Annotated in this window: 54 protein-coding genes and 1 tRNA gene (2 of these 55 running past the window's edge); 29 read left to right on the top strand and 26 right to left on the bottom strand. The window is 60.7% G+C overall.

What is annotated here, in order from left to right; genetic code table 11:
• The 3 genes from galM to bacA all read left to right on the top strand — a co-directional run.
• A protein-coding gene (gene galM, locus BN1137_RS14495) for a galactose-1-epimerase (RefSeq protein WP_050719292.1) crosses the window boundary here: on the top strand, positions 1-842 show its 3' portion. 145 nt of this gene lie to the left of the window's left edge; the window shows 842 of its 987 coding nt (coding positions 146-987); its start codon lies beyond the left edge, outside the window; its stop codon occupies positions 840-842.
• A gap of 129 nt (positions 843-971) precedes the next feature.
• Complete coding sequence (locus BN1137_RS14490) at positions 972-1,967, top strand: aldo/keto reductase (RefSeq protein ID WP_050719291.1); 996 nt, start codon at positions 972-974, stop codon at positions 1,965-1,967.
• 204 nt (positions 1,968-2,171) lie between these two features.
• Positions 2,172-2,987 (top strand): undecaprenyl-diphosphate phosphatase, encoded by an 816-nt coding sequence (bacA, locus tag BN1137_RS14485; protein WP_050719290.1) that lies wholly within the window; start codon positions 2,172-2,174, stop codon positions 2,985-2,987.
• A 61-nt stretch (positions 2,988-3,048) separates the two neighbouring features.
• Here bacA and BN1137_RS14480 read toward each other — a convergent pair whose 3' ends face one another.
• From BN1137_RS14480 to BN1137_RS14470, 3 genes are all read right to left on the bottom strand, one after another.
• Complete coding sequence (locus tag BN1137_RS14480; RefSeq protein WP_050719289.1) at positions 3,049-3,720, bottom strand: ChrR family anti-sigma-E factor; 672 nt, start codon at positions 3,718-3,720, stop codon at positions 3,049-3,051.
• The gene (locus tag BN1137_RS14475; protein ID WP_050719288.1) at positions 3,713-4,282 is read right to left on the bottom strand and encodes a sigma-70 family RNA polymerase sigma factor; all 570 of its coding nucleotides are present in this window, start codon (positions 4,280-4,282) and stop codon (positions 3,713-3,715) included. Before BN1137_RS14475 ends, BN1137_RS14480 begins: the two co-directional genes overlap by 8 nt.
• A gap of 125 nt (positions 4,283-4,407) precedes the next feature.
• Entirely contained in the window at positions 4,408-4,974 is a 567-nt protein-coding gene (locus BN1137_RS14470) for an LON peptidase substrate-binding domain-containing protein (protein WP_050719287.1), read from the bottom strand.
• Positions 4,975-5,288: 314 nt separating this feature from the next.
• On the opposite strand from BN1137_RS14470, the gene argS reads away from it, so the two are divergent.
• The 4 genes from argS (at position 5,289) to hslU (ending at position 9,979) form a co-directional block, all read left to right on the top strand.
• Entirely contained in the window at positions 5,289-7,034 is a 1,746-nt protein-coding gene (gene argS, locus BN1137_RS14465) for an arginine--tRNA ligase (protein ID WP_050719286.1), read from the top strand.
• 3 nt (positions 7,035-7,037) lie between these two features.
• Complete coding sequence (locus BN1137_RS14460; protein ID WP_050719285.1) at positions 7,038-7,853, top strand: SPOR domain-containing protein; 816 nt, start codon at positions 7,038-7,040, stop codon at positions 7,851-7,853.
• Between the two features lie 186 nt (positions 7,854-8,039).
• A complete protein-coding gene (gene hslV / locus BN1137_RS14455) occupies positions 8,040-8,588 on the top strand; it encodes an ATP-dependent protease subunit HslV (protein WP_033128986.1) in 549 nt (182 codons plus the stop codon).
• A gap of 62 nt (positions 8,589-8,650) precedes the next feature.
• A complete protein-coding gene (gene hslU / locus BN1137_RS14450; RefSeq protein ID WP_050719284.1) occupies positions 8,651-9,979 on the top strand; it encodes an HslU--HslV peptidase ATPase subunit in 1,329 nt (442 codons plus the stop codon).
• 59 nt (positions 9,980-10,038) lie between these two features.
• On the opposite strand, the gene BN1137_RS14445 is transcribed toward hslU, so the two are convergent.
• The gene (locus BN1137_RS14445) at positions 10,039-11,445 is read right to left on the bottom strand and encodes an MFS transporter (protein ID WP_050719283.1); all 1,407 of its coding nucleotides are present in this window, start codon (positions 11,443-11,445) and stop codon (positions 10,039-10,041) included.
• Between the two features lie 181 nt (positions 11,446-11,626).
• Between BN1137_RS14445 and BN1137_RS14440 the strand changes: the two genes are divergently transcribed.
• From BN1137_RS14440 to mgtE, 8 genes are all read left to right on the top strand, one after another.
• Complete coding sequence (locus BN1137_RS14440; protein ID WP_050719282.1) at positions 11,627-12,541, top strand: LysR family transcriptional regulator; 915 nt, start codon at positions 11,627-11,629, stop codon at positions 12,539-12,541.
• 302 nt (positions 12,542-12,843) lie between these two features.
• A complete protein-coding gene (nirB, locus tag BN1137_RS14435; RefSeq protein WP_050719281.1) occupies positions 12,844-15,390 on the top strand; it encodes a nitrite reductase large subunit NirB in 2,547 nt (848 codons plus the stop codon).
• On the top strand, positions 15,390-15,707 hold the full coding sequence (gene nirD, locus BN1137_RS14430) for a nitrite reductase small subunit NirD (protein ID WP_050719280.1): 318 nt from the start codon (positions 15,390-15,392) through the stop codon (positions 15,705-15,707). Before nirB ends, nirD begins: the two co-directional genes overlap by 1 nt.
• A 51-nt stretch (positions 15,708-15,758) precedes the next feature.
• Positions 15,759-16,565: a nitrite transporter NirC gene (gene nirC, locus BN1137_RS14425; protein ID WP_050719279.1), complete on the top strand. Its 807-nt coding sequence runs from the start codon at positions 15,759-15,761 to the stop codon at positions 16,563-16,565.
• 12 nt (positions 16,566-16,577) lie between these two features.
• Complete coding sequence (cysG, locus tag BN1137_RS14420; protein WP_050719278.1) at positions 16,578-17,978, top strand: siroheme synthase CysG; 1,401 nt, start codon at positions 16,578-16,580, stop codon at positions 17,976-17,978.
• Positions 17,979-18,191: 213 nt separating this feature from the next.
• Positions 18,192-19,151, top strand: a complete 960-nt coding sequence (locus tag BN1137_RS14415) for a YopT-type cysteine protease domain-containing protein (protein WP_050719334.1) — start codon at positions 18,192-18,194, stop codon at positions 19,149-19,151.
• Positions 19,148-19,543: a CesT family type III secretion system chaperone gene (locus tag BN1137_RS14410; RefSeq protein WP_050719277.1), complete on the top strand. Its 396-nt coding sequence runs from the start codon at positions 19,148-19,150 to the stop codon at positions 19,541-19,543. Before BN1137_RS14415 ends, BN1137_RS14410 begins: the two co-directional genes overlap by 4 nt.
• A 233-nt stretch (positions 19,544-19,776) precedes the next feature.
• Complete coding sequence (gene mgtE / locus BN1137_RS14405) at positions 19,777-21,201, top strand: magnesium transporter (RefSeq protein WP_050719276.1); 1,425 nt, start codon at positions 19,777-19,779, stop codon at positions 21,199-21,201.
• 67 nt (positions 21,202-21,268) lie between these two features.
• Here the strand turns inward: mgtE and BN1137_RS14400 are convergent, their stop codons facing one another.
• Positions 21,269-23,122 carry a methyl-accepting chemotaxis protein gene (locus tag BN1137_RS14400; protein WP_050719275.1) on the bottom strand — a complete coding sequence of 618 codons (1,854 nt, stop codon included), beginning with the start codon at positions 23,120-23,122 and terminating at the stop codon, positions 21,269-21,271.
• A gap of 146 nt (positions 23,123-23,268) precedes the next feature.
• Between BN1137_RS14400 and rraA the strand changes: the two genes are divergently transcribed.
• Positions 23,269-23,754: a ribonuclease E activity regulator RraA gene (gene rraA, locus BN1137_RS14395; protein ID WP_050719274.1), complete on the top strand. Its 486-nt coding sequence runs from the start codon at positions 23,269-23,271 to the stop codon at positions 23,752-23,754.
• Positions 23,755-24,034: 280 nt separating this feature from the next.
• On the opposite strand, the gene BN1137_RS14390 is transcribed toward rraA, so the two are convergent.
• From BN1137_RS14390 to BN1137_RS14380, 3 genes are all read right to left on the bottom strand, one after another.
• Positions 24,035-24,709 (bottom strand): 7-cyano-7-deazaguanine/7-aminomethyl-7-deazaguanine transporter, encoded by a 675-nt coding sequence (locus tag BN1137_RS14390; protein ID WP_050719273.1) that lies wholly within the window; start codon positions 24,707-24,709, stop codon positions 24,035-24,037.
• A gap of 196 nt (positions 24,710-24,905) precedes the next feature.
• Positions 24,906-25,193, bottom strand: a complete 288-nt coding sequence (locus tag BN1137_RS14385) for a DUF3630 family protein (RefSeq protein ID WP_050719272.1) — start codon at positions 25,191-25,193, stop codon at positions 24,906-24,908.
• A 9-nt stretch (positions 25,194-25,202) separates the two neighbouring features.
• Positions 25,203-26,630: a protein adenylyltransferase SelO gene (locus BN1137_RS14380; protein ID WP_050719271.1), complete on the bottom strand. Its 1,428-nt coding sequence runs from the start codon at positions 26,628-26,630 to the stop codon at positions 25,203-25,205.
• Positions 26,631-26,735: 105 nt separating this feature from the next.
• Here BN1137_RS14380 and BN1137_RS14375 point away from each other — a divergent pair, with 105 nt between their 5' ends.
• Complete coding sequence (locus tag BN1137_RS14375; protein ID WP_050719270.1) at positions 26,736-27,041, top strand: c-type cytochrome; 306 nt, start codon at positions 26,736-26,738, stop codon at positions 27,039-27,041.
• A 193-nt stretch (positions 27,042-27,234) separates the two neighbouring features.
• On the opposite strand, the gene recQ is transcribed toward BN1137_RS14375, so the two are convergent.
• Positions 27,235-29,082, bottom strand: coding sequence for an ATP-dependent DNA helicase RecQ (recQ, locus tag BN1137_RS14370; RefSeq protein WP_050719269.1), 1,848 nt, complete (start codon positions 29,080-29,082; stop codon positions 27,235-27,237).
• A gap of 133 nt (positions 29,083-29,215) precedes the next feature.
• Between recQ and BN1137_RS14365 the strand changes: the two genes are divergently transcribed.
• Together BN1137_RS14365 and BN1137_RS14360 are read left to right on the top strand one after the other, a co-directional pair.
• The gene (locus tag BN1137_RS14365) at positions 29,216-29,680 is read left to right on the top strand and encodes a thioesterase family protein (protein WP_033129000.1); all 465 of its coding nucleotides are present in this window, start codon (positions 29,216-29,218) and stop codon (positions 29,678-29,680) included.
• A 122-nt stretch (positions 29,681-29,802) separates the two neighbouring features.
• The gene (locus BN1137_RS14360) at positions 29,803-30,330 is read left to right on the top strand and encodes an AbiTii domain-containing protein (RefSeq protein ID WP_050719268.1); all 528 of its coding nucleotides are present in this window, start codon (positions 29,803-29,805) and stop codon (positions 30,328-30,330) included.
• A gap of 218 nt (positions 30,331-30,548) precedes the next feature.
• Here the strand turns inward: BN1137_RS14360 and BN1137_RS14355 are convergent.
• From BN1137_RS14355 to BN1137_RS14315, 9 genes are all read right to left on the bottom strand, one after another.
• Positions 30,549-30,625: transfer RNA gene (locus tag BN1137_RS14355), tRNA-Pro, on the bottom strand.
• Positions 30,626-30,771: 146 nt separating this feature from the next.
• Complete coding sequence (locus BN1137_RS14350; RefSeq protein WP_050719267.1) at positions 30,772-31,491, bottom strand: MOSC domain-containing protein; 720 nt, start codon at positions 31,489-31,491, stop codon at positions 30,772-30,774.
• Between the two features lie 45 nt (positions 31,492-31,536).
• A complete protein-coding gene (locus BN1137_RS14345) occupies positions 31,537-32,379 on the bottom strand; it encodes an ABC transporter permease subunit (protein ID WP_050719266.1) in 843 nt (280 codons plus the stop codon).
• Positions 32,380-32,452: 73 nt separating this feature from the next.
• Positions 32,453-33,358, bottom strand: coding sequence for an ABC transporter permease subunit (locus BN1137_RS14340; protein ID WP_050719265.1), 906 nt, complete (start codon positions 33,356-33,358; stop codon positions 32,453-32,455).
• Positions 33,355-34,509, bottom strand: coding sequence for a polyamine ABC transporter ATP-binding protein (gene potA / locus BN1137_RS14335; RefSeq protein ID WP_050719264.1), 1,155 nt, complete (start codon positions 34,507-34,509; stop codon positions 33,355-33,357). The genes BN1137_RS14340 and potA overlap by 4 nt, the downstream gene beginning before the upstream one ends.
• A 76-nt stretch (positions 34,510-34,585) precedes the next feature.
• Positions 34,586-35,671: a polyamine ABC transporter substrate-binding protein gene (locus BN1137_RS14330; RefSeq protein WP_050719263.1), complete on the bottom strand. Its 1,086-nt coding sequence runs from the start codon at positions 35,669-35,671 to the stop codon at positions 34,586-34,588.
• Positions 35,672-35,786: 115 nt separating this feature from the next.
• Complete coding sequence (locus BN1137_RS14325; RefSeq protein ID WP_050719262.1) at positions 35,787-36,884, bottom strand: extracellular solute-binding protein; 1,098 nt, start codon at positions 36,882-36,884, stop codon at positions 35,787-35,789.
• A gap of 54 nt (positions 36,885-36,938) precedes the next feature.
• The gene (locus BN1137_RS14320; RefSeq protein ID WP_050719261.1) at positions 36,939-38,300 is read right to left on the bottom strand and encodes an aspartate aminotransferase family protein; all 1,362 of its coding nucleotides are present in this window, start codon (positions 38,298-38,300) and stop codon (positions 36,939-36,941) included.
• A 223-nt stretch (positions 38,301-38,523) separates the two neighbouring features.
• Positions 38,524-39,855, bottom strand: coding sequence for a glutamine synthetase family protein (locus BN1137_RS14315; RefSeq protein ID WP_050719260.1), 1,332 nt, complete (start codon positions 39,853-39,855; stop codon positions 38,524-38,526).
• A 462-nt stretch (positions 39,856-40,317) separates the two neighbouring features.
• On the opposite strand from BN1137_RS14315, the gene BN1137_RS14310 reads away from it, so the two are divergent.
• From BN1137_RS14310 to malZ, 9 genes are all read left to right on the top strand, one after another.
• The gene (locus tag BN1137_RS14310) at positions 40,318-40,704 is read left to right on the top strand and encodes a TraR/DksA family transcriptional regulator (protein ID WP_050719259.1); all 387 of its coding nucleotides are present in this window, start codon (positions 40,318-40,320) and stop codon (positions 40,702-40,704) included.
• A gap of 51 nt (positions 40,705-40,755) precedes the next feature.
• Positions 40,756-41,619 (top strand): type 2 periplasmic-binding domain-containing protein, encoded by an 864-nt coding sequence (locus tag BN1137_RS14305; protein WP_050719258.1) that lies wholly within the window; start codon positions 40,756-40,758, stop codon positions 41,617-41,619.
• 99 nt (positions 41,620-41,718) lie between these two features.
• On the top strand, positions 41,719-42,168 hold the full coding sequence (locus BN1137_RS14300) for an Mpo1 family 2-hydroxy fatty acid dioxygenase (RefSeq protein WP_050719257.1): 450 nt from the start codon (positions 41,719-41,721) through the stop codon (positions 42,166-42,168).
• A 17-nt stretch (positions 42,169-42,185) separates the two neighbouring features.
• Complete coding sequence (locus BN1137_RS14295; protein ID WP_050719256.1) at positions 42,186-42,653, top strand: CreA family protein; 468 nt, start codon at positions 42,186-42,188, stop codon at positions 42,651-42,653.
• 77 nt (positions 42,654-42,730) lie between these two features.
• Complete coding sequence (locus tag BN1137_RS14290; RefSeq protein ID WP_050719255.1) at positions 42,731-43,720, top strand: 2-hydroxyacid dehydrogenase; 990 nt, start codon at positions 42,731-42,733, stop codon at positions 43,718-43,720.
• Between the two features lie 105 nt (positions 43,721-43,825).
• Positions 43,826-45,187: a molecular chaperone gene (gene yegD, locus BN1137_RS14285; protein ID WP_050719254.1), complete on the top strand. Its 1,362-nt coding sequence runs from the start codon at positions 43,826-43,828 to the stop codon at positions 45,185-45,187.
• A 183-nt stretch (positions 45,188-45,370) separates the two neighbouring features.
• On the top strand, positions 45,371-45,790 hold the full coding sequence (locus tag BN1137_RS14280; protein WP_050719253.1) for an META domain-containing protein: 420 nt from the start codon (positions 45,371-45,373) through the stop codon (positions 45,788-45,790).
• Positions 45,791-45,870: 80 nt separating this feature from the next.
• Positions 45,871-46,719 (top strand): HDOD domain-containing protein, encoded by an 849-nt coding sequence (locus BN1137_RS14275; RefSeq protein ID WP_050719252.1) that lies wholly within the window; start codon positions 45,871-45,873, stop codon positions 46,717-46,719.
• A gap of 115 nt (positions 46,720-46,834) precedes the next feature.
• Entirely contained in the window at positions 46,835-48,664 is a 1,830-nt protein-coding gene (gene malZ / locus BN1137_RS14270; protein ID WP_050719251.1) for a maltodextrin glucosidase, read from the top strand.
• A gap of 137 nt (positions 48,665-48,801) precedes the next feature.
• Here malZ and BN1137_RS14265 read toward each other — a convergent pair whose 3' ends face one another.
• From BN1137_RS14265 to BN1137_RS14230, 8 genes are all read right to left on the bottom strand, one after another.
• Positions 48,802-49,917 carry a class I SAM-dependent methyltransferase gene (locus BN1137_RS14265; RefSeq protein WP_083443463.1) on the bottom strand — a complete coding sequence of 372 codons (1,116 nt, stop codon included), beginning with the start codon at positions 49,915-49,917 and terminating at the stop codon, positions 48,802-48,804.
• A 100-nt stretch (positions 49,918-50,017) separates the two neighbouring features.
• Positions 50,018-51,361 carry a DUF4910 domain-containing protein gene (locus tag BN1137_RS14260; protein ID WP_050719250.1) on the bottom strand — a complete coding sequence of 448 codons (1,344 nt, stop codon included), beginning with the start codon at positions 51,359-51,361 and terminating at the stop codon, positions 50,018-50,020.
• Positions 51,358-51,759, bottom strand: coding sequence for a VOC family protein (locus BN1137_RS22050; RefSeq protein ID WP_083443464.1), 402 nt, complete (start codon positions 51,757-51,759; stop codon positions 51,358-51,360). Before BN1137_RS22050 ends, BN1137_RS14260 begins: the two co-directional genes overlap by 4 nt.
• Complete coding sequence (locus BN1137_RS14250; RefSeq protein ID WP_050719248.1) at positions 51,749-52,513, bottom strand: AAC(3) family N-acetyltransferase; 765 nt, start codon at positions 52,511-52,513, stop codon at positions 51,749-51,751. Before BN1137_RS14250 ends, BN1137_RS22050 begins: the two co-directional genes overlap by 11 nt.
• Positions 52,510-52,740 (bottom strand): acyl carrier protein, encoded by a 231-nt coding sequence (locus BN1137_RS14245; RefSeq protein ID WP_050719247.1) that lies wholly within the window; start codon positions 52,738-52,740, stop codon positions 52,510-52,512. Before BN1137_RS14245 ends, BN1137_RS14250 begins: the two co-directional genes overlap by 4 nt.
• Positions 52,733-54,415: an HAD-IIIC family phosphatase gene (locus tag BN1137_RS14240; RefSeq protein WP_050719246.1), complete on the bottom strand. Its 1,683-nt coding sequence runs from the start codon at positions 54,413-54,415 to the stop codon at positions 52,733-52,735. Before BN1137_RS14240 ends, BN1137_RS14245 begins: the two co-directional genes overlap by 8 nt.
• A 99-nt stretch (positions 54,416-54,514) precedes the next feature.
• Positions 54,515-55,048: a cobalamin adenosyltransferase gene (locus tag BN1137_RS14235; RefSeq protein WP_050719245.1), complete on the bottom strand. Its 534-nt coding sequence runs from the start codon at positions 55,046-55,048 to the stop codon at positions 54,515-54,517.
• 108 nt (positions 55,049-55,156) lie between these two features.
• The gene (locus tag BN1137_RS14230; RefSeq protein WP_050719333.1) at positions 55,157-56,290 is read right to left on the bottom strand and encodes a DUF5610 domain-containing protein; all 1,134 of its coding nucleotides are present in this window, start codon (positions 56,288-56,290) and stop codon (positions 55,157-55,159) included.
• A gap of 169 nt (positions 56,291-56,459) precedes the next feature.
• Between BN1137_RS14230 and trmA the strand changes: the two genes are divergently transcribed.
• Positions 56,460-57,071, top strand: partial view of a tRNA (uridine(54)-C5)-methyltransferase TrmA gene (gene trmA, locus BN1137_RS14225; protein WP_050719244.1) — the 5' portion only. Its footprint extends 522 nt past the window's final position; the window shows 612 of its 1,134 coding nt (coding positions 1-612); its start codon is at positions 56,460-56,462; the stop codon falls past the right edge of the window.

The following is a 57,071-nucleotide window of genomic DNA, read 5'->3' as shown; positions in this document are numbered from 1 at the left end:
ATTACCCGACCCAGCAGGTCTGGCTGGGAGCGGTCGCGGGGCGCTTCGCCAATCGCATCGGTGGCGCCGAGCTGGTTCGCGACGGCCAGCGCTGGCTCCTTGACGCCAATCAGTCGCCCCACTGCCTGCACGGCGGGCGGGGTGGCTTTCATCGCCAGAGCTGGCAGATCAAGGAGTTGGAAGCGGACCGGGTCCGACTGCAGTTGCGATCAAAGGATGGCGACCAGGGCTTTCCCGGCAACCTGAAGGTGGAGCTGGAGTACCGACTCGAACAGTGGGATCTGGTGGTGGACTTTCATGCCAGCACCGACGCCCCCACCCCGGTCAGCCTCACCAGCCACAGCTACTTCAATCTCGATGGCGGCAGCAAAGATGTGCGCCAGCACGCCATCACCATCAGGGCGGAACGCTTCCTGCCTACCGATGCCAGCGGCTTGCCCCTCGCACCCAGTGCGGTGGAAGGGCCCTTCGATCTGCGTACCGAGCGCCTCATCGGTCAGGATTGGCTGAGCCATCCCCAACAACGGCAGGCCAAGGGTTACGATCACGCCTACCTGCTCGGCGGCGAGCAGTCGGAGTGGGCCGCGCGGGTGGTCTCGGCAGACAAGCAGCTGGCGATGGAGGTGCATACCAACCAGCCGTCCCTGCAGTTCTACAGCGGCAACTGGCTGGCCAGCACCCCGGGACGGGACGGCTTGCCTCACCAGGATCATCAGGGTTTCTGCCTGGAGGCACAGCAATTGCCAGACAGCCCCAACCGCCCCGAGCTGGGGGATCCCTGGTTGCTGCCCGGCCAGCGCTATCATCACCAGACCCGTTATCGTTTCGTCCCCGCGGCCTGAGTTTTTCTCACCCTCTCTCCCGGAGATCTGGGTGTCGTCGCCGCCGGGCTCGATGGAGCGCCGCCTCGCGGGAGGGGATGGCAAGTTTCGAACGCAACGCAATGAATCAGCCTCAAGACAGGAGTTTTTATGGATGACAACTACCTCGCAGCGCCCAACCGTTACCAGCGGCAACCCTATAGGCCCGCGGGCCGCCACGGCCTGCGGCTGCCCAGCATAGGGCTGGGGCTCTGGCACAACTTTGGCGAGGGCAGCGATCCCGCCAAGGTGAAGGCCATGGTGCATCAGGCGTTCGATCTGGGGGTCACGCATTTTGATCTGGCCAATAACTACGGACCACCGCCGGGCTCTGCCGAGACCACTTTCGGCGCTGTGCTCAAGGGCAGCCTGGCGCCCTATCGCGACGAGCTCGTCATCGCCAGCAAGGCGGGCTATGTGATGTGGGATGGTCCCTATGGCGACGGTGGCAGTGCCAAGTACCTGTTTGCCAGCCTGCACCAGAGCCTGCGCCGGCTCGGCCTCGACTATGTGGACATCTTCTACCACCACAGGCCGGACGCCCGCACCCCGCTGGAGGAGACCTGTCAGGCGCTGGCGTTGATGGTGCGCCAGGGCAAGGCGCTCTATGTCGGTCTCTCCAACTACCCAGCCGAGCTTGCCGCCAAGGCGGCGGCCCGACTGGCCGAGCTCGGCACCCCTTGCCTGGTCAATCAGCTCAAGTATTCGCTGTTCCAGCGCGAGATCGAGGCCGAGACCCTGCCGGTCTGCCGTGAACATGGGGTGGGCGTGGTGGCCTTCTCGCCCCTGGCCGGTGGCCTGCTCAGCGATCGCTATCTGGCCGGGATCCCCGCGGATTCCCGCGCCGCCAGCGCCAGCCCCTTCCTCCAGCCGGATCAGATAACCCCGGACAAGCTGGCCCGGATCCGGGCCCTGCATGCCCTGGCGCGGCAACGGGGACAATCCTTGTCACAGCTGGCACTGCAGTGGGTGCTGCGCGATCCCGTGGTGAGCTGCGCCCTGATCGGTGCCAGCAGCCCGCAGCAGATAGTCAGTGCGGTCGAGGCCCTGAGCCTGCCAGCCCTGGATGAGGAATTGCAGCATAAAATACTATCCGTAGTGAATTAACAGCTCGGTTATCCTTCCATAAGAAAGCTAACCCATAAAGATACCCAGTCGGCTCGGGTCATGGCAGTCAAAACCATGGTCCACCTCTACCCAAACGGACCACAATATTCTCTGGTTGCCCGCGGGGTTTTCCGCCATCATTGGCTGCCCCGACCCCGCTCGGGGTTGATTTTATCCGGACCCATCAACCAAGAGATTTGAACCATGACAGACTCCTACGCCCTGTTTGTTGCCTTTGTGCTGGGCATAGTGGAAGGCCTGACCGAGTTTCTGCCCGTTTCCTCCACCGGCCACATGATCATCGTCGGCCATCTGCTCGGTTTCGAAGGCCCCAAGGCCGCCACCTTCGAGGTGGTCATTCAGATGGGCTCCATCCTGGCGGTGGTCGCCGTGTTCTGGCGCAGACTGTTCGGGCTGATCGGCATCCATTTCGGCCAGAAACCGGCAAAGGACCACGCCACCCTCTCCCTGATCCACATCATCCTCGGCATGATGCCCGCGGTGATCATCGGCCTCGCCATCCACAGCTGGATCAAGGCCAATCTGTTTGGCCCAGAGACCGTCATGTATGCCCTGGTCGCCGGCGGTATCTTGCTGATCATCGCCGAGAAGTGCCGCCCCGTCGTGCGCTCCGAGACCCTGGATGACATCAGCTACAAGCAGGCGTTCGGCATCGGCCTGTTCCAGTGTCTGGCGCTCTGGCCCGGCTTCTCCCGCTCCGGTGCCACCATCAGTGGCGGCATGTTGATGGGGATCAGTCGTCAGGCCGCGGCCGAGTTCTCCTTCATTCTGGCGGTGCCCATGATGGTGGCCGCCAGCGGGCTGGATCTCTACAAGAGCCGTGACTTCCTCTCCATGGCGGACTTCCCGATGTTTGCGGTGGGCTTCATCACCGCCTTCGTGGTGGCCATGATCGCCATCAAGACCTTCCTCGCGCTTATCCGCCGCCTCGATTTCATCCCGTTCGCCATCTACCGCTTCGTGGTGGCTTTCGCCGTCTACCTGGTGTTTGTGGCCTGAGCCAACTCGGCACGATCAAAAAAGGGACCCGTCGGGTCCCTTTTTTATTCACTCATCGTCGTCAGTAGAGGCGATGGCTGATGCCGTTCAACAGCCGTGGCAGTCCCTTGGTGAAGCGGATCGGCGCATCCAGCACCGTGTAGCAGAGGCAACCGTCCGGGGTATGCGGGCTGTGGGCGTGACTGGCATCGTGCCAGATGAAATCCCCCGCCTGATAATGGGTCTCGCCATCTTGCATATTGCCCGCCAGCAGCAGGGTCAACTCGTAGCCCTGATGGGTGTGCTCCGGGATGCGACCACCGGCCTCGATGTGCAGCAGGCTGGCCCGGGCGCCCTGCTCGGTCAGCGGCAGACTGTGCTGACGGATGCCGCCGAGGTGGCGCCAGCTGGCCCCATGATAGCGGGCCAGCACCCTGGGCAGGCGATAACCTCGACCCGCTACCTGCAGCTCGGGCAGGGGACTGGCGACGGGCATCGCGTGCGCTGCGGGTTGTTGCAGGATATCCGCCAGCATGGCATCCCACTCAGGCGCGATGGCATCGGCCGCCATGGGGGTCACTATGGGCGCGGCGACGAGGTGAAGGGCCGCCAGCTCGGCCTCGCAGGCACGCAGCCCGGCACCGCAATCGGCACAGAGTTCACAGTGGGCAGAGACCCCGACCGCCAGTGGCAGTGGCAACTCATCGGCGGCAAAGGCGCGCAGCATGGCGTGGGTGGGATGGGCTTTAATCATGATGTTGCTCCACTTGCTCTTTCAATTTCTGCAATGCCAGCCGCAGCCTGGACTTGATGGTACCCAGCGGCACGCCGAGCAGATCCGCCAGCTCCTGCTGGGAGAGCTCCTGCAAGTAGATGCCGCGCACCACCTGCTGCTGCGCCTGGGGCAAGGCGGCCAGATGGTGCGCCATCTGGCTCGTCAACACCGCCCCCTCGCCGTCACTCAGGTGCTCCTCTTCTGCCTTGAACTCCAGCACCGGCCACAGCTCCTCGGCGCAGAGATCCTCCTTGCTGGCACGGCGGCGGCGCAGCATGTCGAAGCACTGATTGCGCATGACGGTGTAGATCCAGGTGGTCGGGGCGCCCTTGTCGGGCCGATAGAGCCGTGCCTTCTGCCAGACCAGCAACATGGTCTCCTGCACCAGTTCCAGGGCATTGGCCTCACTGCCAAGATGGCGCAGGCCATAACCACGGATGCGGGGGGCGAAGTGGTGAAACAGGGCGGCGAAGGCGAGCTTGTCGGCCTGCTCAGCCACGCGCAGCAACTGCGACTTCAGATCACCATCTGGGTTATCCATGAGGGGCGAGATCTTGTGGTGGATAAGTGATGGTTGGCTAGTATATGTCATCGCACCCGACCTTGATGGCTGTCCTCTCTCTCAGTACGACGGCCACCCGGAAAGGATCACAGTGGCGAGCGAATTCAGTGGCTCGCCACCAGCAGCCCACTCAGCAGCGAGAGCGCGGGTTGATTGTCCTCGGCCGCCACCAGCCACTGTTTCTGCTCCACCGGAATGGGCAGCACCTCGAGCCAGCGCTGCGCCACCCAGCTCGCATCGTCCCAGTCGGGAGCGGGATAGAGCGCCGCATACTCGGGGTAATCCTGGAACACATCCTGCAGTGCCCTGGCCAGAGAGTGTTGATCGGCATTGAGCCGGCTGGTCTGCCAGGGAGGCAGCGCCTCGACTTCGCCGACCCGCAGGCCATCGGACTCCTGCCACAGATCCTGGATCTGCACCCGCGCCATCCCGAGCACAGTGATGCCGAGCAGGCCGTCCGGCAGCAGATCGAAATCGATGATCCGCACCCGGGTGGCGATGGGGTACATGTTGCGCAGCGCCTCGGGCTGACGGGGATCCAGCATGCAGATGGCAAACGCCCGCTCCTGCGCCTCGGCGATCATGCGCTGATAGCGAGGCTCGAAGATGCGCAGCGGCATGATGCCGCCGGGCAGCAGGTGAGCGGAGAGCGGAAACAGCGCCAGTTTCATCAGGATCGTCCTCTGTCGACTTCTCCTGATGATACGACCGCGGCGGAGGGCAAGATCATTCAGATCGAGTTGGAATAAAAAACCCTTTAACAATCAGGGGAAAATAGCCTGGACAAGCCGCTTCGATATGCAGTAGAAATGGATAACAACCACTTACTCCAAGCAATATTCTGGATTTAGGTGGTAAACGCAGTGAAATATCCGCCACACCAATACGGTCGGGCCATTCCTATAGTTTTCTCGGCCCGATGCGGGTAAAATTCACGCCCTTATCTAGTCAGTCATTTTTCGACGCGCAACCTCGGTGGTCAGTTATGAAAGAGCATATTCATCATCTACTTGAACAAACGGTAGCCAATCTCAAGTCCGCCGGTATCCTGCCTGCCGACCTGGAAGCCCGGGTGCAAGTAGACCGATGCAAGGAGAAGGCTCACGGTGACCTGGCCACCAACCTGGCCATGCTGCTGGCCAAACCGGCCCGCAAGAACCCCCGCGAGCTGGCCACTGCCATTATCGAGCACCTGCCCGCCTCGGATCTGATCGCCAAAGTCGAGATCGCCGGGCCTGGCTTCATCAACTTCTTCTTCGACCCGAGCTGGCTGGCCGGTCAGGTCGAGGCCATGGTGACCAGTGCCAACGCCAACGTGAAGCTGCCTACGCCACAAACCGTGGTAGTGGATTACTCCGCTCCCAACGTGGCCAAGGAGATGGCGGTGCACCACATCCGCTCAACCGTGATCGGTGACGTGGCGGCCCGCGCCCTGGAATTCCTCGGCCACAACGTTGTGCGCGCCAACCACATCGGCGACTGGGGCACCCAGTTCGGCATGTTGATCGCCTATCTGGAGAAGATGGCCAACGAGCACGCCAGCGACATGGCGCTCAAGGATCTGGAAGCCTTCTACACCCAGGCCAAGCGCTACTACGACGAAGATGAAGCCTTCGCCGAGCGTGCCCGCAACTACGTGGTCAAGCTGCAGGGCGGCGATGAGTACTGCCGTACCATGTGGAAGAAGCTGGTCGACATGACCATGGAGCAGAACCAGATCAACTATGACCGCCTGAATGTGTCCCTGACCAAAAAGGACATCATGGGCGAGTCCATGTACAACGACATGCTGCCGGAGATCGTGGCCGACCTGAAAGCCCGTGGCCTGGCGGTCGAGAGCGAAGGCGCCACCGTGGTGTTCCTCGACGAATTCAAGAACAAGGATGGCGAGCCCATGGGCGTCATCATCCAGAAGAGCGATGGTGGTTTCCTCTACACCACCACCGATATCGCCTGTGCCAAGTACCGTTACGAGACCCTCAAGGCAGACCGAGTGATGTACTTCATCGACTCCCGTCAGCACCAGCACCTGATGCAGGCCTGGACCATCACCCGCAAGGCGGGCTATGTACCGGAATCTGTACCGCTCGAGCACCACGCCTTCGGCATGATGCTGGGCAAGGATGGCCGTCCCTACAAGACCCGCTCCGGCGGTACCGTCAAGCTGGTCGACCTGCTGAACGAGGCCGAGGAGCGCGCCACCGCGCTGCTGGAGAACCGCAACAGCGACCTGTCTGCCGAAGAGAAAGCCAAGGTGGTGCACGCCATCGCCATGGGCGCGGTCAAATATGCAGACTTGTCCAAGAACCGCACCACCGACTACATCTTCGACTGGGATCTGATGCTGTCGTTTGAAGGCAACACCGCCCCTTATCTGCAATACGCCTACACCCGTATCCAGTCCATCTTCCGCAAGGCCGGCGTCAGCGCCGACAGCCTGACCGGCAAGGTGGTGCTGAACGAGGAAGCGGAAGAGGTACTGGCCCAGAAGCTGATCCAGTTCTCCGACGCCATCAACAGCGTCGCCGACAAGGGCATGCCGCACCTGCTCTGTACTTATCTGTACGAGCTGTCCGGTAACTTCATGACCTTCTACGAAGCCTGCCCGATCAACAAGGATGGCGTCGATGAGGTCAGCCGCCAGAGCCGTCTGCTACTGTGTGCCGCCACCGCCAAGGTCCTGAAACTGGGTCTGGGCGTGCTGGGTATTCACACCCTGGAGCGCATGTAATAGATGGCAACCCGGGATTACGTCGGCAACAGCCCGAGACGACGGGCCGGTGGTCGTAACACCAAGAAAGCGGCACCTCGCCGCTTTCCTGTTATCCCGGCACTGCTGGCCGGGGCCCTGCTCGTCGGCTTTGGCGCCTTCCTCTACCTGATCAATGGCAAGGGCGCCGATGCCCCGACCATCGAGGAGCAGGTCAAGGCCAACAAGCCGAAGGCACAGGGCAATGGCCTGCCCCAGGAGAAGTGGAGCTACATCGAACGGCTGGAAAACAAGCAGGTGGACATCATTGAGCCGCCGCCCCAGCCGGGTGTGCTGCCGCCGCCACCGGCGCAGACCCTGACCCTGCAGCCCGAGAAACTGCCGCAGCCGGTGCCGACGGACATTCCCCAGCCGGGAACCCCCATCGGTCAGGTGAAGCCCTATCAGCCGCAGCCGGTGCAACCCGCCAAGCCCGCTCCCGTGGCCAGTGCCCAGGAGCAGGTGATCGATCGCAAGGCCGAGCTCGCGCGGATGGAAAAAGAGATGCGTGCCGAGCAGGAGAAAGCCAAGGCAGCTGCTGCGCAAACCGCGGCCGCAGCCGACGGTGGCCGCTACATGATGCAGTGCGCCGCACTGCGCTCGCAGGATTCTGCCGAGTCGCTCAAGGCCCGTATCGCCTTCACCGCCGGGCTCTCGTCCAGCCTGCAGGTGGTCAATGGTGGCGGGGGGACCGTCTACAAGGTGATGGTCGGCCCGTTCAACGGCAAGGCCGCCGCCGACGGCGCCAACCGCAAGCTGCAAGGGGCCGGCATCAGCGGCTGTATTCCCAAGAAGGGTTGAACCCCTTCACCGAAAACGAGAAGGCAGGGCCAGCGCCCTGCCTTCTTTTTATCCACCGTTTTGCCGCCAGCCACATCATCCCATTTTAAACCGCTGCCGCTGCAGGGTTGAAAAATGCGAGCCAGCCCCCCATCTTTCTTGCCATGCACAGTCAGGCCGTTTTTCGGCTCAAGCGAGGTAAGTAAAGTGACTACCATAGTTTCTGTCCGCCGCAACGGCCAAGTCGTGATCGGGGGTGATGGCCAGGTATCCCTCGGCAACACCGTCATGAAGGGCAACGCCCGCAAGGTTCATCGTCTCTATAACGGCAAGGTGCTGGCGGGCTTCGCCGGCGGTACTGCCGATGCCTTCACCCTGCTCGAGCGTTTCGAGGCCAAGCTGCAGGCCCACCAGGGCAATCTGGAGCGCGCCGCCGTGGCGCTGGCCAAAGACTGGCGCACCGATCGCGCCCTGCGTCGCCTCGAAGCCCTGCTGGCGGTCGCCGATGAGCACAAGTCCTTCATCATCACCGGCAACGGTGACGTGGTGCAGCCGGAGCACGATCTCATCGCCATCGGCTCGGGCGGCAACTTCGCCCAGTCCGCCGCCACCGCCCTGCTGGAAAATACCGATCTCGATGCCAAGAGCATCGTCGAGAAATCCCTCAAGATCGCCGGCGACATCTGCGTCTTCACCAACCAGCACCACACCGTTGAAGTGTTGGAGTACGCCCCCAAAGAGACCGAGCCGAAGTAAGGCCCCTCTTTGCCAATTTGCAAGGGGTGGGCCCTGCCCGCCCCGGATACAGGAATGCCATCATGTCCGAGATGACCCCGAGAGAAATCGTCCACGAGCTGGACCGCCACATCATTGGTCAGGCCGACGCCAAGCGCGCGGTGGCCGTTGCCCTGCGTAACCGCTGGCGCCGGATGCAACTCAGCGAAGAGATGCGCCATGAAGTGACCCCGAAAAACATCCTGATGATAGGCCCGACCGGCGTCGGCAAGACCGAGATCGCCCGTCGTCTGGCCAAGCTCGCCAACGCCCCCTTCATCAAGGTCGAAGCCACCAAGTTCACCGAGGTGGGCTATGTGGGCAAGGAAGTGGACAGCATCATCCGTGACCTGACCGATGTCGCCATCAAGCTGGTGCGCGAGACCGAGATGGAGAAGATGAAATTCCGCGCCGAGGAAGCCGCCGAGGAGCGCATCCTCGACGCCCTGCTGCCGAACCCGCGCAACAGCTGGGGCGAGGAAGAGAAGGCAGACAACTCCAACACCCGCCAGGTGTTTCGCAAGAAGTTGCGGGAAGGCCAGCTGGATGACAAGGAGATCGAACTGGAGCTGTCCGCCAGCCCCATGGGCGTCGACATCATGACCCCACCGGGCATGGAAGAGATGGCGAACCAGCTGCAGGGCCTGTTCCAGAACCTGGGTCAGCAGCAGAAGAAGAAGCGCAAGATCAAGGTCAAAGAGGCCATGAAGGTGCTGATCGAGGAGGAGGCCGCTCGTCTGGTCAACCCGGAAGAGCTGAAGCAGAAGGCCATCCACGCGGTGGAGAACAACGGCATCGTCTTCCTCGACGAGATCGACAAGATCTGCAAGCGCGGCGAGAGCTCGGGTCCCGACGTCTCCCGCGAAGGGGTACAGCGCGATCTGCTGCCACTGGTGGAAGGTTGCACCGTTAATACCAAGCACGGCATGGTGAAGACGGATCATATCCTGTTTGTCGCCTCTGGCGCCTTCCAGGTCGCGCGTCCGTCCGATCTCATCCCCGAGCTGCAGGGTCGCCTGCCGATCCGGGTCGAGCTGACCGCGCTCACCACCGAAGACTTCGAGCGCATCCTGACCGAGCCGAACGCCTCCCTGACCGATCAATATCAGGCGCTGATGGCAACCGAAGGGGTCAAGATCGAGTTCACCAAGGACGGCATCCGCCGCCTGGCCGAGGCCGCCTGGCAGGTCAACGAGCGTACCGAGAACATCGGTGCCCGTCGTCTGCATACCGTGATGGAGCGGCTGATGGAAGACATCTCCTACGATGCCTCCGAGCAGTCTGGTGCGACTTTCACCATAGATGCCGACTACGTCAACGCCCACCTCGGCAAGTTGATCGAAGACGAGGATCTGAGCCGCTTCATCCTCTAAGCGCAGCTCAGGCCCATGAAAAACGCCTCCCACGTGGAGGCGTTTTTATATCTGCCACATTACTCCGGCGCCAGCACGGCCCTTGCCTCACGCCCGCTGGCCCAGAGGCCCAACCCGATCAGCAAGGCCGCCGCCACAAAGCTGAACTGCATGCCAAACCTGACCGCCGCCGGAGCCGCCATGGTCAAGTCACTGGCTCCCACCAGGCTGGCAAACAGGCTGCCAAGCCCGGCGGCGCCGGTCAGCTGGCCCAGGTTGCGTGCCAGGGTCAACAAGCCTGCCACGGCGCCACGGTACTGCTCCTCTGCCCGGCCGACCACGGCGCTGTTGTTGGCGGTCTGGAACAGGGCATAGCCGGCCGTCATCAGCAAAATGGGGCATAAATAGCCGAGTGGCCCCAAGTTGGCAGGCAGGATACTGAGCCCGATGGCCGCGAGCAGCATGGCCCCCAGCCCGAGCCGCACCACCGGCAACGCCCCCAGTTTGTCCACCAGCCAGCCGGCAGGCATCCCCGTCAGGGCCGCCATCAGCGGCCCACCCGAGATCCAGAGCCCCACCGTCACCATGTCGAGCCCAAACACCCCGTGCAGATAGAAGGGGCCGATCAGCAGGGTCAGCACCATCACGCTCGCCACCAGCGCACTGCCGAGCAGACCGCCGCGCAAGGCGGATTCACGCAGCAGCGTCAGGGGCAGCAAGGGGGAACGGGCGCGACCTTCGCTGCGCGCCAACAGCCAGGCGGCGAGCAAGCCCATCGGGATCAACCAGAGGACATAGTGATGGCCCGAGTGCTGGCCAGCGCTCAACAGCAGACCGTAGCAGAGCAACAGCACCACCAGCGCCAGCAGGCTGACGAGGTTGATGGCCTCTCCCCGCGACCTTGCACCATCCGCTGGCAAGCCCATGATGCCAGCCCCCAGCGCCAGCAGACTGAGAGGTACCAAAAACAGGAAGGGCGCCTGCCAGCCCAGGGTGCCGATCAACAGGCCGCCAAAGGCAGGGCCGAGCGCGGTGCCACAGGCCGACAGGGTGCCGAGCAGCCCCATGCCCCAGCCGCGCCGCTCTGCCGGTACCAGCTGCCCCACCATGGCCAGCGCCAGGGCGATCATGCAGGCCGCCCCCGCCCCTTGCAGCGCACGCGCCGCAATTAGCCAGCCCATGCTGGGCGCCAGGGCGCACAACAGGGAGGCCAGTGCAAACAGGGCCATGCCCCCAAGCAGCAGGCGGCGGCGACCAAGCAAGTCCCCCAGCCGCCCGACTACCAGCGTCAAACAGGTGATCCCCAGCAGGTAAGCCACCAGCACCCACTGCAGCAGGGAGAAGGGCACCGAAAATGCCTGCCCCAGCGCCGGCAGCGCCAGGTTGGCCATGCTCCCCGCCAGCATGGGCAGCAGGGTCACCAAGCCGAGCGCCAGCAAGCCTGCACGGCGAGCACCGGATGATGGAGGAATAATGGGATGGGACATGAGCAGAGCCTCGGCAACAAAGGATGCTGACAAGGCTAGCCAGAACGCTGAAACGGCGGAAGACGCACGGCTTGCAACTTATCAGTGCATCAGACGCCATATCAAGTGAGCCCGCATCTTGTATGATGAGCAATAAGCGCCCGAATATTCAGGCGCTGGCTCACTCGGCAAAGGCATGACCATGACTACACCGGATCTCAATCTGTTGATCACCCTGGATGCGCTGCTCGCAGAGGGCAGTGTGGCCGGCGCCGCCAGGCGGCTCTCCTTAAGCCCCTCCGCCATGAGCCGGGCCCTTGCCCGCTTGCGCGAGACCACGGGGGATCCCTTGCTGGTGCGCGCCGGCCGGGGTCTGGTGCCCACCCCGCGCGCCCTGGCCCTGCGCGAGCAGGTCGCCCGGCTGGTGCAGGATGCCGGGATGGTGCTGCGCCCTCAGCAGGACGTTAACCCGACCCAGCTGGTGCGCACCTTTCGCCTGCGGGCCAGCGATGGTTTCGTGGAGACGCTCGGCCCCGCCCTGCTGGCACGGCTCGCTACCGAAGCGCCCGGGGTGCGGTTGCACTTCGTCGCCAAGCCAAACAAGGAGAGCGACCCCTTGCGCCACGGCGAGCTGGATTTCGAGAGCGGGGTGATAGGAACCAATACGGCACCCGAGCTCCATAGCCAGGCGCTGTTTCGGGATCGCTTCGTCGCCGTGGTGCGGCCCGGCCATCCGCTCTGCACTGAGCCCCTGACCGCCAGCCGCTACGCATCCGCCCACCACATCATGGTGTCGCGTCGTGGCCAGGAGCATGGCCCCATCGACCAGGCGCTGGCCGCCCTCAAGCTGGAACGCCATGTCGCGACCCTGGTGCCCGGGTTTGCCACGGCGCTGGCGCTGGTGCGCGGCAGCGAGCTGGTGGCGACCGTGCCCGAGCTGCACTGCGCCAGCCTGCACGGCGATCTGGTACGGCTGCCGCTACCCTTCCCTCTACCCGGTCTGACACTGGCCCTGCTCTGGCACCCCAGACTGGATGCCGATCCGGCCCACCGCTGGTTGCGCCAGCTGATCCGGGAGATCTGTGCCCAACCACCCTATGGCAAGCTGCCTGAATGATGAAAGTTAACCACGTCCCCCATCACTAGCCATCTGGCACCTGGCTGTCACCCCATGTCTTGGCGGTTGGCTTGGCCACACAGGATGCGCTCCGACTGCCAGATCCCCTTTACTCCTCCCATCCCCAATATCCCGTCAAATTGACCACTGGTATACCCATTTATGGATAGCTCACAACTTAATCAAGTTACCCCTTAGGGAATATATAAATAGACACTTGATTTGCATCAATTGCCAGACCCCGCCGACTGGGTAGCCTAGCGTCAGAATGACGTTTTATTACTCCAAATTAGAGGCAATCCATGAGCAAAGTCAGGCTGGCCGTCATAGGGAACGGCATGGTGGGGCACCGCTTCATCGAAGAGTTGATCGAGCGGTCCGACCCAGGCCAATTCGAGATCACCGTCTTCGGTGCAGAACCGCGTCCCGCCTACGATCGTGTCCATCTATCCTCCTACTTCTCCCACCACACCAGCGAAGATCTCTCCCTCGTCAAACCCGGTTTCTACGAGAAGCACGGCATCCGCCTGCTGCTCGGCGAGGCAGTCAAGCTTGTCGATCGCGCCAAGCGCGAGGTGCACTCCAACAAGGGCACCGTGGTCGGTTATGACAAGCTGGTGCTGGCGACCGGCTCCTACCCCTGGGTGCCGCCGATCAAGGGCAGCGAGCACCATGAGTGCTTCGTCTATCGCACCATCGAAGACCTGAAAGCCATCCGCAGCGCCAACAAGAGTGGCAAAAACGGGGTGGTAGTAGGCGGCGGCCTGCTCGGTCTGGAAGCGGCGGGAGCCCTCAAGGCGCTCGGCCTCGAGACCCACGTGGTGGAATTCGCCCCCGTGCTGATGGCGGAACAGCTCGACGGTCAGGGTGGCCAGCTGCTGCGCCGCAAGATTGAATCCATGGGCGTGCAGGTGCACACCAGCAAGAGCACCAGCGAGATCCTGATGCACGGCGGCAAGGAGGCCAAACACCGCCTTGCCTTCGCCGACGGCAGCCAGCTTGATGTGGATGTGGTGGTCTTCTCCACCGGGATCCGCCCGCAAGACACCCTCGGCCGTTACTGCGAACTGACCATCGCCGACCGTGGCGGTGTGCTGATCGACGATCACTGCCTCACCTCAGATCCCGACATCTATGCCATCGGCGAGTGCGCCGCCTGGCAAGGCCGCTTCTTCGGTCTGGTGGCACCGGGCTACAAGATGGCCCAGGTCACCGTCGATCACCTGCTCGGCGGCGACAACCGCTTCGAGGGGGCGGACATGAGCGCCAAGCTCAAGCTGCTCGGCGTTTCCGTCGGCTCTATCGGCGATGCCCATGGCCGCACCCCCGGCAGTCACAGCTATGTGTTCCAGGACGACCAGGCCGGCGTCTACAAGAAAATCGTGGTGAGCGAAGACAACAGCCGCCTGCTCGGCGCCGTGCTGGTCGGTGACGTGGATGACTACGGCAACCTGCTGCAGCTGATGCTCAACGCCATGCCGCTGCCCGCTCACCCGGATACCCTGATCCTGCCCGCCTACGCCGGTGCCAAGCCGACCCTGGGGGTGGACGCTCTGCCGGCCAGCGCCCAGATCTGCTCCTGCTTCGACGTCTCCAAGGGCGACATCGCCCAGGCGGTCGCGGAAGGGCACACCACGCTCGCCGCCATCAAGCAGCACACCAAGGCCGGTACCGGCTGCGGCGGCTGCGTGCCCCTCATCAGCCAGGTGCTCAACGCCGAACTGGTGAAACAGGGCATCGAGGTCAACAACCACCTCTGCGGCCACTTCTCCTACTCCCGTCAGGAGCTGTTCCACCTGGTCAAGGTGGAAGGGATCAAGAGCTTCGACGAGCTGCTGGCCAAACACGGTCAGGGTTACGGCTGCGAGGTGTGCAAACCCACGGTCGGCTCCATCCTCGCCTCCTGCTGGAACGGCTATGTGCTGAGCCCGCAAAACACCCAGCTGCAGGACACCAACGACATCTTCCTCGGCAACATGCAAAAGGACGGCAGCTACTCCGTCATCCCGCGCATGGCCGGTGGTGAGGTGACGCCGGAAGGCCTGCTAGCGGTGGCCGAAGTGGCCCGTGACTATCAGCTCTACACCAAGATCACCGGTGCCCAGCGCATCGGCCTGTTCGGTGCCCAGAAAGACGATCTGCCCGCCATCTGGCGCAAATTGCTGGCCGCTGGCTTCGAGACCGGTCAGGCCTACGCCAAGGCGCTGCGCATGGCCAAGACCTGCGTCGGCAGTACCTGGTGCCGCTTCGGCGTGCAGGACAGCGTCGGCCTCGGGGTCTTCCTCGAGAACCGCTACAAGGGTATTCGTACCCCGCACAAGATGAAGTTCGGTGTCTCCGGCTGCACCCGCGAATGCGCGGAAGCCCAGGGCAAGGACGTCGGCATCATCGCCACGGACGCGGGCTGGAACCTCTATGTGGGCGGCAACGGCGGCATGAAGCCGCGCCACGCCGACCTGCTCGCCTCCGATCTGGACCGCGAGAGCCTCATTCAGCTGATCGACCGTTTCATGATGTTCTACGTCACCAGCGCCGACAAACTGCAGCGTACCTCGGTCTGGCTCGGCAACCTGGAAGGGGGAGTCGACTACCTGCGCGAAGTGATAGTTGACGACAAGCTGGGACTGAACGAGACCCTGGAGCACGACATCCAGGTGCTGATCGACAGCTACGAATGTGAATGGTCCCGTACCCTGAATGAAGAGGAGCAGCTCAAGCGCTTCAGCCACTTCATCAACAGCGGCAAGCGCGATCCGGACGTGCAGTTCGTCACCGAGCGGGATCAGCACAGACCGGCCACCCCGGCCGAGCGCATCCCCGTCTACCAGATCGAGGTGGAGACAAAATGATGAAATTAGCCTGCCAACTCAATGACATATTCCCAGGCACCGGCGTCTGCGCCCTGATCGAAGGACGCCAGATCGCGCTGTTCCGCCCGAGCGAAGCGGCCGAGGTGTTCGCCATCGACAACCGGGACCCCTTCTTCGCCGCCAACGTGCTGTCGCGGGGCCTGATCTGCGAACACGAGGGCGAGCTCTGGGTCGCCAGTCCGCTCAAGAAGCAGCACTTCCGTCTGAGCGACGGCCACTGCCTCGAAAATGCGGCCATGTCAGTGCAGGGTTACCCGGTCGAAGTGCGTGACCAGCAGGTCTGGGTCGCCGTCTAACACCATGAATATCAGGGCTGCCCGCGGGCGGCCCCTCTAAAGAGAATCCATATGTATACCGACAGCATCAACAAGTGCGCCGCCAACGCGGCCCGCATCAACCGCTTCGAGCGCAGCGACAAGCTCGGCTTCTGGCTCAGCTCCGCCATGGCGGGGGCCTATGTGGGCCTCGGCATCATCCTCATCTTCACCCTGGGCAACCTGGTGGATGCCAGCGTGCGTCCGCTGGTGATGGGAGCCACCTTCGGCATCGCCCTGACCCTGGTGATCATCGCCGGTTCCGAACTGTTCACCGGCCACACCATGTTCCTCACCTTCGGGGTGAAGACGGGCAAGATCTCCATGGGGGATCTGCTGCGCATTCTGCCCCAGACCTGGGCCGGCAACCTGCTCGGCTCCATCGCGGTGGCGCTCATTTACTCCTACGGTGGCAGCCTGCTACCGGACGCAGGCAGTCTGGCCCACAAGGTGGCGCTGGCCAAGACCCAGGCACCGGCCCTGACCCTGTTCATGAAGGGCATACTCTGTAACTGGCTGGTCTGCCTCGCCATCTGGATGGCGCTGCGCACCGAAGGCGCCGCCAAGTTCATCGCCATCTGGTGGTGCCTGCTGGCCTTCATCGCCTCTGGCTACGAGCACTCGGTCGCCAACATGACCCTGTTCGCCCTCTCCTGGTTTGGCGCTCACTCCGACGCCTACACCCTGGGCGGCATCGGCCACAACCTGCTGTGGGTGACCCTCGGTAACACCGTCTCCGGCGCCCTCTTCATGGGTCTGGGCTACTGGTATGCCACCCCCAAGGCGGAGCGCCCGGTTGCCGTGACCGAGAACACCGTCAGCCAGACTCAAACCGCCTGATCCGGAGGTCCCATGGACTACTTGCCCATCTTCTGTCGACTCGATAACAAACCCGTGCTGCTGGTCGGCGGCGGTGACGTGGCGGAGCGCAAGGCGCGCCTGCTGCTGGACGCCGGTGCCCGTCTGACGGTGGTGGCCCCACAGCTTGATCCCGAGCTGGCGGCCCTGGCCTCCAACGGAACAATCGACTGGTTGGCGGCTGAATTCGAGCCAAAACAACTGGTGGGCAAGTGGTTGGTGGTGGCAGCTACCGACAGGCGCGAGGTCAATGCGCTGGTGTACCAGAGCGCGAACCAGGCTGGCATCTTCGCCAACGTGGTAGATGACCCCAAGCGCTCCAGCTTCATCATGCCGTCGATCATCGACCGATCGCCCTTGATGGTGGCCATCTCCTCCGGCGGCAAGGCCCCGGTACTGGCCCGCTTGCTGCGCGAGAAACTCGAGGCCCTGCTGCCCCAGCATCTCGGTGCCGTGGCGGCCTTTGCCGGCAGCCTGCGGGATCGGGTCAAGGCCCGCTTCGCCAGCATGGGGGAGCGGCGCCAGTTCTGGGAGCGGCTGCTCGGCGCCGACCGCCTCGGTCAGGCGCTGGCCCGCGGCGACAAGGCTGCCGCCAATCAGCTCGCCGATGGCCTGTTTGCCGATGATGCCGCCACCAAGGGAGAAGTGATCCTGGTGGGTGCCGGCCCCGGCGATCCCGGCCTGCTCACCCTGCACGCCCTGCGCCAGATGCAGCAGGCGGACGTGGTGGTCTATGACCGGCTGGTATCGGATGAGGTGATGGCCCTAGTGCGACGCGATGCCAAACGCATCTTCGTTGGCAAGCAGGCGGGCAACCATTGCGTACCCCAGGAGGGCATCAACCAGCTGTTGCTGGATGAGGCACAAAAAGGGCAACGAGTAGTGCGGCTGAAGGGGGGCGACCCCTTCATCTTCGGTCGTGGCGGCGAGGAGCTGGAGACGCTGGTTGGCAGTGGCGTGGGCTTCCAGGTAGTGCCCGGTATCACGGCGGCGAGCGGCTGCGCCGCCTACGCGGGCATTCCGCTGACCCACCGCGATCACGCCCAGAGCGTGCGCTTCGTCACCGCCCACGGCAAGGGTGGCACCCAGGATCTCGACTGGCCCCTGCTGGCCAGAGACAAGCAGACCCTGGTGTTCTACATGGGGCTCTCAAGCTGCGCCACCATCCGCGAGCAACTGATGGCTCACGGCAAGGAGGGCGACACCCCGGTGGCACTGATCGAGCGCGGCACTCAGCCCTGCCAGCGGGTCATTCGCGGCACGCTCGACCATCTGCCGGAGCTGGCCATCGGGGTCGAGAGTCCCGCCCTCATCATGGTGGGATCCGTCGTCACCCTGGCTGACCAGCTCGCCTGGTTCGGTCAAGCTGATATGCCTGTGCTGGCAAGCGCATAATCTCTGCTTTAACTACGGCTGGCGGTTAGAGAGCCAGCCTGATTTAACTGATGCCGCCTCTATTTAGAGTCAAAAGCCACTCGAGTGTGTCTTCATCCGTACCGGCCAATAGTGTTAAAAACCGAGATTGACTGTGACAGCCCTTTGGTTTGCTAGCCGATATCATCCTCATCATTGATGCGACAAGCATCCACTCCTAGATGGGTAGAAATGATGAATATTACACAAGCCAGCCAACACATTCCGGCTGCAGCCCCCTCCCCCCAGACCCCGGCTAAGCAACTGGAGACCGCTACCAGTGAAGGCCCATTGGCAAAACATACATTGCAAAATGCCAGTCCACGTCCGGGCCTGCTACAGCGACTCTCTGCGGCAGTACAACGCAACATGCCAGGCCAATCCTTACTTGATCGCCAACTGACCAGCGATGGTAAGCCGAATCAGACCAGCCGTTTCAGTTTCAGCATGATCAAGGATCGATTGATCCACCTGGGAGTGCGTATGTTTTTGGGCACTGTGCGTGACTCCGTGCCTCAACATGGTGGCTCAGTCACCTTCAAGTTTGCCCAGACCAAGGGGGCCTTCCTTGGGGAGATAATGAAACACAGCGAGACCTCAGGTGGTGTCTGCGAATCCATCTCGGCCCATTGGATCAGCGCCCACGCCAAGGGAGTGAGTATCTTTGACAAACTCTATACCGGGGGACAAAAAGGGCAGTTCCAAATCGACACCCTGGTCTCCATCAAGCAACTGCAGATGGACGGTATCCAGGGTGCCGATCAAGCCAGGGTGACCAGCAACTGGCTCCAACAGAACAGTGTTGAACCACGGATGACGATGAATGGATACCCGGCGATGAGGGCATCTGGTGACACGGGCTCACAGGGCCCAGCCAAGTTGATAGCATCCATTCTGGATACCAATGGCGAAACCTCCGAGTACAAGAAAATCAGCTTTATGGGCAAGATGGCTGGACACACAGTAGCCGCCCATGTGGATGAACATCAGGGCGTCACCTTCTTTGACCCTAATTTCGGCGAGTTCCATTTCCCCGACAAGCAGAGTTTCGGAACCTGGTTCTCCGATGCATTCTGGCCGGGATCCAAGTACAACATGGAAATCGGATTGGGCCAGGAGTATGAAGTTTACAGCTTTAAAGGCGGTTCAGCATGAACGAACAAGCCTACCATGAGCTGCTCTCAGGACTTTTCGAGCGCTTGGGATTAGCCGCCATCAGCAGCGAAGAAGGTGTGTATACACTGGAGGTCAATGGCCAGTTTCAAGTGCTGATAGGCTGCCATCAGGAAGAGTGGTTGCAGCTCTACTGTGAGCTGGGGCCGCATGCTCCCCAGAGCGATAACCTTTTCGGAGCTCAATGGCCGGCCCATATCCAAGGGAACCTGGACGGACAATCCATCCTCTGGTCTCAGCAGCCTTTGCAAGGAATAGATAGAAATTCATTGGAGGCCTGGCTTGAGCGTTTCATTGATGATGTGGAACAGAGACTTAAACCAACAACCAAGAGCATCTCATTCAACCCTGCTCCTAACTTGCTGAGGATCTAGATAAAACAGTCGCCACAGGAGACGCTCGCCGACGATCCATCCTGCGGTTTTTATCTCGAGCCAGAAAGGCCTGCTCAAGCAGGCCTTTCTGTTCATGCGATGGTACCCATAGATCCCATTTTCTAAATACCTCACTTTCCTTGCCTTACCGTCATAACCTCTTGTTTTGAGTCTGGTATCCTATGGGACATGGCCATAGGGCCCATCGTATTCGAATTCAGGAATCCTGTTGCATGTCTCTCCCCGTCAAGAACAGCGCCAAACAGCGTGAACACGACAGATCCCGCATCCTCACCTTGCTGCTGGCCGACGATGCCCTCACCGACAGTCTGCTCGACCCGCAAGGGGGGCAGGATGCCAAACTGCGGGATCAGACCCGCGAGCTGACGCGGCTAGTCAACAGCCTGCCGGCCGCCGACGTCGCCGATGCGCTGGAATCCTTACCCCCGGACGAACGCCACGTGCTCTGGCAACAGGTGGATCCTGAGCGCCACGGCCAGATCCTGGTGGAGGCGTCGGAGACGGTGTGGGACAGTCTCATCAGCGGCATGAGCGACAAGGAGCTGCTGCACGCCCTGCGCAGCCTCGACATCGACGATCAGATTTACCTTGGCCAATACCTGCCCCGCAACCTGATGGGACGGCTGCTCACCTCCATGGCCCCCGAGCAGCGCGACCGGGTGCGGGAGGTGATCCGCTACGGCAAGCACACGGTCGGCGCCATGATGGACTTCGAGCTCATCACGGTACGGGCCGAGATAAGCCTGGCGACCGTGCAGCGCTACCTGCGCCTGCTCGGCAAGATCCCCGCCAACACCGACAAGCTGTTCGTCACCGACCGCCGCAACCGGCTGCAGGGGGAGCTGCCGCTCACCACAGTGCTGCTGCACAAGCCGGATACCCTGGTCAAAGACGTGATGGAGAAGGATCCCGTCACCTTCGATCCGGAAGACAACGACGAGGCGGCGGCCCGAACCTTCGAGCGGGACGATCTCGTCTCCGCCGCCGTGGTGGATGCCAAGGGCAAGCTGATGGGCCGGCTCACCGTCGCCGAGGTGGTGGATCTGGTCTATGAGGAGAGCGACACCGATCTGCGCCGCATGGGGGGGATCAGCGAAGATGAGGACATCTTTGCCCCGGTCAGCAAGGCGGTCAAGACGCGCTGGGCCTGGCTCGCCCTCAACCTCTGCACCGCCTTCATGGCCTCCCGGGTCATAGGCCTGTTCGAGCACAGCATCTCGCAACTGGTGGCACTGGCGGCGCTGATGCCAATCGTCGCGGGTATTGGCGGTAACACCGGCAACCAGACCATCACCATGATAGTGCGGGCGCTGGCGCTGCAGCACATCCAGCCGGGCAACGTCTCCTTCCTGCTGTGGCGCGAGCTCGGGGTGGCGCTGGTCAACGGTCTGGTGTGGGGTGGCACCATGGGGGTCGCCACCTACCTCCTCTATCAGGATGCAGAGCTCGGCGCCGTGATGACGCTGGCCATGATGCTGAACCTGCTGGTCGCGGCCCTGATGGGGGTCATCATCCCCATGACCATGACCCGACTCGGCCGGGATCCGGCGGTGGGGGCCAGCGTGATGATCACCGCCATCACCGACACCGGCGGCTTCTTCATCTTTCTCGGTCTGGCGACTCTGTTCCTGCTCTAGCCCTCCTCCTCGCCCATTAAAAAGGGAGTCATTATGGCTCCCTTTTCATTCCAGGCGGCTCGGCGCCTCAGACCCGATATTGTTCCACCGCCAGCGTCAACAACCGGGCCTGCTCGCTCAGCCCCTGGCTCGAGCTGGCATTGTCCTGTGCCATCAGGCTCGACTCCTGGGCGATGTCACGGATGTTACTGACGTTGCGATTCACCTCGTTGGCCACCAGGCTCTGCTGCTCGATGGCGGCGGCGATCTGGGTGCTCATGTCCATGATGCGGGTGACATCCTGGGTGATCTGGCCGAGCAGTTCGCCTGCTGCTGCCGCCTGTTGGGAGCTGCCGCTACCCTGCTCCCGGCAGGTTGCCATCCGCTCTACGATGTTGTCGGTCTGCTGCTGCAGGGAGTTAATGATGACGGCGATCTCCTGGGTCGATTGCTGGGTACGGATGGCGAGGCTGCGTACCTCGTCCGCCACCACGGCAAAGCCGCGGCCCTGCTCCCCCGCTCGCGCCGCTTCGATGGCCGCATTGAGGGCCAGCAGATTGGTCTGATCCGCGATGCCCCGGATCACCCCCAGCACCGAGCCTATGGTCTCGCTCTCTTTCTGCAACTGGGCGACCTCGCCGGAGGCCTGCTCCAGATTGGTGGCGAGGGCATGGATCTGGCTGACGGTCTGCTCTACCGCACTTCGCCCTTCGCTCGCCTTGTGATTGGTGGCCCCGGCATCGCTGGCGGCCTGCTCGGTGCTACGGGCTATCTCCTCTATGGTGGAACCCATCTCAGTGGAGGCCGTCGCCACCAGATCCGTCTCCTGCAACTGGCGCTGGGCGCCCTCGCTGGTGCGGCGCACGTTGTCGGAGAGGTGATCCGCCGCCCCAGTCAGGGTATTTACGCTCTGCTTCACATCCCCGATGAGGTGACGAAAACCATCCAGCATCACGTCCAGATTGCCCGCCAACTGCGCCATCTCATCGTCACCTTTCAGGTCGATCCGCAGGCGCAGGTCGTTGTCCTGGCGGATGCGGTTAACCGTATCATTGACCCGTGTGATGGGCCTGTCGATGCTGCGCCCAAGCAGCACGCTCATGGCGCCGATGAGCAGGATGATCAGGGCCCCGCATGCCAGCATCAGGCGGTTGAAGCTGGCGCTCTGGCGGGTCAGTTCATCGGCAACCTGGCGAGCGACGCCATTGAGGCCCGACTCGGCTTGCTGCACCTGGCTTCGCATCTGGCCGCGCAGCCCGGATGTTTCATCCAGCCCCAGCACTTGCATGCCCTGTACCAGGGCGACGAAATCTCGTCGGTACTGCTCGCTGGCCTGTTCCAGGCTGGTACGTTGCTCTACGGGCAAGGCGCCGAGGCCTTGCTGGAAGGCGTCATGCAGGGTCTGGAAGCGGGTCAGATACTGGATATCGGATCGCAGCATGAAGTCCTTCTCCGCCCGCCTCAGCTGCAGCATGGTGATGAGCAGCGCCTGCTGATCCTGCGCCTTGAGCGCCTCTTCCACCTCGTGTACCGCCGCCCTCAGCTGACCGTAGAGGCCATCCTCCGGCCCCAGCCCTATCTTCTGCTGCTGCGCAACCAGCTCAGTGAAGGCCTTGCCATAGGCACTGACCTGACGATCCAGTTCGACCAGCCCACTCTGGCCTGCACCTATGCTCTCATCCATGCCGAGGGTCTGAGTCAGGGTATGGGTGTCGGCCAGCACGGCGTTGAAATGGTCGATGACGGCCGGATCCTTGTGCAGCAGGAAATCCTGCTCGGCCCGCCTCAGGTTCAACATGGCCAACTCGAGTCCATCCAGCTGCCGCTGCGCCGCCATCATGTGGCGACTCTCCTGGCTGGCGTAGAGGAACAGGCCGCTCAGCGTCAGCATGGCGGCGGCGACCAGAACGGTATTCAATATCAACTTGTGGCGGATCAGCATGATAAACCTCTGGCTTGCGCTGAATGGGCGGCGTGGAGCGCGTGCAGAATACGTTATCCATATGTCTGTTCAAGGAATATTCATTGAAATGCCAACCCCACTCCTTATACTGGATCCCACCTGTTTCCAGCGGTGGATCTGACACAATGGAATACAACACTTCAGAACTGTGCGACATCTATCAGGACATGGTGGATGTACTCGAACCCATGCTCTGCTCCTTCGGCGGCCGTGCCTCTTTCGGCGGCGTCATCACCACGGTCAAATGCTTCGAATCGAACGGTCTTGTCCGTGAACTGGTCAAGGAGAACGGCGTCGGTCGCGTCTTGCTGATCGATGGCGGCGGCTCCATGCGCCGGGCCCTGATCGACAGCGAGATCGCCACCACGGCGGCAGAGAATGGCTGGGAAGGCATCGTCTGCTACGGCTGCGTGCGCGAGGTCGACATCCTGGAGGATCTCGACATCGGCATCCAGGCCCTGGCGGCCATCCCGGTCGGCGCCGACAGCAAGGACGTGGGTGAAACCGACCTGCCGGTCAACTTCGGCGGTGTCACCTTCCTGCCGGATGATCACCTCTATGCCGACACCACAGGGGTGATCCTCTCCCCCGATGCCCTCGACATCGAGTAAGCCGACACAGACTGAAGATGGGAGCCTTGGCTCCCATTTTTTATGACCGTCATTCGGCGCCAAGTGGCTGAAAAAAGACAAAAAAAGAGGGCCAGTAAAAACTGGCCCCTTAACTGGAAGCAATGTGAGCAATGTCGTGCCTTCACAAGAAGTCCATCACGTTGGAACGAATGAAGTCTTTCCCGGAAAACAAGTTAACAATAATCATTCTCATTTAACTGTGCAAGTACTATTTATCAAAAATGCAAAAAAAATGACCACCCTCGGGTGGTCATTCTCATCAGGCCTGACGGCTCGCGGTCTGCAAACCGGCAATGCCGGCCTCGCCCACCAGCTTGCGGCTGAGGTAGCGCAGCAAGACGCCGTAGAGCGGCACGAACAACCCAAGGCTTATCAGTAGCTTGAAGAAGTAGTCGACGGTCGCTATCTCGACCCAGTGCTCGGCCATGAAGGGATCCGTGCTGCGCCAGAAGGCGATGCTGAAGAAGGCGATGGTATCCACCAGGTTGCCGAACAGGGTCGAGGCCGCCGGTGCCACCCACCAGGCCTTGAGCAGCCGCAGGCGGTTGAACACCACCACGTCCATGAACTGGCCCACCAGATAGGCCATAAAGCTGGCCAGGGCGATGCGCGCCACGAACAGGTTGAACTCCGCCAGGTTGCCGACCCCCTGATAGCTGCCTTCGAAGAACAGCACCGAGAGCACATAGGAGACCGCCAGCGCCGGCAGCATCACCGTCTGGATGATCTTGCGGGCCAGCCCTGCGCCGAAGACGCGGACCGTCAAGTCGGTGGCCAGGAAGATAAACGGGAAGCTGAAGGCGCCCCAGGTGGTGTGGAAGCCAAAGATGGTGATCGGCAGCTGCACCAGGTAGTTGCTGCTGGCAATGATCAGGATGTGGAACAACGAGAGACGCACCAGCGCCGTCTGGTGCTGAGCAGGGGTCAGATTCATATTGTGACCTTTTTGGTTAATGGGGTTAGGGAACCCATACCGCCACCATGGCGATAATTGAGGGGCGAGATTATACGCCCCAACACCGATAGTTCAATCCTTATGCGATTGATCCAGCCTGCAGCCATGACACAACGTCATACACCGCCACTCCAACCACTCCGCCTTGATGCAACCGACTCGGCCAAGCCTCAGACTATGCCTTGTGCTGACGACCGAGCCAGAGCAGCACCTCGCGATCGGCCGGGCGTACCGCCTCCAGCCAGCAACCGCTGTGGTGCTCATACTCCAGCCTAAGCTGGTTGCCCTCAAATTCCAGTAACCAGCTATGGCGATCCGCTCCCCAGTCCCGTTCGAGGGGTCTGAGTTCCCACTCCTGCAACAGGGTCTCGGCCAGGGTGGGGAAGTTGTCCCAGCAGAGCCCTGGGCAATCCAGCATCAGCACCGCTGACTCAGTGTTTATCTGCGTGATACGCCAATTCATCTTCACTCCTCAACTACTGCAAGAAAGCTCGCCGCCGCAATACCAGGCGGGCGCCGGGGTGGCGAGATCCTCGTATTCCGGCTGCTCATCGTAGGGGCGCCGCAGAGCCTCAAACAACCGCTCGAATGGCGCCATGTCGCCCGCTTCGGCGGCATCTATCACCTGCTGGGCCAGAGCGTTGCGCAGCACATACTTGGGATTGACCGCGTCCATCCGCACCTTGCGGGTGCTGTCGTCGCTCCCTTCCCGGCTGAGGCGCGCCCGATACTGCTCGAGCCACTCTTGCCAGAGCGCGGGATCCGGCAGCAGCGCCAGCAAGGACACAGGCCAGTCTCCCTCGTGGGTCAGCTCACCGAGCCGGCGCAGGAAGAGGTGATAGTCCACTCGTTGGCTTGCCAGCAGCTGGAACAGCACACGGAACAGGGCCGGATCCTGATCCTCCCAGGTGCCCAGGCCGAGTTTTTCCCGCATCAGCTCCGAGTAGTGCAGCATCAGCTGGTGTTCGTACTGGGCCAGCGCCCCTGCCAACGCCTCGCCATCCACCTGATCCGCCAGCGCCTGGGCGAGTTTTTGCAGGTTCCAGTAACCGACCGCTGGCTGCTGATCCAGCGCATAGCGACCGCCCGGATCCGAGTGATTGCAGACAAAGTCCGGCACATAGGCGTCGATAAAGCCGTAGGGGCCGTAATCCAGGGTCAGCCCGAGCAGGGACATGTTGTCGGTGTTCATCACCCCGTGGCAGAAACCAGCGGCCTGCCACTTGGCGATGAGCCGCGCGGTGCGGCGCACCACCTCGCTAAACAGCTCGGCGCCGTTTGCCAAGTCGGGGAAGTGGTGGCGCAACGCATAGTCGATGAGGGCGGGGATCTTCTCCCCCTGCCCGCTCCAGGCGAAATACTCGAAGTGGCCGAAGCGCAGGTGACTCGGCGCGGTGCGCAGCACGGTCGCCCCGCTCTCGGTCTGCTCCCGATAGATGGGCTCATCGCTGCCGACCAGCGCCAGGGCGCGGGTGCTGGGGATGCCGAGGGCGTGCAGTGCCTCGGAGGCCAGATACTCGCGGATGCTGGAGCGCAGCACGGCGCGGCCGTCGCCGAAACGGGAGAAGGGGGTCTTGCCCGCTCCTTTCAAGTGCAGATCCCAGCGGCTGCCATCGGGGGCAAGCTGCTCCCCGAGCAACATGGCGCGACCATCCCCCAGACGCGGGCTGTAGCCGCCGAACTGGTGACCTGCATAGACCTGGGCCACCGGCTGCATGCCCGCCAGCGGTTGGCCCTGACCACTGCAGGCGAGCCAGTCTGCCTCGCTCACCCCCTCCAGCCCCAGCTCGCGCAGCAAATCGTGGTTGAGGTGCAAGAGCCTGGCCTGGTGCAGCGACTGGGGCGCCACGGGCTCGCAGGCCCAGGGCAGTTCGGTGGCGAAAGTATTGATCAGCTTCATGGTGATGAGGGTCGTCCCTGCGTATGCTCGTGTCTCTCTTTATACCGCCCCCGGCCCCTCTTGGGCCAACAGCCGATACCGCTATTTCAAATCGAGGGAAAGAAGATGCAAAAATGGGTCTATGCCCTGCCCCTGCTGGCACTGATGTCCAGCCACTCCGCCAGTGCGGCCGATGTGGTGGCAGGCGAGGCGAAGGCCGTGCTGTGCGCCGCCTGTCATGGGCCCGAGGGCAAGGCCAGCGTGCCTGTCTATCCCAACCTGGCGGGCCAGAACGCCCCCTACCTGGTCAAGCAGCTGAAGGCGTTCAAGAGCGGTCAACGCCGGGATCCCATGATGGCCCCCTTTATGGCGGCGCTGACCGAGGCGGATATGGAGAACCTGGCCGCTTACTACGCCGGCTTGAAGCAGTGAAAAATATCGTTTAAGTAGTGATTTAGTTCACCAGATATCAACAAGGCAGTTCGTTGAACTGCCTTCAATGAGGTGGTCGCCCAAGCGATTGTGGTATCTGTTGCTTACCTTCGATCATCGGCATCGCCGCTGACCCCATCTCCACCTCTGTGGCTCTTCTACCGGCAGCTGATCGTCTTCCTGAAAGGCACTGCTACCGCCGGCAGTACTCGATGATCAGGTCCATAAAGGCCTCACCGAAACGCTCCAGCTTGCGGTGGCCGACGCCGTTGACCGCCAGCATCTCGTCCTCCGTCATCGGCATCAGCTGCGCCATCTCCACCAGGGTGGCGTCGTTGAACACCACGTAGGGCGGCACTTCTTCTTCCTCGGCGATCTGCTTGCGCAGGTTGCGCAGCTCCTTGAACAGCCGCTTGTCGTAGTTGGTACTGTCGAGCAGGCTGCTGCGCTTCTCCTTGCGACTGGAGATGGGTTGCAGCCGCGGCACCGCCAGGGTCAGCGCCAGCTCGCCGCGCAGCACCGGACGGGCCGCCTCGGTCAGCTGCAACACCAGGTTGCGGGTGATGTTCTGGGTCAGCAGTCCCTTGTGGATCAGCTGGCGGATGACGCTCATCCAGTATTCGTGGCTCTGATCCTTGCCGATGCCGTAGGTCGACAGCTTGTCGTGGCCATGATCCTTGATGCGCTGGTTGAGAGAGCCGCGCAGCACCTCCACCACGTAACCCACCCCGAAGTTCTGCCCCACCCGCCAGACGCAGGAGAGCGCCTTCTGGGCGTCTTCGGTGCCATCGTAGCTCTTGGGGGGATCCAGGCAGATGTCGCAGTTGCCGCACGGCTTGTCGTTGTACTCACCAAAGTAGTTCAGCAGCACCTGGCGGCGGCAGGTCTGCGCCTCGGCGAAGGCCGCCATCACGTTCAGCTTGTACTGCTCGACCTGCAGCTGCTGCGGGTTCTCGATGTTGTCGAGCAGCCGGCGCACCCGGCCGATGTCGGCGGGATCGTACAGCAGCAGCGCCTCGGCCGGGGTACCGTCACGGCCCGCGCGGCCGGTCTCCTGATAGTAGGATTCGATGTTCTTGGGGATGTCGTAGTGCACCACGAAGCGCACGTTCGGCTTGTCGATGCCCATGCCGAACGCCACCGTCGCCACCACTATTTCGACGTCGTCCTTGAGGAAGGCATCCTGGGTGCGCAGGCGTTGCTCCAGCGGCAGTCCCGCATGGTAGGGCGCCGCCTTGCAGCCGTGGCGGGATAGCCGCTCCGCCACTTCTTCCACCCGGTTGCGGCTGGAGCAGTAGACGATGCCGCAATTGCCCTTCTGGCTCTGCACGTAGCGCAGCAGCTGCTCCGCCGCCTTGAACTTCTCCACCAGGCTGTAGCGAATGTTCGGCCTGTCGAAGCTGGCGGTGTGGATAAAGGGATCGTTGAGTTCCAGCCGGTGCAGCATGTCGCTGCGGGTCGCCTCGTCGGCGGTGGCAGTGAGCGCCACCACCGGCACCTGGGGGAACCACTGCTTGAGCCGCCCCAGCGCCGCGTATTCCGGCCGAAAATCATGGCCCCACTGGGAGACGCAGTGCGCCTCGTCGATGGCGAACAGGCCGAGCGGCAGCTCCGCCAACCGATCCATGAAGTCGTGCTGCAGCAACCGCTCCGGCGAGACGTACACCAGCTTGATCTCGCCACGACGCATGGCGGCGAAGTTCTGGATCATCTCCTCCCGGCTCAGGGCCGAGTTGATGTAGGCCGCCGCCACGCCGTTGGCGCGCAGGCTGTCGACCTGATCCTTCATCAACGAGATAAGGGGAGATACGACGACGCCCAGACCGGGCCGCAGCAGGGCCGGGATCTGGAAACAGAGCGACTTGCCGCCGCCGGTGGGCTTGAGCACCAGGGCATCGCGCCCCGCCACTATCTGCTCGATGATCTCCAGCTGACCCGGCCGGAACTGCTGGTAGCCGAACACCGCCTGCAGCAGGGCAAGTGGCGTCTCTGGCACAGCATCGGGCTGAGAGTCTGGCTGAATGTCGGCAATGGCGGTCATGGGCTCTCCTTTGGGGTCGCCATTCTAAAGCAGCCGCCGCTCACAATAAACCTGCCATTGCGACTGTTACAGAACTGTTGCAGACTGGCTGGAGTTTTTACTCGGCTTTGCCGCCAGGGATTGGGATCAGGGAATGAAACACATGTTGAAGAAGATGGCGCTCAGTGGCATCGCCAATCTGTTTGCCGAAAGGATGCCGTTCAATAAGCTGATCGGCATGCAGGTGACCCACTACGACTTCGAGAAGGTGGAACTGCGCATCAAGATGGAAGACAAGCTCATCGGCAATCCCTTCCACAACATCTTGCACGGCGGCGTCACCGCCAGCCTGCTGGACGTGGCGGGGGGCATGATAGTCGCCGCCTCCTGCATCGACGAGCTGGAGGATTTCTCCCCCAGCTACCTCAAGGAGCGCTTCTCCCGACTCGGCACCATCGACCTACGGGTCGACTACCTGCGGCCCGGTCGCGGCAACGAGTTCATCGCCACCGCCCACATCATTCGCGCCGGCAGCAAGGTGGCCGTCGCCCGCATGGAACTGCACAACGAGGAAGGGACTCACATCGCCTTCGGAACTGGTACTTATCTCGTTGGCTAAGGGCTTTATTGCATAAAAACTGCACTTCTAAGCTGATTTTAATCATTAGAATTGTTACCCCCTCCGCCCTCAGGGGTCCATACTGAAAGCCGGAATTGTGTGCAGAGGGAGGATTGCAGACGATGAGCGCGACACTGGCTACCAAACCATCCAGAGCCTTGTTGACACAGCTCGAGCTCTTGCTCGACGAGGTGCATACTCCCGAGTGTCGTCACTGGTTGGAACAGGAGCTGGAGGGGTATTCTCTCTGTTCGCCCCTGCCTTGGTATCGCATCATCGCCTGTCGGCAACGCGGTCACTTCTTGGACTTGAAGACGGGAAAATATCTGACTTGTCATATCGGCAGTCAAACGCTAAGCCAACGCGACTTGGCCCAAGTTCAGTTCATCTATGCCCGTGAACCCGCCACCCATTATCTACTGCGTCATGATTCCGGTATTGAACCCTGGCCAGAACAACTGCTGGAAGCGTATCAAGAGCAGTTGATCCCCGGCCATCTCTGCCTGCAAGCCTGGCATGAGCCCGTATCTTCGTTGCGTGCACAACTGATGGAGGGAATCGAACATTTCATCAGCGAGTACCCCAAGCATGCGGCTCTGCAAACACAACACGGCTTCAAGGCATTGCGCCATCAACACTGGCACATCTGAGTAAGCGCCCCGGGCGCAAGGAGGGCACCATAGACAAGACCCACAACGAGATTGCCACAATTTAGAGTGCCGGAGTCAGGATCAGACTCCACCCCTGGGCCACCGAGCGGTGGCCCTTTTAATGCCCGAGGTTTTGCACCCAGCGATCTCGTTTTATCGACGATATTTGGCAATTTTTAAATGCGAAAAGGCCGCTCATGGAGCGGCCTTTTCTAATGTGGTCGGTGTGAGAGGATTCGAACCTCCGACCCCTTCGTCCCGAACGAAGTGCGCTACCAAGCTGCGCTACACACCGATGTCTGCGGGGCGAGAATTTACCGAAAGCCCCGACCATACACAAGCCTTTTTTGTCTCAGGCGGGAAAAAAACACTTATCGCTCAACAATCCAGCACCTTTCACACCGTTAGCATGCGGTGCCACTAGCGCTGGGGGTTATCTGCCTACGCTGGCAGCTGGAATTCGACCGGCCCCAGCAGACGACGTCGCCAATCGGCCACCACCCCATGCTCCAGCCAATCAGCGGCATGCTGGCGCCAGTTCGGCGAGAGGGCCGGGTTGCCCAGCAACAGCTGCAGCTCCGCCTCGTTACGGGTCTGATTGAATAAAATATCCGCGGTGCGTTTCACCGTCAGCTCGGGGTAGGGTCGGTCGACCAGTTGCAACTCGGCATCCGGCGCCACCTCGCCCTCCTCCAGCACCCGCAGCAGCCAGCCACAGCGACCATTGAGTTGCATCACCTGGGAGAAGTGCGCATAGCCAAAACGCTGATTCAGCTTGAAACAGGGGGATCTGGGCTGACTAATCTGCACCAGGGCGCCACCCAATCGATAGACATCGCCGATGCAGGCTTGTGCTTCGGTCAGTCCGAGGCCGGAGAGATTCTCGCCAAAGGCAGCGGGCTGCCAGGAAGTGCGGGGAGTGGGCAAGCCCAGTGCACTTTGCCAGGTCTGCCACCAGGGATAGTGATCGGCGGGGTAGTAATGCAGTGCCCTGTCCGGGCCACCGTGATGACGCTGATCGCTCTGCTCATCGCCAGCCAGACCCGCGAAGCTGCACCATAGGGGTCGCTCTACGATGCGCTTGTGGATGGCACTGACCAGACCGGGAGCCTGCTCAGGATTCAATTCGGCGCCCTGGCCGATAAAGAGGGTGATCCGCATTCTATCCTCCTGACGGATGAAGAGAATGCGGATCTTATCACGACGTCAGGCGACTGCCTGCATCTGGGTGGTCATGGCAATTTCGGCGCGGCGACGTTTCTCCGCCCTGGCCATCAGATACCAGCTACTGAAGGTGAACAGCGACACCGACAACAGGATCAGACTGGCCACCGCGTTGATCTCGGGTTTCACGCCGAGACGCACCGCCGAGAACACTTCCATCGGCAAGGTGGTAGAACCCGGGCCCGAGACGAAGCTCGCCAGCACCAGATCGTCCAGCGACAGGGCGAACGACATCATGCCGCCCGCCGCCAGCGAGGGGGCGATCATCGGGATGGTGATCAGGAAGAACACCTTCCAGGGTTTGGCCCCCAGATCCATGGCCGCCTCCTCGATGGAGAGATCCAGCTCCCGCAGACGCGCCGACACCACGATCGCCACATAGGCGGTACAGAAGGTGGTGTGGGCGATCCAGATGGTCAGCATGCCCCGCTCGGCCGGCCAGCCAATCAGCTGGGCCATGGCCACAAACAGCAGCAGTAAGGAGAGACCGGTGATCACCTCCGGCATGACCAGTGGCGCCGTCACCAGGCCACCGAACAGGGTACGGCCGCGGAAGTGCGGGATCCGGGTCAGCACGAAGGCGGCCATGGTCCCCAACGCCACCGCCGCAATGGCGGTGTAGAAGGCGATCTCCAGGGATCGCAGCACAGAGCCTATCAGCTGCTTGTTCTCGAGCAGGCCGAAGTACCACTTCAGCGACCAGCCTCCCCACACCGTCACCAGCTTGGAGGCGTTGAAGGAGTAGATCACCATGATCAGCATGGGCAGGTAGATAAACAGCAGCCCCAGCCACAGCATCAGCTTGGCAAAACCGAAGCGCTTCATACTTTACCCTCCGGCTCTTTGGCCTGATTACGGTTGAACAGGGATGACTGGGGGGCTATCAGCAGCTCCTTTTTCATACCTTGCCCTCCAATTCCTTAGCCTGGTTGCGGTTGAACAGAATAATCGGGACTATCAGAACCGCCAGCATCACTACCGCGAGGGCAGAGGCCACCGGCCAGTCACGGTTGTTGAAGAACTCTTGCCACAGCACTTTACCTATCATCAGGGTCTCCGGGCCACCGAGCAGTTCCGGGATCACGAACTCACCCACCACCGGGATAAACACCAGCATGCAGCCGGCGATGATGCCGTTCTTGGAGAGGGGTACCGTGATCTGCCAGAACCGGGTCAGGTTGCGGGCGCCGAGATCCGAGGCCGCCTCCAGCAGGCTCTGATCGTGTTTGACCAGGTTGGCATAGAGCGGCAGCACCATGAACGGCAGGTAGGAGTAAACGATACCGATATAGACCGCCAGGTTGGTGTTGAGGATCTGCACCGGCTCGTCGACGATGCCGATGCTCATCAGCAGGCTGTTGAGCAAGCCGTTGTTGCTGAGGATCCCCATCCAGGCGTAGACCCGGATCAGGATCGCAGTCCAGGTCGGCATCATGATGAGCAGCAGCAGAACGGTCTGGGTCTCCTTGTTGGCCCGCGCGATGGAGTAGGCCATGGGATAACCGATCAGCAGACAGAGAAGGGTGCTGATGAAGGCCATCTTGAGGGAGCCCAGGTAGGCCGCGATGTAGAGCTCATCCTCCTGCAACAGCAGGTAGTTGCCCATGTTGAGCAAGATGGTCAGCTGATTGTCGGCCCAGCTCACCACGTCCGTGTAGGGCGGGATGGCCACGTCCGCTTCGGCGAAGCTGATCTTCACCACTATGATGAAGGGCAGCAGGAAGAACAGGAACAGCCAGAAGAACGGGATACCGATCACCAGCTGGCGCCCGCCCAGTCGCTTCAGTCGTCTCAATGCCTTCATGATTGCAACACCACGCCGCTGTCATCTTCCCAATACAGGAACACCTGGTCATCCCAGGTTGGCCGCTTGCCGTGGCGTTCGGCGTTGGCGATGAAGGCCTGCACGATTTTGCCCGAAGGCAGCTGGATGTGATAAACGGAGTGACCGCCCAGATAGGCGATGTCGTAGACCAGCCCCTTGGTCCAGTTGAAGTCGGGGTGCTCCAGATCGCTCGGCTTCTGGGTGCTCATCAGCAGCTTCTCCGGGCGCAGCGCGTAACTCACCTTCTTGTTCTCGGCGCGCGAACTGATGCCGTGACCCACGTAGATGGGCTGCTCCAGATCCGCACAGGCGATGGTGGCGTGGTCCTGCTCATCCTCCACCAGCAGGCCGTCAAACAGGTTGACGTTGCCGATGAACTCGCACACCAGCCGGCTGGCCGGGGTCTCGTAGATGTCCATCGGGCTGCCGATCTGCTCGATGCAGCCGAGGTGCATGATGGCGATCCGCTCGGCCATGGTCATGGCCTCTTCCTGATCGTGGGTCACCATGACGCAGGTTACGCCGACCCGCTCGATGATCTCGACCAGTTCGAGCTGCATCCTTGAGCGCAGTTTCTTGTCCAGCGCGCCCATGGGTTCATCCAGCAGCAGCAGCTTGGGGCGTTTGGCCAATGAACGGGCCAGTGCCACCCGCTGACGCTGACCGCCGGAGAGCTGATGGGGCTTGCGACGGGCATACTGGGTCATCTGCACCAGCTTGAGCATCTCCTCGACCTGGGCATCGATCTCGGCCTTGGGCAGGCCATCCTGCTTGAGGCCAAAGGCGATGTTCTGCGCCACCGTCATGTGGGGGAACAGGGCGTAGGACTGGAACATCATGTTGATCGGACGCTCGTAGGGCGGCATGTCGGTGATGTCGACCCCATCGAGGAACAGGCGCCCCTCGGTGGGACGCTCGAACCCGGCCAGCATCCGCAGCAGGGTCGACTTGCCTGAGCCAGAACCACCCAGCAGGGCAAATATCTCCCCCTTATGGATGTTGAGAGAGACATTATCGACCGCCAGCGTTTCGTCGAACTGCTTGCTTACCCTGTCTATTTTCACCAGCACTTCTTTACGCTGCTGGCTGCCCTCGAGGGCTTTTTTATAGGCACTGGAGGCTATTGCCATTACCACACTCCCAAACGTGATACCGGCCGTGGCCGATCCATAGAGACAATCTGGCGCCCCGGGGTGGGCGCCAAGGTTAGGTTCCGGACTTGATCTTGGTCCAACTCCGGGTGATCAGACGCTGCACCGAACGGGGATGTGCATCCTGCACATAGAGCCGCTCCAGCACCGCCTGAGGGGGATAAACTGACTCGTCATCGCGCACGCGCTTGTCCATGTATTCTCCCGCCTTGGTGTTGGGGTTGGCATACCCCACGTAGTCGCTCACCTTGGCGATCACTTGCGGCTCGAGAATATAGTTGATCAGGGCGTGTGCCTCTTTGACGTTGGTGGCATCGACCGGGATCGCCATCATGTCGAACCAGAGGTTGCCACCCTCCTTCGGGATGCTGTAGGAAATCTTGATGCCCTTGCCTGCTTCGTCGGCCCGGGCCGCCGCCTGCAGGATGTCGCCGGAGAAGCCGGCCGCCACACAGATGTCGCCGTTGGCGAGATCGCCGATGTACTTCGAAGAGTGGAAATAGGCCACATAGGGGCGCACCTTCAGCAGTTGCGCCTCGGCACGCTTGAGATCCGCCGGATCATGGCTGTTGGGGTTGAGCCCCAGGTAGTTCAGCGCCGCCGGGATCATCTCGTCGGCCGAGTCGAGGAAGGCGACCCCGCAACTTGACAGCTTCTTCATGTTTTCCGGCTCGAAGATGATGGCCCAGGAGTCAATCTTGTCGACCCCCAGCACCGCTTTCACCTTCTCGACGTTATAACCGATGCCGTTGGTACCCCACAGATAGGGCACGGCGTATTGATGACCCGGATCCACCTTGTCGAGCTGCTTGAGCAGCATGGGGTCCAGGTTGGCCATGTTCGGCAGCAGGGCGGGATCCAGCTTCTGGAAGGCCCCCGCCTTGATCTGCTTGGCCAGGAAATTATTGGAGGGCACGACCAGATCGTAACCGGTACGGCCGGTCAGCAGCTTGCCTTCCAGCGTCTCATTGGAGTCGAACACGTCGTAGACGGTCTGGATCCCGGTCTTCTGCTGGAAATCACTGAGAGTGGTGGTTCCGATATAATCGGACCAGTTGTAAAAATGAACCACAGGGGCTGCCTGGGTCAGATTTGCAAACCCCAGGGTCAGGGCCAGCGTAGCTATCTTGGTCGTGTGCACTTATCAGTCCTCATGGTGTGTGAATGCCAGTCGCGCATCCTTACGCGCCGTCCAACCTTGTCGGGTGGTCACCTCCCTCCCGGCCGAACTGCGGACCGGGAGGGGTATTCGTCACTTATTTACCCGATTTGATCTTGGTCCAGCTGCGGGTCATTACACGCTGTACTTTGGCCGGCAGCGCCGGGAAGGTATAGATTTTCGCCATGGTGGCCTCGGACGGGTAGACCCCTGGATCCGAGCTGATGGCCTTGTCCACAAACTGAGTGGAGACGCTATTGCCATTGGGCGCATGAATCTGGTTGGTGATGTTGGCGATCACCTCAGGCTTCATCAGATAGTTCAGGAAGATATGAGCCTCTTCCACGTTCTTCGCATCGGCCGGGATGGCCAGCATGTCGAAGAAGCTGCCCGCCCCCTCTTTCGGGATCACATAGGTCAGGTTGACGCCGTTCTTGGCCTCGACCGCCCGCGCCTTGGACTGTTGCAGGTCCATGGAATAACCCACCGCCACACAGATGTTGCCGTTGGCCAGATCCGAGATGTACTTGGAGGAGTGGAAGTAAGCCGTGTAGGGACGGATGGAGAGGAACAGCTCCTCCGCCTTCTTCAACTCATCCGGCTTCTGGCTGTTCGGATCAAAGCCCAGATACAGCAGGGCAGCCGGCAGCATTTCGGTCGGTGAGTCGAGGAAGGAGACGCCGCATTCCTTCAACTTGGCCATGTTCTCCGGCTTGAACACCAGATCCCAGGAGTCCAGCGGCGCATCCGCACCCAGCACCGCCTTCACCTTGTCGATGTTATAGGCGTAGCCGATGGTGCCCCACAGATAGGGTGCCGAGAACTGGTTACCCGGATCGCTCGGCTCGAGTGCCTTGAGCAAAGAGGTATCCAGGTTTTTCCAGTTGGAGATTTTGGACCTGTCCAGCTTCTGGAAGACGCCTGCCTGGATCTGCTTGGCCAGGAAGGAGTTCGATGGCACTACGATGTCATAACCCGAACTGCCCGCCAGCAACTTGGCTTCCAGCACCTCGTTGCTGTCGAACACGTCATAAATGACCTTGATGCCCGTCTCTTTCTGGAAGTCTTCCAGGGTATTTGGCGCGATGTAATCGCTCCAGTTATAGACGTGCAGCACCTTCTCGTCGGCCATCGCCCCGGTACTCATCATGACCAGCGCCACGGAAGCAGCCATCATTCCCTTTTTAAAAGACATAGTCCTTGTCTCCTAAGCAAATTGTATGCGTAAGCCAATCTGCCTGGTTTCAGCCTATTCCTGCAGCTTTGCCGCCGTCAGATCCAGACTGAGCCTGGCCAGTTTGACCAATTCATCTACCTGTTCCTCGGTGATCACCAAGGGGGGCGATATGATCATGGTATCGCCGACCGCCCTCATCACCAAGCCATTGTTAAAGCAGAACTCCCGACAGGTCATCCCCGCCTGTTGATGGGCTGGGAAGCGGCGCTTGGTCTGCTTGTCCTGCACTATTTCCAACGCGGCGACCAGCCCTTTACCCCGGGTTTCTCCCACCAGCGGGTGATCGGCCAATTCGCTCCAGCGACGTTGCAAATAGGGGCCGATGTTATCATGAATTCGCTTAACTATGCTTTCGCTCTGCATAAGGGTAATGTTGGCGATCGCCACGGCGCAGGCCACCGGATGACCGGAATAGGTGAAGCCGTGATTGAACTCGCCCCCCTCTTCCACCAGCACCTTGGCGACCCTGTCACCGACCATCACGGCCCCCATCGGCAGGTAGCCGGAGGTGATGCCCTTGGCTAGACACATCAGATCCGGTTTGATGCCGAAATCTTCGCTGGCGAACCAGTGACCGGTGCGACCGAAACCGCAGATCACCTCGTCGGCGATGAGCAGGATGCCGTACTTGTCGCAGATACGCTGAATCTCGGGCCAGTAGCTGTCGGGCGGAATGATGACGCCGCCGGCGCCCTGAATGGGTTCACCGATGAAGGCGGCCACCTTGTCCACCCCCAGTTCCTGGATCTTCAGCTCGAGCTGACGGGCACGCTCCAGGCCGAACTCGTGGGCGCTCATTCCCTCCCCTTCACCGAAGTGATAGGGCTGGTCGATGTGCACTATGCCGGGGATCGGCAGACCGCCCTGAGCGTGCATGCCTTTCATCCCACCCAGGCTGGCACCGGCCACGGTCGAGCCGTGATAGGCATTGTGGCGACTGATGATCACCTGCTTGTCCGGTTGCCCCTTGCTGGCCCAGTAGTGGCGCACCATGCGCAGCACAGTATCGTTGCACTCGGAGCCCGAGCCGGTGAAGAAAACGTGGTTGAGATGGGCCGGCGTGATCTCGGCCAGCAGGGTCGCCAGCTCGGCGGCGGGCGGATGGCTGGTCTGGAAGAACAGGTTGTAATAGGGCAGTTGCTGCATCTGTTTGGTGGCGGCATCCACCAGTTCCTGGCGGCCGTAGCCCATGTTGACGCACCACAGGCCCGCCATCCCGTCCAGGATGCGGCGCCCTTCGGAGTCTTCCAGGTAGACGCCCTCGGCCTTGGTGATGATGCGGCTGCCCTTCTTGTTCAGGGCTTGAAAGTCACTAAAAGGGTGCAGATGGTGGCTGGCATCCAATTGCTGCCACTCACGGGTAGTATGCTGCATTACTTGCTCCTCGGTTCCATCGATTTAAGCAGTATTCGTTTATGAATCAATAAGGTGGCAGGTAACCATCGATATTGAGCGGGAGAGGCTCGTTGGCCTCCGCGCACGGCCATGCACGGGCGGTATCTGGCCCAGTGCGCGGCGCGTTCTTGTCACGATGAGGGAGAGGCCGGTATCAGCCTCTCCCCAGGCAGGGGGTGCGTGCACCTTGCACGCACCGGTATCAGACGTTCAACAGCAGGAATTCCCGCTCCCAACGGCTGATCACCCCGAAGTAGGTCTCGTACTCCTTGCGCTTGACCGCGACGAAGGCACGAATGAAGCGCTCCCCCAACATCTCCTTGATGGGTTCACACTGCTCCAGGTGGCTCAGGGCCTCCTCCAGCGAGCGGGGCAGGCTGTAGGGCAGGTCATAGGCGCTCGACTTCATCTCCTGCAGCGGCTCCAGCTTCTCCATCATGCCGAGGTAACCACAGGCCAGGGTCGCAGCCAATGCCAGGTAGGGATTGGCGTCAGCCCCGGCGAAGCGGTTCTCGACCCGACGGGCGCTCGCCTCGGAGAAGGGCACTCGCAACCCGCAGGTACGGTTTTCCACGCCCCACTGCACGTTGCGTGGCGCGCTCTCGCCGAAGGTGAGGCGGCGGTAGGAGTTGACGTTCGGTGCCAGCAGCGCGGTCACCGCCGGGGTGTATTTTTGCAGCCCGGCGATGAAGTGCATGAACTGCTCGGTATTGCCGCCATTGTCCGTGCCAAACAGGTTACGGCCTTCGGCATCCTCCAGGCTCTGGTGGATGTGCATGGCAGAGCCCGGCTCGTCACTCATGGGCTTGGCCATGAAGGTGGCATAGATGCCGTGCTTGTGCGCCGCTTCGCGCATGGTGCGCTTGAACAGGAACACCTGATCCGCCAGATCGATGGGGTCACCGTGCAGGAAGTTGATCTCCATCTGGGCGGCACCTGATTCGTGGATCAGGGTATCGACCTCCAGCTCCTGCGCTTCGCAGTAGTCGTACATGTCCTCGAAGATGGGGTCGAATTCGTTGACCGCATCGATGCTGAACGACTGACGGGCAGTCTCGGGGCGGCCGTTACGGCCCACCGGCGGCACCAGCGGATAGTCGGGGTCTTCGTTGCGCTTGACCAGATAGAATTCGAGCTCGGGGGCCACCACCGGCTTCCAGCCCTGCTTCTCATAAAATGACAGGACCCGACGCAGCACGGAACGCGGCGCGATGTCGATGAGCTTGCCATTGATGTCGAAACAGTCGTGGATCACCTGAGCGGTTGGCTCCAGCGCCCAGGGCACGAAACGAATGGTGTTGGGATCGGGATAGAGCTGCATGTCCCGCTCCAGCGGGTCAATCATGCTGTCGTCATCCGGATACTCGCCGGTCACCGTCTGGGTGAAGATGACCTCGGGTAGCCGCATGCCCCCTTCGCGCAAAAACTTATTGGCTGGAATGATCTTGCCTCGGGCATTACCGGTGAAATCCGGAAACAGGCACTCCACTTCCGTGATGCGATTGCTCTCCATCCAGCCCTTGATACTGTCCATGTTAAACCCCGACTCTACGGTTGTCATTGGCAAGGGTGTCTAATATAAGGAACACCATTGTTAAGAAATTGTAATCGACCACACCATAAAAGCCCGTGATAATGGCCTTTGTCAAGCGGTGGTGTTTAAAAAACTATAAACAATGGCCTATATAATGACCACGCCGGCACCAAATACTAAACACCTTGTAGCGCAATCAACTCACTGCAAGCCCAATGCCAACGGCGGGTTGCGCAGGGTAAGTTCTCAGTCAGAGCCTGTCGGAAAAGGGCCATTTCTTTGCAAGGGCGCACAATCCTTACCCAAGATGCTTTGCAGGCCTGCATTTTTTTGGTACAAGGCCCGCCCTGATTTGCACTCTCCTGCATGGATTTGGTGCAAATCGGGATGCAGGGGCTTGGTCTGCACGCAGACAGCCCCCATAAATAGGGAAAATTGGGAAACTGACTGGTAGTAAACCATATGTGTGATTTCATGACTGAAGACCAACTGGCCTTTTACAAGGGTCAGATCGAGCGACAAATTGTCGAGCTTGAAGAACGTCTCAACTCCCAAGCCAGCCAGGCCATTGCCACCGATACCAACGAGATGGCTGATGAAATTGACCGTGCCAGCATCGAGGAGGCCCGCCGTCTGGAGCTGAATCGCATCGAGCACGACAAGCTGCATCTGCGCAAGCTGCGAGGGGCGTTGAAACGCATCAATGAAGGGGAGTTTGGCTACTGCGAATCCTGCGGTGACGAGATTTCTCTCAAGCGGTTGCAGGCTCGTCCTGAGTCCCGTTTCTGCGTCGAGTGTCAGAGCACCAAGGAATTCAACGATACCCACGTGTTCCGTCGCGTCGCCTGATTCTTCTGATAGACTCCGGGCAAGTCCCGGAATCTATCAGGAGAGCAGAGAGTGAAATGGCTCATCAAGCTGTGTTTGTGCCTGCCGCTGCTGGCACAAGCACAGACTCTCACCGTCAAGGTCCCCAGCCGACCGATCAACGATCTCGATAACGAATATCAGCTCAAGCTGCTGGAGCTGGCACTCAACCGTGCCGAGCAGCCCTTCAAGCTGGAACGGGTCGAACTCAATCTCAATCAATTCAGCCTGCAGCAAGAGCTGCGCAAGGGCAAAACCATCAATGTGTTCTGGATGGGCACCTCCAGCACCCTCGAATCCTTCCTCATCCCGGTTCCCATCCCGCTGTTTCGCGGCCTGGAAGGACTGAGGATCTCCCTCATCCACAGCGATGCCCAAGAGAAGTTCAACCAGGTGAACTCCCTGGCTGACCTCAAGAACATGAAAGCCGCCCAGGGCGTCGGCTGGGCCGACAACAAGATCCTGGAGCATGCAGGCATTCCGACCTATGCGGGCCGATACAGCAACCTGTTCCGCCTGATCAACGACGGCGACAAGCTCGACTTCTTCCCCCGTGGTCTGGTGGAAGTCTTCGCCGAACACCGCGAGCTGCTCGGCCAGTACCCCAATCTCGTCGTCGAACAACACCTGTTGCTGCGCTACCCCTTCGCCGAATTCTTCTTCGTCAGCCCGACGGAGCCCAAGCTGGCCAAGGCGATCCAGACCGGGCTGGAGCGGGCCTATGCCGATGGCAGCTTCATGCAGTTCTTCCGCGACAATCCCAGGATCCGCGAGGCCCTGGCCAGCGCCAACCTGGCGCAGCGATTGACCATACCGCTGGTCAATCCGGACATGACCCCCTTGCTCAGGAGCATTCCGGCCCAATATTGGGATTATCCGCCCCAGCAGGGGCAGTGATAACGCCGATGCACAGCCTCGTAATCACGGATCACAGGCCTCTGAACCTCGCAAGGACAGCGGGGAATTTGTTTCAACCACAAGCACCAGGGAGGTGCCATGAAACGACTCGATGAATGGTTCAGCGACTACGGCCAGAGCCACCGCCACCCGGTCAACGTGGCGATCCACAAGGTGGCGGTGCCCGGTATCTACCTGTGCGGGCTCGCCTTACTGTGGTGCCTGCCTCGAGGGCCGCTGCCGCTTGGGCTCAACTGGGCGATGGTGGCGGCCATCCCGGTGCTGCTGTTCTACCTGCGCCTGTCACGCCCCCTGTTTTGGGGCATGGCGGGGCTCACCGGACTTGGGCTGATTGCCTGTGCGCTGTGGCGCGGGCCTCTGCTGCTGCCGGCGCTAATCGGTTTCGGGCTGCTCTGGATAGCTCAGTTTGTCGGCCACAAGATCGAGGGCAAACGCCCCTCCTTCCTCACCGACCTGCAATTTCTGCTGATTGGCCCCGCCTGGGTGCTGGCCAGTCTCTATAGTCGTTTGGGCCTTCCCTACAGATGAGGCCAGGAGGAATCTCAATGTCCTATGCTCGTATCCTGCTACCGCTGATGGCCGCGCTGCTCGCCGGCCCCGCTCTCGCGGACAAGGCCGATCCCATCGGCGAGGTGAGTACCGCCTTCCAGCTGGTCGGCCCCAACCACAAGATAGTGATCGAGGCGTTCGATGATCCCAAGATCGACGGCGTCGCCTGCTATCTGGCGCGTCCCAAGACCGGGGGCGTCAAGGGCGGGCTGGGGCTGGCCGAAGATCCCTCCCACGCATCGCTCTCCTGCCACCAGACGGGCCCCATCACCCTGCCTGCCAAGCTGAAGGCAGGGGAAGAGGTGTTCGACGTCAGCACCTCGCTGGTGTTCAAGGAGCAGAAAGTGGTGCGTTTTTACGACGAAAAGCGTAACGCCCTGGTTTATCTGACTTACAGCACCAAATTGGTGGATGGCTCCTATAAAAGCGCAGTGAGCGCGGTTCCCATCATGCCCTGGGGCTAAATCCCCACAATTTATCCCGTGATGAAGGCCAGCGGTTGTTGTAATTTAACCACATCGAAATCTGCGGAGAGCGCACCATGAAAGTCGCCGTGTTCAGTACCAAGAGTTATGACAAGGAACACTTCAATCAGGCCAACAGCCAGTATGGCTTCGAGCTGGAGTTCTTCGACGTGCGGCTGGAAGCCAAGACCGCCCGTCTCGCCCACCAGTTCCCCGTGGTCTGCCTGTTCGTCAACGACGATGCCGACCGTGAGGTACTGACCGAGCTGGCCGCCAACGGCACCAAGGTGATCGCCCTGCGCTGCGCCGGTTACAACAACGTGGATCTGGTCGCCGCCAAGGAGCTGGGGCTGAAAGTGGTGCGGGTGCCAGCCTACTCCCCTGAGGCGGTAGCCGAGCACGCGGTCGGCCTGATGATGACCCTCAACCGCCGCATCCATAAGGCCTATCAGCGCACCCGCGATGCCAACTTCTCGCTGGAAGGGCTGGTCGGCTTCAACATGCACGGCCGCACCGCCGGCATCGTCGGCACCGGCAAGATCGGCATCGCCACCCTGCGCATCCTCAAGGGCTTTGGCATGCGGCTGCTGGTGAGCGATCCCTATCCGAACCAGGCGGCGCTGGATCTCGGCGCCGAGTACGTGGATCTCGACACCCTGTTCCGCCAGTCCGACGTCATCAGCCTGCACTGCCCGCTGTTCAAGGAGAACTACCACCTGCTGAACAAGGAAGCCTTCGCCAAGATGAAGGACGGGGTGATGATCATCAACACCAGCCGGGGTGGCCTGCTCGACTCCAACGCCGCCATAGAGGCGCTCAAAACCTCCCGCATCGGCGCGCTGGGGCTGGACGTGTACGAGGAGGAGGAAGATCTCTTCTTCGAGGACAAGTCCAACGAGGTGATCACCGATGATGTGTTCCGCCGCCTCTCCGCCTGCCACAACGTGCTGTTCACCGGTCACCAGGCCTTCCTGACCCGCGAAGCGCTGCACGCCATCGCCGACACGACGTTGAGCAATATCAAGGCCATCGAGCAGCAGGGCCGCAGCGACAACGAAGTAGAGTGATCCCCACTCGGCCGCCACGGCAGCAATAAACGTGGCGCCGGGTTGTGAGACCCGGCGCCATCGGGTAGGCTACCAGCCCTTTTTTGCTCAGGAGTCTGGCTGCCCATGTTTATCGGATTTGATTACGGTACCTCCAACTGTGCCGTTGCCGTGATGGAACAAGGCAGCCCCCGGCTGCTGACCCTGTGCGGCTCCCACTATCTGCCCTCCACCCTGCACGCTCCCCACCGAGATGCCATCGCCGGCCTCTTGGCCGAAGGGCTGGCCCCTGCCCAGCAGACCGAATACCTCAAGCTGCGCGGCCCTGTGGTGACCCGTGCCCAGGCGGTACGCCGCCAGATGCGCGAAGAGGGGCTGATCGACGAACTCAGCTTCGGCGGCGCGGCGCTTGAGCGCTATCTGGAAGAGCCGGACGACGGTTACTACATCAAGTCGCCAAAATCCTTCCTCGGCGCCTATGGCCTCAAGGCTCCCCAGATCGCCCTGTTCGAAGACATCGTCTGCGCCATGATGCTGCACGTGCGCCGTGAGGCGGAGCAACAGCTCGGCGAGCCGGTGCGCCGCGCCGTCATCGGCCGCCCGGTCAACTTCCAGGGGCTGGCCGGGGAAGAGAGCAACCGCCAGGCCATCGCCATCCTGACCGAGGCGGCGCGCCTCGCCGGCTTCGAGCAGGTGGAGTTTCTGTATGAGCCGGTGGCGGCCGGTTTCGAGTTCGAGGCACGCCTGCACGAGGATGCGGTGGTGCTGGTGGTGGATATCGGCGGCGGCACCACCGACTGCTCCATGCTGCGCATGGGCCCGAGCCACCGCGAGCGGCTGGATCGCAGCGGCGATCTGCTCGGTCACAGCGGCCAGCGGGTCGGCGGTAACGACTTCGATATCCGCCTGACGGTGGAGGGCATGATGCCGCTGCTCGGCATGCACGAGACCCTCAAGACCGGCAAGCCGCTGCCCCACCCGCTGTTCTGGGACGCAGCCGCCATCAACGACGTCAGCGCCCAGAGCCGTTTCTACAGCCTGGATACCGCCCGTCAGCTGCAGGATCTGCAACTCGACAGCCAGCCTGGCAGCAAGCTAGCTCGCCTCGCCAGCCTGCGGGCCCACAAGTTAAGCCACCAGCTGGTGTGGCGCGCCGAGCAGGGCAAGATCGCGCTCTCCGACCATGAGCTCAATCACCAGACTCTGAGTGAACTGGAGAAGGGGCTGGAGGCGGAGCTCAGCCGCGCGCAACTGGCATCCGCCTCGGCGCCGCTGCTGGAGAAGATCGGCGAGCTGATGGATCAGGCCATCGCCGCGGCCGGGGTACAACCGGATCGGATCTTCGTCACCGGCGGTAGCGCCAAGTCGCCGCTGATTGCCGCCTACATTCGCCAGAAGTTGCCGACCATTCCGCTGGAAGGCGGCGATGACTTCGGCTCGGTGGCCTCGGGCCTTGCCCGTTATGCCGATCGGCTGTTCAATAGCTGACACATCAGCCCCGGACTGAGCCTCTTGCGCCAGCAGTGAGGCTCAATCTGGCCGAGTGTTGCCATTTACCGACACCCCCCGGGCCATGAGGGCGACAGAAGCAGACGGGATCCCCCGCCACTGCCCTGCCCCGCAGGCGCCGCCGGGGGTATGCTTGTCGCTCCCATCACCGGAGCCCCTTCAATGCCCAGATTTCTGCTACTGCTGCTCGCCTTGCTCCTGCTCAGCGCCTGCAGCAGTACTCCTGTCTTCGTCCAGCAAGACTTGCAGCACCACCACTGGGTGCTCAGCAAACTGGATGGTCAGCCCGTCCCCGGCAACCGCAGCAATCCACCCGATATCGAAATTGGCGAGCACTTCACCGTCAACGGCATCGCCGGCTGCAACCGCTACTTCGGCCAGGGCCACCTCAAGCACGACAGATTCTGGGTCACCAGCCTCGGCAGCACGGCCATGGCCTGCCAGCCGCAACTCGATCAGATAGAGCAGGCGGTGCTCGCCACCCTGACCGAAGGCGCCACCCTGAGCGGGACTCCGAAGACGCTGATTTTGGAAGGAAAGCGGCATCGTTTGGAATACCAGCTGCGGGACTGGGTGTTCTAGTAGGCTCCAGGGCTCACGAAACCAGAGTCCATACAGGAACAAGTGGTCAGGCTGTGGCACAATATGAGGCACTGTTCGCAATGGAGGCTGCCTCAGCCATGTCGATGGATCGCCTGTTTGACCAGATCAAGCAACTGCCCACAATCCCGCAGCTACTGCACGAGCTGATGCAGAGTTTCAGTGACGAGAATGCCCGCATCGACGAGATAGCGGCCAAGATCGCCATGGATCAGGTCATCAGCGTCAAGGTGCTGCGGATGGCCAACTCGGCCGCCCTGCGGCGGGGCAACGAGGTCACCTCCATCGAACAGGCGGTGATCCGGCTCGGTTTCAACCGGCTGCGCTCCGTGGTGGTCGCCTCCGGCATCATCAGCAGCTTCAAGGCTCCCCCCAGCTTCGACAAGAACCGCTTCTGGACCCAGACCTTCCAGATCGCCACCATAGCCCGCACCCTGGCCCAGCAGACCAAGGCTCTGGATGCGGAGACCGCCTTCACCTGCGCCCTCATCCACAACATCGGCGAACTGCTGATCCAGAGCACCTTGCCGACAGAGGCCGAGCTCATCAACCTGGCCATCGAGAATGGCAGCAGCCGGGTCGAGGCGCAGCGGGAGATGCTGGGCTATGACTATGCCCAGCTCGGCGCCGAGCTGGCGCGGCGCTGGAACCTGTCGGAAGCCTTCGTCGACGCCATCGCCCAGCAGCTGGACCCGCTCTCCTATCAGCCAGTCAGCAAGGAGGCGGTGCTGATCCGGCTCGCCGTGTTCGTCTCCTTCGCCTGGCATGCCGGGGTGCCGGCCCAGGCCATCATAGCGCGCTTCCCCAAGCCGCTGGCCGATGAGCTCGGGCTGGATCCTGCTACCCTGGCGGGTCAGCTCGAACAGCTGCACGAGCAGGGCAATGCCCTCGCCGACCTGCTGACCCAGTAGACACGTGGCCGAGCGACCAGAGCGGGCCACGGCCCGGCTCATGCTGGTCGCCCGGTACACCCGTAAATGAACCGGGTAATACGGCCCTCGCCGACCCTCTGACGCAGTAGACAAGATGACGCATCCTTTCCTGTTTCACCCCCAGGTGGCACCCTGGTTCAAAGAGAGTGCCGACACCCTGTTGCTCACCCTGTTCAGCGAGCTGGACGCCCCGATCCGCGCGGTGTGGCTGCGCCATGAGCCGGACAACGAGGAATATCTGCTAGCCATGCGCCCGGTCTCGACCCGGGACAGGTTGCAGGTGTGGCAAGTCGAACTGCCGCTCGCCAAAGGCCAGGACATCCATCTCTACTGCTTCAAGTGCCTCACCGACGAGCAGCAGTGGTGGCTGCACGGCGCCGGCGTCAGCGCCACCATACCGCCGCGCGAGCAGCATTTTCGCTTCAACAGCCTGCATCAGCCGCCGACCTGGGTGCAGGATCAGGTGTTCTACCAGATCTTCCCCGACCGCTTCTGCAACGGCGATCCCTCCCTCAGCGTGCAACACCACGAATACGAGTACCGGGGCAAGGCCGTCATCAGCAAGCGCTGGGGCGAGCCGGTCAGCCGCCACGAGGAGGGTCACGCCGCCTGCGAATTCTACGGCGGCGATCTGGCGGGGATCGATGCCAAGCTGCACTACCTGCAGTCTCTGGGCATCACGGCGCTCTACCTCAACCCCATCTTCGACTCGCCGAGCAACCACAAATACGACACCCAGGACTATTTCAAGGTGGATGCGCACCTCGGCACCAACGCACAGTTCGCCGAGCTGACCCGCAACCTGCACCAGCGCGGCATGAGGATCATCCTGGACGCCGTGGTCAACCACACCTCCACCGAGCACCCCTGGTTCTGCCCGCCACTCGGCGCCCAGCAGAATCCGGACTCCCCCTGGCGCAGCTTCTACACCTTCGATGCAGAAGGGGATTATGTCAGCTGGAAGGGTATTCGCAGCTTGCCCAAACTGGATTTCTCCAGCGAGCAGGTGCAAGACGCTGTTTATCGTGCCGATAACGCCATCCTGCGCTATTGGATGCGTTCTCCTTACCAGATCGATGGCTGGCGCTTCGATGTCATCCACATGCTGGGAGAGCGCGGCTCGGCCATCGGCAACAGCGGCCATGTGCGCGCCATTCGCGGCGCGGTGAAGCAGGAGAACCCGGACGCCTATGTGCTGGGGGAACACTTCTTCGAGGCGAGCCAATGGCTGCAGGGGGATCAGGAGGACGGCGCCATGAACTACTACGGTTTCGCCCACCCCATCCGCGCCTTCCTGGCGGGGCAGGACATCGCCTACCACCCCATCAAGATCAGCGCCGAAGAGCTCGACAGCTGGCTCAAGCTGGCGCGCGCCCATATCCCGTTCAAGAACCAGCTGGCCCAGTTCAACCTGCTGGACAGCCACGACACCGCCCGCTTCCTGCACCTGCTGGGGGAAGACAAGCAGCGCATGGCCTTGGCCGCGACGCTGCTCATCACCTACATCGGCGTGCCGTCCATCTACTACGGCGACGAGGTGGGCCTCTCGGGTGGCAACGATCCGGACTGCCGCCGTTGCTTCCCCTGGGACAGCACCGACTGGGATCACGTGCTGCACGATCACTACCGCCGCCTGATCCAGCTACGCAAACAGCGGCCCGCCCTGCGCCGGGGGGACATCCAGACCCTCTACGCCGGCCCTCACAGCTACGTGTTTGCCCGCACCCTGCAAAGCGATCAGGTGGTGGTGGCCTGCAACCGCCACCCCACCGAGCCGCGCACCATCAGCCTGCCGCTGTGGCAGACCGCCAGCCCCGCCAACCGCTTCACCGACGCCTTCAACGGCGACAAGTTCGAGGTGGTGCAGGGTCAGTTGCAGCTCACGGTCCCGGCCAACTCGGCCAGGGTGCTGCTGTCGAGCTAACCAAGCCAGAGACCATGAAATAAATGGCGGGATCTATCCCGCCATTTATTTCATACAGATTTAAATTGCCTATCAGTAAAATAAAAATGATTTACTGAACTTCACCCTGACGATTCTCGCCACTCTTATGTTTTAAATCAGGCATCACTAAACACCTCGACATGATCATATGTGATGCCGTGAGTCTTCATTGTTTCAAATATTTCCTTGTAGAAACTTGACGCAATAACCAGATTACTGACATGCCTATTACGAATCCCTTCAAAATAACTCACTTTGAGATTCACACCAGGCATAGTGCGATCTGCTTTGTTCTTATCACCATCTACAATGATGATACTGGTACTATCCAAAACCTCTTTATCAACTCCATTCAACAAAATAACGGACGCAGAACCTGCCCCCCACCAAACGACACTGCCTGCCTTTCTAAGGAAATTATTGACTCTCTTGCGAGAGGCATCACACCGCTGTTTGAATATCGCGAGATTATCGATATAACTTTCTTTCTCAAAGATCACATCAATTTCGTTATAGCGTGTATTTTCGGTCTTAACAAAGACAACCCTTAAACTGTCATTTTCAACACAGTGATATATTATTTTAAGGTTATTGTCACGAGCCAAAATTTGCATAAAGTAAATGTTATAGTAGAAGAGATGTTGCACATGGAAACCACCAAAATCTGGGACCTCAATGACAATTCTTCCGGTATCGTTCAATGTTTCAGACATTAATCTAAAGATAAAGAAGGGGTCTTCAAAATGCTCAAACACATGCATCAAATAATAGCCATCTACCTTGTCCTGAACATGACTTACATTAAAGTAACCTTTTATGACGTTTAACCCCAACCCCTTTGCAGTGTCTGCTTGGGGACCAGGCTCAATCCCTGTTACATTGGAGAAACCGATCTCGCCAAGCTTTTTCAGCAAATAGCCTTCTGAACAGCCAATCTCTAGTATTCTTTCATCTTTGTCGAAATGGCTTGTGATGGCATCAATCATGCCGTCATACTTAGAGGTGCCAATATTGCTCAGCGGGGAAATATATAGATAGTTGTCATATATTTCCGTTAACTCTTCCGATGACAATTTCTTGGATGCAAACCCCACCAAACAATCCTTGCAAGCACTGACCTGCAGCTCCGCAACCTTGACCGGGAATTCACCAGAGTATGCGGATAAAACGGTTGGCATCTTGCGCTCAAGAAAAACCAATGTGTTATCACCGTGACAATATGGACATCTCATGACCCTCTCCTACATATATGACTAGGGTTGATGGAACAAGGTTGATTGATTGAATCATCTCTGGACTTACACCCGACATCAGGCAACGAGGTGCCTAATGTCAGCGGCGACTACACCTGCGCAGTACCCCTGCATCGAGAAGCGTTCTGGCCAAGGGCTCGACCCGCCAAAACGGTACATTGATGATCTCGGCAATCTCAAACAGGCTCATATGGCCATCACTGTACGCCAGCAAGTTCATCATATCCCGCACCTGCGCGCCGGAATCACGTGTAGATAGATTAGGATAGAGGCCACGTCGCCCCAATTGGGGTTCGCCCAATACGGTGGCCTCATAGCAGTCATCCAACTCCAGACACTCGATTGCCCGTCGCAACGCCAGGAAGCTATCCGCCAGACCCCGTGGTGTGACCAGGGTAAGGTCATCCAAAGAGGTGTGATACTCGGCATAACAACCGTATTTGCTGCGCATCATGGTGGTGACAGGCAGGTCTATGCCAGGGGCACATAGCTGGCGTTCATTGGAGCCCCGGTCAAGATAGCTATACACCATATAATCAGGTGCGATATGACCCAGTACATGGCGACCAATGCAATCTGCCCGCGTATTTCCTTGCCGGGAGGGCAGGAATGAATAGCACCGCTCATCCCCCATGCAGGTCAGATTAAAACCGGCCAACGTGTGAGACTTGAGATGCTCCAGATGACGAGAGAGATAGACTATAGCCCCAATTGTCTCTGGAACAAGCATCAATCGGTAGCTGTAGCGTCGCTTGGGCAAGGAGGCAAGCCAAGCCATCAAAAACACCCCTACGCCTGGGCCGGACAGCTCATTGTTGGCCATGGAGGGATGGCAAACATAGCTGGATAACAAGACCTCCTGCTCACTCTCCCCTGGCAATACCCACTCGGCATAAGTCAGTGAGCCTGGTTGCAAGCTGGTATCGATCACAACCTCATAATTTCCCTCCGGTAACGCTTCCCGCACATTATGGGGTAAACAAAAGCCCCAACGACGCTGGTAATAAGACGTGATATAGGGGATAGCATCCGGTAATTCGGGCAATGAATGCAGATATGGCTGCAATTCTGCTAGCGATAGGGTACAACGCACCGGTTCAGAGTAACCGACCAGATGCAAGTTGCTGTCCTGGAGGTCAACGACCTTGCGTCCGTCAGGCCCTACGATATAAGCCTGTCTTACATTCCACTCATCGGGCACTGTCCAGTCGAAGCATGTGGTTCCGCTTTCCACCTCGTGAATTGTCAGATCAGGCAAGCAGTGTTGGCGAATCAAGGCCAGTGTTTGCCGAACCCCCTCACCAGTCAGGCTGCGATTGAGTGGGAACAGCAAGGTTAACAATCGATGCAGCTGTTCACCGAGTTGAGTCTGATCGTCCCAGTCTGTGGGAAGATAACCACTGGTATGTATTGTTGTTGTCATGCAACCTCCTCAATCAGCTCAACAATATGGCCCAAGGGGCTGAGAAAGAACTGGACATGGGCCCCTCCAAAAGCCACTGCAGGCTGACTGGGTCCGAGAGGAAGATGACGCTGAGTTCGCAACCGCTCTGCGCTGGTAACGAGACTGACCACCCGATAAGCCAGATGATTGAGTACATTGCGCCGGGTCTTCAGCACCTGGGTCACCGGGCTATTTTCTCCCGCAGGCGCGACTAACTCATAACAAATGCCGGCTTCATCGTAACCAAACTGAACCCATACATTTTGCAGCGGATCGAGCACCGCAGCCGAAAAGCGAGTCAGCCCCAGCACATCGCGGCAGTAACGCTCTCCACTGGCCAGGTCCGGAACAACCAGTCCAATGTGGTCAAATAGCATGGGAGAGTCCCCCTGCACGGATAAGGGCATAGGGTTCACTCGCTATCAATTCCTTTGCGGCTGAAATAAAGTCACGGCAGGAGACGGTCCAGACCGGTACTCGCTGACACAGCGCCTGGCGCCACACACCACGCTCCTGCAACAAGGCCACCAGTCGGGAGAGGTCGATCTCGCTGGCCAGCGTCAGATCGCGCACATAGTAGTCGGCCTGCCACTCCCGTAACCGATCATCTGTTCGCACCTGCCCAGCAAATGCCTTGTGATAGCGGTAGGAGACGGCCAGCCGTTGCTCTACATAATGGGTGAAGGTAATGCGATCAGGGTGACAGCCTAGGCCCAGCAGCCAGCCATCCTGTTCCGCCAACCAGCCAAACGGGCTCTCCTCGCCGAAACAGTCGTGACACTCCCGGGCCACCAGCGTAGCTCCCTGTGGGCCGCTAATCGCCATGCTGAAGATGGGATCCAGCGTACGCACCACGCCTTCACGCTGCCGGAACAACTCCGTCATCAACCCCACCTTGCTCGGGGTCACAGCAGGATCAAAGCACTCTACCGCCATCGGGCTGTAGGTGAACGTCGGCACCAGCAGATGCCCGCCCAGCCACTGTTCGAGGTATGTCCAGAAGGCGTTGATGCCCGCACCGTTGCCCATGCCGGCAAACTGGGCTACCACCATGGCATCCGAGTGCACCATCAGGGCTCCTCCTTTGGGGATACCCAGCTCGGTCAGTGCCTGTTCGAGAGCCTGTTTCACACGGCAACCCCTTTGCGCAGCAGGGCTTCTCTGATGTCAGCCAAGCTTTTAAGTTCGGCCAGCTCATTCGGTTCGAAACGGACGTTATAATGCTGCTCGACCAACAACAGCAGGTTGAAGTGACCAAGGGAGTCCCACTCAGGAACGCTGCCGAGGCCGAGATCGGCCTGCTCGTTGATGTTGGCCTGAGGAAATTGCTGGCTCACCAGTGTGATAAGGTCATTCATTAGCATAAAACTCCAAAAATGGGAGAGAAAGAGAGGTGAGATCCAGACTGAGGAAAACCTCGTCCACCAGCGGCACCAATCCCGCTGGAGTGGTTATCGGCCGGGTTGGCAGAGTCGCCAGAAAATCCCGCGCTGGCTGATTGCGCTCTGTGGCAACCAAGCTAATGACCAGCTCTGCAGTGCCTTGCGCCAGCAATTGGCTTGCCAATTGTTTCAGTAACCAGTATTCGAAACCGCGCCCCAGCACCCGGCAACTGATGGCCAGGGTATCCAGCAGTGCACTTCCGTCATCGAGAGGACGCACCACCAGCAGGGCCGTCATGCCATGCTCGGCAAACTTGTCCTGCAGTGATGCCAGCCAGACCTCCCCCCCTTCGCTGGCCAATCGCGTCAGCTCTCCTGCCTGATAGCGACGGGAAGACAGGTTGAACTGATTGGTCTTCTGGCTGAGCTGTTCGGCTCGCAACTGATTGCTTTGGGAAAGTGGCTGCCAGCCGGCATGCAGTGCCAGTTGATGCAGGAAGGCGTGCTCATCGCCCAGTTGCTGGCGCACCGCCTCTGCCTGAACCTGTGCCTGATAGGAGTGCTGGCGCAGGCTGTCATCATGGCTCTGATGGCGACTACACAGCTCTGGCAGTGTCATCAGCGCCTCCGGCCACTCCCAGATTTCGGCCGGGGGCGTAACCACCATCACCTCGGGACAATTGGCCCGGACTTCAGCACGCTCCAGCTCGCTGTCATCCCAGAATACCAAGCTGTCCAGTCCGACATTGAGCCGCACTGCCAACCACCGCAATCCTTGTGACTTCGGCTCCCAGCCGATCTCTGCGGCAGCGATGTGATGACGTTCAAGCACCATGCCCTGGTGCTCATCGAACAGTCGCCATACATCGCCGGCCAGATTCTTGGAGCAGAGCGCCAGCATGATGCCCCGTTCATGCCAGTAATGGGCCGCCTGCTGAAAAGCTTGGTAGAGACGTCCCATCCCGTCCTGCCCCAGCAGCACACCACTTACCCCGTCTTCGCCAACTACGCCACCCCATAGGGTATTATCGCAATCGAGCACTAGCACCTTGTGAGCGGGGCGATGCAAACGCAGCAGCAGGGGATCAATCCAAGCGGCCAGACTGGCTAAGCCGGCCATGGAGAAAGGGCAGGACATCAGATAGAGGTTGCGGTTATCAAAGCAGTGATGACGGCCATGATGTTGCAACCAGAGCGGTAAGTGCAGGTCGCCCAATCCAAGATGCTGCAGCCGCAAGTGGGCAAGCTGGTGCTCGAATTCACGGGCCAGATAAGCAAGCATGGAGGGTGCGGTGCCAAATACGGAGGCAGGGGCGCGACTGCAGACCCCGACCAACAGATGGTCCTGCGGGCGGAGCTGCAGATGCTGCAACAGGGGCTGGCAGAGTGACTCGACAAAGGTGGCCACGGCCAGCAGCTGATCCCCTTCAGCCAAACGACTCCACGTTATCAGCTTCTGGGCAGGCACCAGATCTTCCCACAGCCAGATGATGATATGAGTTTGGGAGGCGACCTCTTTAGATGGATTCATCAGGGTTTGCAGCCACTGGCCATGGGGTGCGACCTGTACCTCGCCATGGGCCGACAACAATCGCCAGGCCAAATTGCCAGGCATCAAGAATGAACTGCCACTGAGATGAATCGTCATCATGACTTCCCTTGTTTCGCTATCGGCGCCATCCAGATTGCAATGGCATGGCTGGATCGTCTTTGATCCTACTGAAAAATAAAAGCCTTATAGGATGCTTGGTCAGTAGTTAATGCTGACGTAGGGCACTTCCGGCACATCCCACAACTGCTTGAGATAGACGGTCAGCACGAAGAAGAAGTTCGCCAGCAGGTTGGCGAAGCGGTAGAGGATGGGATCGAAGCGCACCCCGCTCTCCTCGAGGCGCACCAGCAACCGCACCACCTTCTTGCTGCCGCAGCGGCACAGATGCAGGGTGGGGATGGGCTGGGGCCCCTGGGGCAGCACGAAACCGGTCACCCGGCCGCGGCTCGCCTCGTTGTAGTGATCATAACGTCCCTTCAGCCAGTCCAGATCTTCCTCGAAGATGCCGAGCCTGCCGCGCACCGAGCCATTCAGGTTGTAGATAAGCCGCTGCAATGTCCCCAGATCGGCCACCATGGCGTTCGTCTCCTCACCGGCAGGCAAGTGGGACAGCACGGCCCCCACCTGGCAGCAGAGCTCGTCGGTGGCGATCTCGTAGTCACACTGGAACTGGGTCTCGAAGATGAAGGGGTAGCAGAGCTCGCGTTTGTCTCTTGGCTTCTTGGGATTCATGGCCGCATCTGGTCAGGGAAAAGGGCAGTGTGCCAGCCCGGCCACTGCCTAGCAAACAGGACTGGCAAACAACCCGCACCGCCCCTCGTCGGATGCGCTCAACTCACCCTAGCCGGTCGCCACCTGCTGACCGAGCAAGCGGGATGCCTCCAGCATCCGCAGATTGAAACCCATAAAGCCGGCGTCCTGGGTGGCATCACTCTGGCCCCGCGCCGCCAACACCGCGGGCGTCAGTGCCTGTTGTTGCGATGGGGGCAACAGGGCATCGGCCTGCTGCTGCCACCGGCTCAGCTGCGGCAGGTACTCCGCCAGCGGCTTCAGGCTGTCTTGCAGCGAGTGGGCGCCCTGATAGGTCTGACTCAGCTTGCTGCTCTGTTTGAGCTTGAGGGAATAAGACGCCAGCTGGCTGTCATCCAGCTGCAAGCCGTTCAACTTGTCCGCCAGGGTCTTGCCATCCCCGTTGAAGAAGTAGCCGGCCAGATCGTCCAGCCCCTTCACCAGCTTGCCTATGGAGTCCATCTCATCGGCGCTCAGGTTCCCCTCAAGGGAGAAGTCGAAGCTCTGACTCGATTTGAGGCTAAACTGGCTGCCGCCCTCCTCCCCCCGGGATTTGAACTGCCAGCTGTCGCGAAAACGCAGTATCACCTTGTCCCCGTCCCGGGTCTCGATCTCAAGGGAACTCTGCTGGCGACTGGCCATCTCGGCCGCCCCCGACTCGGTGCTCGAGACCTCGCCGAAGAACTCCTTCTCGAAGGATTCCAGCCCGTTCTGGATCAGCTTGTAGCTCTGATCCATGCCGGTCTTGATGTCTTCGTTGTCCGCCCAACTGCCGAGCTGCTCCCTCGCGCCGCCAAAGCCCATGTCCACCCCCTTGCGGGCCTGGGCCATCATCCCGGCAAGGTCGTCATCACTCTTGCCATCCGCCCGCGCCGCCCCCAGCCGCCCGGTGATGAACTGCAACACGTTGTCCGCCACCGAGTCGGCATCGAACAGGCTCTCGGGCGTGATTGCCTCCGGCGGGCTCAGGGTGAATTCCTGGCTCTTGGGGGCCTGATAGTGCTGGCCATTGAGCTCAAGCGCGAACTGCAGCGCCTGCTGGATCAGCCGCTGCGCCCATTTTGGTGGCTGGTTGAGGGAGACCTGATCCCCCTCCTCCGTCGGCTTGTTCTGGACCGTCTGGGTTGCCTTGGGGGAGGCACCCACTCCCTTGGGTTGGGCCGCGCCCATGCCATCGATCTGCATCATTCTTCCTCCCGCCAATAGTGGTGGATCGGTTATCGGCCCGATTGGACACTTCTTGACCATAAAAACTTGGAGAATCTGCGGCCGCCTCTTACAATCTTGCCCCTTTGGTTGGCCAAGGCCTTCCCCCGGTTTCAACCCGGCTTTGCCCGGTGCATGCGAGGTATCCATGACTCAATCACAGCCATCTTCCGCCGACAGCCAGGCCCAGCGGTCCGCCGCCGACTATCAGGCCCAGCTCGACGAGAAGCGCGCCCGCCTCACCGAGCTGTTTGCCGGTTGCAACCCGCCCGCGCTGGAGGTGCATGCCTCCCCCGCGGAGCACTACCGGATGCGCGCCGAGTTTCGCATCTGGCACGAGGGAGATGACCTCTTCCACTGCATGTATGCCCCGACCACCAAAGAGATCATCCGGGTCGAGCAGTTCCCCACCGCCAGCCGCCTCATCAACCAGCTGATGCCGGTGCTGATCGAGGGCCTGCGCCCACACCCGGTACTGCGCAAGAAGCTGTTCCAGATAGATTATCTGTCCACCCTCTCCGGCCAGATCTGCGTCAGCCTGCTCTATCACCGCCAGCTCCAGGCCGATTGGCAGCCGGCCGCCGCGGCGCTGCAAGCCGAACTGCGCGCCAAGGGCTTCGATCTGCAACTGATCGGCCGCGCCCACAAACAGAAGATCTGCCTGGGGGAGGAGTTCGTCATCGAGCGGCTGACCGTGCAGGGTCGCGAGCTGGTCTACAAACAGGTGGAGAACAGCTTCACCCAGCCCAACGCCGAGATT

Origin of the sequence: Aeromonas tecta (assembly GCF_000820185.1) — a bacterium.
Taxonomy (GTDB): domain Bacteria; phylum Pseudomonadota; class Gammaproteobacteria; order Enterobacterales; family Aeromonadaceae; genus Aeromonas; species Aeromonas tecta.
The sequence above is the reverse complement of the archived record's forward strand: the minus strand, read 5'-3'. Positions and strand labels throughout refer to the sequence as shown.

Bases quoted from the DNA above. Each gene is read 5' to 3' on its own strand.
- cysG (WP_050719278.1), top strand. From the start codon at position 16,578: ATGGACTACTTGCCCATCTTCTGTCGACTCGATAACAAACCCGTGCTG.
- BN1137_RS14345 (WP_050719266.1), bottom strand. From the start codon at position 32,379: ATGAAGCGCTTCGGTTTTGCCAAGCTGATGCTGTGGCTGGGGCTGCTG.
- BN1137_RS14410 (WP_050719277.1), top strand. From the start codon at position 19,148: ATGAACGAACAAGCCTACCATGAGCTGCTCTCAGGACTTTTCGAGCGC.
- BN1137_RS14375 (WP_050719270.1), top strand. From the start codon at position 26,736: ATGCAAAAATGGGTCTATGCCCTGCCCCTGCTGGCACTGATGTCCAGC.
- BN1137_RS14290 (WP_050719255.1), top strand. From the start codon at position 42,731: ATGAAAGTCGCCGTGTTCAGTACCAAGAGTTATGACAAGGAACACTTC.
- recQ (WP_050719269.1), bottom strand. From the start codon at position 29,082: ATGACCGCCATTGCCGACATTCAGCCAGACTCTCAGCCCGATGCTGTG.
- BN1137_RS14230 (WP_050719333.1), bottom strand. From the start codon at position 56,290: ATGCAGATCGATGGCATGGGCGCGGCCCAACCCAAGGGAGTGGGTGCC.
- nirD (WP_050719280.1), top strand. From the start codon at position 15,390: ATGAAATTAGCCTGCCAACTCAATGACATATTCCCAGGCACCGGCGTC.
- yegD (WP_050719254.1), top strand. From the start codon at position 43,826: ATGTTTATCGGATTTGATTACGGTACCTCCAACTGTGCCGTTGCCGTG.
- BN1137_RS14240 (WP_050719246.1), bottom strand. From the start codon at position 54,415: ATGATGACGATTCATCTCAGTGGCAGTTCATTCTTGATGCCTGGCAAT.
- nirC (WP_050719279.1), top strand. From the start codon at position 15,759: ATGTATACCGACAGCATCAACAAGTGCGCCGCCAACGCGGCCCGCATC.
- potA (WP_050719264.1), bottom strand. From the start codon at position 34,509: ATGGCAATAGCCTCCAGTGCCTATAAAAAAGCCCTCGAGGGCAGCCAG.
- BN1137_RS14490 (WP_050719291.1), top strand. From the start codon at position 972: ATGGATGACAACTACCTCGCAGCGCCCAACCGTTACCAGCGGCAACCC.
- BN1137_RS14295 (WP_050719256.1), top strand. From the start codon at position 42,186: ATGTCCTATGCTCGTATCCTGCTACCGCTGATGGCCGCGCTGCTCGCC.
- BN1137_RS14340 (WP_050719265.1), bottom strand. From the start codon at position 33,358: ATGAAGGCATTGAGACGACTGAAGCGACTGGGCGGGCGCCAGCTGGTG.
- mgtE (WP_050719276.1), top strand. From the start codon at position 19,777: ATGTCTCTCCCCGTCAAGAACAGCGCCAAACAGCGTGAACACGACAGA.
- BN1137_RS14265 (WP_083443463.1), bottom strand. From the start codon at position 49,917: ATGAGATGTCCATATTGTCACGGTGATAACACATTGGTTTTTCTTGAG.
- BN1137_RS14360 (WP_050719268.1), top strand. From the start codon at position 29,803: ATGAGCGCGACACTGGCTACCAAACCATCCAGAGCCTTGTTGACACAG.
- BN1137_RS14320 (WP_050719261.1), bottom strand. From the start codon at position 38,300: ATGCAGCATACTACCCGTGAGTGGCAGCAATTGGATGCCAGCCACCAT.
- BN1137_RS14260 (WP_050719250.1), bottom strand. From the start codon at position 51,361: ATGACAACAACAATACATACCAGTGGTTATCTTCCCACAGACTGGGAC.
- BN1137_RS14460 (WP_050719285.1), top strand. From the start codon at position 7,038: ATGGCAACCCGGGATTACGTCGGCAACAGCCCGAGACGACGGGCCGGT.
- BN1137_RS14385 (WP_050719272.1), bottom strand. From the start codon at position 25,193: ATGAATTGGCGTATCACGCAGATAAACACTGAGTCAGCGGTGCTGATG.
- BN1137_RS14310 (WP_050719259.1), top strand. From the start codon at position 40,318: ATGTGTGATTTCATGACTGAAGACCAACTGGCCTTTTACAAGGGTCAG.
- rraA (WP_050719274.1), top strand. From the start codon at position 23,269: ATGGAATACAACACTTCAGAACTGTGCGACATCTATCAGGACATGGTG.
- BN1137_RS14315 (WP_050719260.1), bottom strand. From the start codon at position 39,855: ATGGACAGTATCAAGGGCTGGATGGAGAGCAATCGCATCACGGAAGTG.
- BN1137_RS14400 (WP_050719275.1), bottom strand. From the start codon at position 23,122: ATGCTGATCCGCCACAAGTTGATATTGAATACCGTTCTGGTCGCCGCC.
- BN1137_RS14365 (WP_033129000.1), top strand. From the start codon at position 29,216: ATGAAACACATGTTGAAGAAGATGGCGCTCAGTGGCATCGCCAATCTG.
- BN1137_RS22050 (WP_083443464.1), bottom strand. From the start codon at position 51,759: ATGCTATTTGACCACATTGGACTGGTTGTTCCGGACCTGGCCAGTGGA.
- BN1137_RS14475 (WP_050719288.1), bottom strand. From the start codon at position 4,282: ATGGATAACCCAGATGGTGATCTGAAGTCGCAGTTGCTGCGCGTGGCT.
- BN1137_RS14245 (WP_050719247.1), bottom strand. From the start codon at position 52,740: ATGAATGACCTTATCACACTGGTGAGCCAGCAATTTCCTCAGGCCAAC.
- malZ (WP_050719251.1), top strand. From the start codon at position 46,835: ATGACGCATCCTTTCCTGTTTCACCCCCAGGTGGCACCCTGGTTCAAA.
- BN1137_RS14235 (WP_050719245.1), bottom strand. From the start codon at position 55,048: ATGAATCCCAAGAAGCCAAGAGACAAACGCGAGCTCTGCTACCCCTTC.
- argS (WP_050719286.1), top strand. From the start codon at position 5,289: ATGAAAGAGCATATTCATCATCTACTTGAACAAACGGTAGCCAATCTC.
- BN1137_RS14440 (WP_050719282.1), top strand. From the start codon at position 11,627: ATGACTACACCGGATCTCAATCTGTTGATCACCCTGGATGCGCTGCTC.
- BN1137_RS14415 (WP_050719334.1), top strand. From the start codon at position 18,192: ATGAATATTACACAAGCCAGCCAACACATTCCGGCTGCAGCCCCCTCC.
- BN1137_RS14390 (WP_050719273.1), bottom strand. From the start codon at position 24,709: ATGAATCTGACCCCTGCTCAGCACCAGACGGCGCTGGTGCGTCTCTCG.
- BN1137_RS14325 (WP_050719262.1), bottom strand. From the start codon at position 36,884: ATGTCTTTTAAAAAGGGAATGATGGCTGCTTCCGTGGCGCTGGTCATG.
- BN1137_RS14480 (WP_050719289.1), bottom strand. From the start codon at position 3,720: ATGATTAAAGCCCATCCCACCCACGCCATGCTGCGCGCCTTTGCCGCC.
- BN1137_RS14380 (WP_050719271.1), bottom strand. From the start codon at position 26,630: ATGAAGCTGATCAATACTTTCGCCACCGAACTGCCCTGGGCCTGCGAG.
- BN1137_RS14470 (WP_050719287.1), bottom strand. From the start codon at position 4,974: ATGAAACTGGCGCTGTTTCCGCTCTCCGCTCACCTGCTGCCCGGCGGC.
- hslU (WP_050719284.1), top strand. From the start codon at position 8,651: ATGTCCGAGATGACCCCGAGAGAAATCGTCCACGAGCTGGACCGCCAC.
- BN1137_RS14300 (WP_050719257.1), top strand. From the start codon at position 41,719: ATGAAACGACTCGATGAATGGTTCAGCGACTACGGCCAGAGCCACCGC.
- nirB (WP_050719281.1), top strand. From the start codon at position 12,844: ATGAGCAAAGTCAGGCTGGCCGTCATAGGGAACGGCATGGTGGGGCAC.
- BN1137_RS14350 (WP_050719267.1), bottom strand. From the start codon at position 31,491: ATGCGGATCACCCTCTTTATCGGCCAGGGCGCCGAATTGAATCCTGAG.
- BN1137_RS14445 (WP_050719283.1), bottom strand. From the start codon at position 11,445: ATGTCCCATCCCATTATTCCTCCATCATCCGGTGCTCGCCGTGCAGGC.
- BN1137_RS14275 (WP_050719252.1), top strand. From the start codon at position 45,871: ATGGAGGCTGCCTCAGCCATGTCGATGGATCGCCTGTTTGACCAGATC.
- bacA (WP_050719290.1), top strand. From the start codon at position 2,172: ATGACAGACTCCTACGCCCTGTTTGTTGCCTTTGTGCTGGGCATAGTG.
- BN1137_RS14280 (WP_050719253.1), top strand. From the start codon at position 45,371: ATGCCCAGATTTCTGCTACTGCTGCTCGCCTTGCTCCTGCTCAGCGCC.